56 protein-coding genes and 1 pseudogene (2 of these 57 cut by a window edge) are annotated in these 54,677 nt (G+C 64.3%); 31 read left to right on the top strand and 26 right to left on the bottom strand.

Annotated features, from left to right (window positions below):
- Positions 1 to 846, top strand: the 3' portion of a protein-coding gene (locus BHD08_RS07485) for a LysR substrate-binding domain-containing protein (RefSeq protein WP_015276487.1). It extends 9 nt beyond the left edge of the window; 846 of the gene's 855 nt are visible here — the last part of the coding sequence; its start codon lies beyond the left edge, outside the window; it ends in the stop codon at positions 844 to 846.
- Between the two features lie 6 nt (positions 847 to 852).
- Here BHD08_RS07485 and BHD08_RS07480 read toward each other — a convergent pair whose 3' ends face one another.
- The gene (locus BHD08_RS07480) at positions 853 to 1,233 is read right to left on the bottom strand and encodes a hypothetical protein (RefSeq protein WP_015276486.1); all 381 of its coding nucleotides are present in this window, start codon (positions 1,231 to 1,233) and stop codon (positions 853 to 855) included.
- Between the two features lie 141 nt (positions 1,234 to 1,374).
- Here BHD08_RS07480 and BHD08_RS07475 point away from each other — a divergent pair, with 141 nt between their 5' ends.
- Positions 1,375 to 1,671, top strand: coding sequence for a hypothetical protein (locus tag BHD08_RS07475; RefSeq protein WP_125021337.1), 297 nt, complete (start codon positions 1,375 to 1,377; stop codon positions 1,669 to 1,671).
- Between the two features lie 16 nt (positions 1,672 to 1,687).
- Here BHD08_RS07475 and BHD08_RS07470 read toward each other — a convergent pair whose 3' ends face one another.
- Positions 1,688 to 3,019, bottom strand: a complete 1,332-nt coding sequence (locus tag BHD08_RS07470) for a DEAD/DEAH box helicase (RefSeq protein ID WP_125021336.1) — start codon at positions 3,017 to 3,019, stop codon at positions 1,688 to 1,690.
- A gap of 145 nt (positions 3,020 to 3,164) precedes the next feature.
- Here BHD08_RS07470 and BHD08_RS07465 point away from each other — a divergent pair, with 145 nt between their 5' ends.
- Positions 3,165 to 3,596, top strand: a complete 432-nt coding sequence (locus tag BHD08_RS07465; protein ID WP_003283748.1) for an anti-virulence regulator CigR family protein — start codon at positions 3,165 to 3,167, stop codon at positions 3,594 to 3,596.
- Positions 3,597 to 3,648: 52 nt separating this feature from the next.
- Here BHD08_RS07465 and BHD08_RS07460 read toward each other — a convergent pair whose 3' ends face one another.
- A complete protein-coding gene (locus BHD08_RS07460; RefSeq protein WP_003283749.1) occupies positions 3,649 to 3,969 on the bottom strand; it encodes a hypothetical protein in 321 nt (106 codons plus the stop codon).
- Positions 3,970 to 4,216: 247 nt separating this feature from the next.
- On the opposite strand from BHD08_RS07460, the gene BHD08_RS07455 reads away from it, so the two are divergent.
- From BHD08_RS07455 to BHD08_RS07445, 3 genes are all read left to right on the top strand, one after another.
- Positions 4,217 to 5,125, top strand: a complete 909-nt coding sequence (locus tag BHD08_RS07455; RefSeq protein WP_058064837.1) for a LysR family transcriptional regulator — start codon at positions 4,217 to 4,219, stop codon at positions 5,123 to 5,125.
- Positions 5,126 to 5,153: 28 nt separating this feature from the next.
- Positions 5,154 to 5,708: a peptidylprolyl isomerase A gene (locus BHD08_RS07450; RefSeq protein WP_015276480.1), complete on the top strand. Its 555-nt coding sequence runs from the start codon at positions 5,154 to 5,156 to the stop codon at positions 5,706 to 5,708.
- Positions 5,709 to 5,802: 94 nt separating this feature from the next.
- Positions 5,803 to 6,225: a DUF6306 domain-containing protein gene (locus tag BHD08_RS07445; RefSeq protein ID WP_058064838.1), complete on the top strand. Its 423-nt coding sequence runs from the start codon at positions 5,803 to 5,805 to the stop codon at positions 6,223 to 6,225.
- A 103-nt stretch (positions 6,226 to 6,328) separates the two neighbouring features.
- On the opposite strand, the gene BHD08_RS07440 is transcribed toward BHD08_RS07445, so the two are convergent.
- The 3 genes from BHD08_RS07440 to tcdA form a co-directional block, all read right to left on the bottom strand.
- Positions 6,329 to 7,459, bottom strand: a complete 1,131-nt coding sequence (locus BHD08_RS07440) for a GNAT family N-acetyltransferase (protein WP_125021335.1) — start codon at positions 7,457 to 7,459, stop codon at positions 6,329 to 6,331.
- A gap of 85 nt (positions 7,460 to 7,544) precedes the next feature.
- A complete protein-coding gene (locus BHD08_RS07435; RefSeq protein ID WP_015276477.1) occupies positions 7,545 to 8,834 on the bottom strand; it encodes an OprO/OprP family phosphate-selective porin in 1,290 nt (429 codons plus the stop codon).
- A 170-nt stretch (positions 8,835 to 9,004) separates the two neighbouring features.
- Positions 9,005 to 9,814: a tRNA cyclic N6-threonylcarbamoyladenosine(37) synthase TcdA gene (gene tcdA / locus BHD08_RS07430; protein WP_125021334.1), complete on the bottom strand. Its 810-nt coding sequence runs from the start codon at positions 9,812 to 9,814 to the stop codon at positions 9,005 to 9,007.
- 127 nt (positions 9,815 to 9,941) lie between these two features.
- Between tcdA and dapE the strand changes: the two genes are divergently transcribed.
- From dapE to BHD08_RS07415, 3 genes are read left to right on the top strand one after another with little or no spacing between them, the layout of a single operon-like run.
- Positions 9,942 to 11,090 (top strand): succinyl-diaminopimelate desuccinylase, encoded by a 1,149-nt coding sequence (dapE, locus tag BHD08_RS07425; protein ID WP_125021333.1) that lies wholly within the window; start codon positions 9,942 to 9,944, stop codon positions 11,088 to 11,090.
- Positions 11,084 to 11,890, top strand: coding sequence for a putative RNA methyltransferase (locus tag BHD08_RS07420; protein WP_015276474.1), 807 nt, complete (start codon positions 11,084 to 11,086; stop codon positions 11,888 to 11,890). The genes dapE and BHD08_RS07420 overlap by 7 nt, the downstream gene beginning before the upstream one ends.
- 58 nt (positions 11,891 to 11,948) lie before the next feature.
- Positions 11,949 to 12,320, top strand: coding sequence for a hypothetical protein (locus BHD08_RS07415; RefSeq protein ID WP_015276473.1), 372 nt, complete (start codon positions 11,949 to 11,951; stop codon positions 12,318 to 12,320).
- Positions 12,321 to 12,421: 101 nt separating this feature from the next.
- On the opposite strand, the gene BHD08_RS07410 is transcribed toward BHD08_RS07415, so the two are convergent.
- The 4 genes from BHD08_RS07410 to BHD08_RS07395 form a co-directional block, all read right to left on the bottom strand.
- Positions 12,422 to 12,631 (bottom strand): cold-shock protein, encoded by a 210-nt coding sequence (locus tag BHD08_RS07410; protein ID WP_003283763.1) that lies wholly within the window; start codon positions 12,629 to 12,631, stop codon positions 12,422 to 12,424.
- A gap of 203 nt (positions 12,632 to 12,834) precedes the next feature.
- On the bottom strand, positions 12,835 to 14,670 hold the full coding sequence (locus BHD08_RS07405) for a Gldg family protein (RefSeq protein WP_015276472.1): 1,836 nt from the start codon (positions 14,668 to 14,670) through the stop codon (positions 12,835 to 12,837).
- Between the two features lie 10 nt (positions 14,671 to 14,680).
- On the bottom strand, positions 14,681 to 15,412 hold the full coding sequence (locus BHD08_RS07400; RefSeq protein ID WP_015276471.1) for an ABC transporter permease subunit: 732 nt from the start codon (positions 15,410 to 15,412) through the stop codon (positions 14,681 to 14,683).
- On the bottom strand, positions 15,409 to 16,332 hold the full coding sequence (locus BHD08_RS07395) for an ABC transporter ATP-binding protein (RefSeq protein WP_015276470.1): 924 nt from the start codon (positions 16,330 to 16,332) through the stop codon (positions 15,409 to 15,411). Before BHD08_RS07395 ends, BHD08_RS07400 begins: the two co-directional genes overlap by 4 nt.
- Before the next feature lie 295 nt (positions 16,333 to 16,627).
- Between BHD08_RS07395 and blaOXA the strand changes: the two genes are divergently transcribed.
- From blaOXA to plsB, 4 genes are all read left to right on the top strand, one after another.
- Positions 16,628 to 17,398 (top strand): class D beta-lactamase, encoded by a 771-nt coding sequence (gene blaOXA, locus BHD08_RS07390; protein ID WP_375708243.1) that lies wholly within the window; start codon positions 16,628 to 16,630, stop codon positions 17,396 to 17,398.
- Between the two features lie 137 nt (positions 17,399 to 17,535).
- Entirely contained in the window at positions 17,536 to 18,084 is a 549-nt protein-coding gene (locus BHD08_RS07385; RefSeq protein WP_015276468.1) for a hypothetical protein, read from the top strand.
- 136 nt (positions 18,085 to 18,220) lie between these two features.
- Positions 18,221 to 18,586: a hypothetical protein gene (locus BHD08_RS07380; RefSeq protein ID WP_015276467.1), complete on the top strand. Its 366-nt coding sequence runs from the start codon at positions 18,221 to 18,223 to the stop codon at positions 18,584 to 18,586.
- 180 nt (positions 18,587 to 18,766) lie between these two features.
- Positions 18,767 to 21,256 carry a glycerol-3-phosphate 1-O-acyltransferase PlsB gene (plsB, locus tag BHD08_RS07375; RefSeq protein ID WP_125021332.1) on the top strand — a complete coding sequence of 830 codons (2,490 nt, stop codon included), beginning with the start codon at positions 18,767 to 18,769 and terminating at the stop codon, positions 21,254 to 21,256.
- On the opposite strand, the gene BHD08_RS07370 is transcribed toward plsB, so the two are convergent.
- The 3 genes from BHD08_RS07370 to BHD08_RS07360 are packed head-to-tail and all read right to left on the bottom strand — an operon-like array spanning position 21,253 to position 25,788.
- Positions 21,253 to 22,416, bottom strand: a complete 1,164-nt coding sequence (locus BHD08_RS07370; RefSeq protein ID WP_125021331.1) for an L-lactate dehydrogenase — start codon at positions 22,414 to 22,416, stop codon at positions 21,253 to 21,255. The genes plsB and BHD08_RS07370 overlap by 4 nt on opposite strands.
- Before the next feature lie 10 nt (positions 22,417 to 22,426).
- Complete coding sequence (locus tag BHD08_RS07365) at positions 22,427 to 24,154, bottom strand: thiamine pyrophosphate-binding protein (RefSeq protein WP_125021330.1); 1,728 nt, start codon at positions 24,152 to 24,154, stop codon at positions 22,427 to 22,429.
- A 32-nt stretch (positions 24,155 to 24,186) separates the two neighbouring features.
- The gene (locus BHD08_RS07360) at positions 24,187 to 25,788 is read right to left on the bottom strand and encodes an FAD-dependent oxidoreductase (RefSeq protein ID WP_125021329.1); all 1,602 of its coding nucleotides are present in this window, start codon (positions 25,786 to 25,788) and stop codon (positions 24,187 to 24,189) included.
- A gap of 144 nt (positions 25,789 to 25,932) precedes the next feature.
- Between BHD08_RS07360 and BHD08_RS07355 the strand changes: the two genes are divergently transcribed.
- Together BHD08_RS07355 and BHD08_RS07350 are read left to right on the top strand one after the other, a co-directional pair.
- Positions 25,933 to 26,937, top strand: a complete 1,005-nt coding sequence (locus tag BHD08_RS07355) for an AraC family transcriptional regulator (RefSeq protein WP_125021328.1) — start codon at positions 25,933 to 25,935, stop codon at positions 26,935 to 26,937.
- A 63-nt stretch (positions 26,938 to 27,000) separates the two neighbouring features.
- A complete protein-coding gene (locus BHD08_RS07350; RefSeq protein WP_125021327.1) occupies positions 27,001 to 27,672 on the top strand; it encodes a DUF4197 domain-containing protein in 672 nt (223 codons plus the stop codon).
- Positions 27,673 to 27,753: 81 nt separating this feature from the next.
- Here BHD08_RS07350 and dsbG read toward each other — a convergent pair whose 3' ends face one another.
- Genes dsbG through dsbD form a run of 3 tightly spaced genes read right to left on the bottom strand, consistent with a single transcriptional unit; the run spans position 27,754 to position 31,069 of the window.
- Positions 27,754 to 28,521, bottom strand: a complete 768-nt coding sequence (gene dsbG, locus BHD08_RS07345; protein ID WP_125021326.1) for a thiol:disulfide interchange protein DsbG — start codon at positions 28,519 to 28,521, stop codon at positions 27,754 to 27,756.
- Positions 28,518 to 29,333 (bottom strand): TlpA disulfide reductase family protein, encoded by an 816-nt coding sequence (locus BHD08_RS07340; protein WP_015276462.1) that lies wholly within the window; start codon positions 29,331 to 29,333, stop codon positions 28,518 to 28,520. The genes dsbG and BHD08_RS07340 overlap by 4 nt, the downstream gene beginning before the upstream one ends.
- Positions 29,333 to 31,069 (bottom strand): protein-disulfide reductase DsbD, encoded by a 1,737-nt coding sequence (gene dsbD, locus BHD08_RS07335; RefSeq protein ID WP_125021325.1) that lies wholly within the window; start codon positions 31,067 to 31,069, stop codon positions 29,333 to 29,335. The genes BHD08_RS07340 and dsbD overlap by 1 nt, the downstream gene beginning before the upstream one ends.
- A 139-nt stretch (positions 31,070 to 31,208) precedes the next feature.
- Here dsbD and BHD08_RS07330 point away from each other — a divergent pair, with 139 nt between their 5' ends.
- From BHD08_RS07330 to BHD08_RS07320, 3 genes are all read left to right on the top strand, one after another.
- Entirely contained in the window at positions 31,209 to 31,886 is a 678-nt protein-coding gene (locus BHD08_RS07330; protein WP_125021324.1) for a response regulator, read from the top strand.
- A complete protein-coding gene (locus BHD08_RS07325; protein WP_125021323.1) occupies positions 31,883 to 33,205 on the top strand; it encodes an ATP-binding protein in 1,323 nt (440 codons plus the stop codon). The genes BHD08_RS07330 and BHD08_RS07325 overlap by 4 nt, the downstream gene beginning before the upstream one ends.
- 81 nt (positions 33,206 to 33,286) lie before the next feature.
- On the top strand, positions 33,287 to 33,739 hold the full coding sequence (locus BHD08_RS07320; protein ID WP_125021322.1) for a MarR family transcriptional regulator: 453 nt from the start codon (positions 33,287 to 33,289) through the stop codon (positions 33,737 to 33,739).
- Positions 33,740 to 33,747: 8 nt separating this feature from the next.
- Here BHD08_RS07320 and BHD08_RS07315 read toward each other — a convergent pair whose 3' ends face one another.
- Together BHD08_RS07315 and BHD08_RS07310 are read right to left on the bottom strand one after the other, a co-directional pair.
- Positions 33,748 to 35,112 carry a heavy metal sensor histidine kinase gene (locus BHD08_RS07315; protein WP_125021321.1) on the bottom strand — a complete coding sequence of 455 codons (1,365 nt, stop codon included), beginning with the start codon at positions 35,110 to 35,112 and terminating at the stop codon, positions 33,748 to 33,750.
- On the bottom strand, positions 35,109 to 35,792 hold the full coding sequence (locus tag BHD08_RS07310; protein WP_015276456.1) for a heavy metal response regulator transcription factor: 684 nt from the start codon (positions 35,790 to 35,792) through the stop codon (positions 35,109 to 35,111). Before BHD08_RS07310 ends, BHD08_RS07315 begins: the two co-directional genes overlap by 4 nt.
- A 155-nt stretch (positions 35,793 to 35,947) precedes the next feature.
- Between BHD08_RS07310 and BHD08_RS07305 the strand changes: the two genes are divergently transcribed.
- Positions 35,948 to 36,178: a DUF2933 domain-containing protein gene (locus BHD08_RS07305; protein ID WP_125021320.1), complete on the top strand. Its 231-nt coding sequence runs from the start codon at positions 35,948 to 35,950 to the stop codon at positions 36,176 to 36,178.
- Between the two features lie 29 nt (positions 36,179 to 36,207).
- On the opposite strand, the gene BHD08_RS07300 is transcribed toward BHD08_RS07305, so the two are convergent.
- Entirely contained in the window at positions 36,208 to 38,727 is a 2,520-nt protein-coding gene (locus tag BHD08_RS07300) for a heavy metal translocating P-type ATPase (protein ID WP_125021319.1), read from the bottom strand.
- Between the two features lie 484 nt (positions 38,728 to 39,211).
- Between BHD08_RS07300 and BHD08_RS07295 the strand changes: the two genes are divergently transcribed.
- Genes BHD08_RS07295 through BHD08_RS07285 form a run of 3 tightly spaced genes read left to right on the top strand, consistent with a single transcriptional unit; the run spans position 39,212 to position 40,318 of the window.
- Positions 39,212 to 39,469: a heavy-metal-associated domain-containing protein gene (locus BHD08_RS07295; protein WP_125021318.1), complete on the top strand. Its 258-nt coding sequence runs from the start codon at positions 39,212 to 39,214 to the stop codon at positions 39,467 to 39,469.
- Positions 39,470 to 39,489: 20 nt separating this feature from the next.
- Positions 39,490 to 39,936: a DUF411 domain-containing protein gene (locus BHD08_RS07290; protein ID WP_125021317.1), complete on the top strand. Its 447-nt coding sequence runs from the start codon at positions 39,490 to 39,492 to the stop codon at positions 39,934 to 39,936.
- Between the two features lie 31 nt (positions 39,937 to 39,967).
- The gene (locus tag BHD08_RS07285) at positions 39,968 to 40,318 is read left to right on the top strand and encodes a DUF3147 family protein (RefSeq protein ID WP_015276451.1); all 351 of its coding nucleotides are present in this window, start codon (positions 39,968 to 39,970) and stop codon (positions 40,316 to 40,318) included.
- Between the two features lie 10 nt (positions 40,319 to 40,328).
- Here the strand turns inward: BHD08_RS07285 and BHD08_RS07280 are convergent, their stop codons facing one another.
- Both BHD08_RS07280 and BHD08_RS07275 read right to left on the bottom strand, forming a co-directional pair.
- A complete protein-coding gene (locus tag BHD08_RS07280) occupies positions 40,329 to 40,883 on the bottom strand; it encodes a hypothetical protein (protein WP_125021316.1) in 555 nt (184 codons plus the stop codon).
- Complete coding sequence (locus tag BHD08_RS07275; RefSeq protein ID WP_125021315.1) at positions 40,880 to 41,536, bottom strand: hypothetical protein; 657 nt, start codon at positions 41,534 to 41,536, stop codon at positions 40,880 to 40,882. Before BHD08_RS07275 ends, BHD08_RS07280 begins: the two co-directional genes overlap by 4 nt.
- Before the next feature lie 196 nt (positions 41,537 to 41,732).
- On the opposite strand from BHD08_RS07275, the gene BHD08_RS07270 reads away from it, so the two are divergent.
- Genes BHD08_RS07270 through BHD08_RS07255 form a run of 4 tightly spaced genes read left to right on the top strand, consistent with a single transcriptional unit; the run spans position 41,733 to position 45,518 of the window.
- Positions 41,733 to 43,511, top strand: a complete 1,779-nt coding sequence (locus BHD08_RS07270; RefSeq protein WP_125021314.1) for a copper resistance system multicopper oxidase — start codon at positions 41,733 to 41,735, stop codon at positions 43,509 to 43,511.
- Positions 43,512 to 43,522: 11 nt separating this feature from the next.
- A complete protein-coding gene (locus BHD08_RS07265; RefSeq protein ID WP_125021313.1) occupies positions 43,523 to 43,852 on the top strand; it encodes a hypothetical protein in 330 nt (109 codons plus the stop codon).
- Positions 43,842 to 44,807, top strand: coding sequence for a copper resistance protein B (locus BHD08_RS07260; protein WP_125021312.1), 966 nt, complete (start codon positions 43,842 to 43,844; stop codon positions 44,805 to 44,807). Before BHD08_RS07265 ends, BHD08_RS07260 begins: the two co-directional genes overlap by 11 nt.
- Before the next feature lie 12 nt (positions 44,808 to 44,819).
- Positions 44,820 to 45,518, top strand: a complete 699-nt coding sequence (locus BHD08_RS07255; protein ID WP_125021311.1) for a cytochrome c — start codon at positions 44,820 to 44,822, stop codon at positions 45,516 to 45,518.
- A gap of 30 nt (positions 45,519 to 45,548) precedes the next feature.
- Here BHD08_RS07255 and BHD08_RS07250 read toward each other — a convergent pair whose 3' ends face one another.
- Complete coding sequence (locus tag BHD08_RS07250) at positions 45,549 to 46,439, bottom strand: LysR substrate-binding domain-containing protein (protein WP_125021310.1); 891 nt, start codon at positions 46,437 to 46,439, stop codon at positions 45,549 to 45,551.
- A gap of 119 nt (positions 46,440 to 46,558) precedes the next feature.
- Here BHD08_RS07250 and BHD08_RS07245 point away from each other — a divergent pair, with 119 nt between their 5' ends.
- From BHD08_RS07245 to BHD08_RS07235, 3 genes are all read left to right on the top strand, one after another.
- Positions 46,559 to 47,728 (top strand): M20 aminoacylase family protein, encoded by a 1,170-nt coding sequence (locus BHD08_RS07245; RefSeq protein ID WP_125021309.1) that lies wholly within the window; start codon positions 46,559 to 46,561, stop codon positions 47,726 to 47,728.
- A gap of 44 nt (positions 47,729 to 47,772) precedes the next feature.
- The gene (locus BHD08_RS07240; RefSeq protein WP_125021308.1) at positions 47,773 to 49,131 is read left to right on the top strand and encodes an MFS transporter; all 1,359 of its coding nucleotides are present in this window, start codon (positions 47,773 to 47,775) and stop codon (positions 49,129 to 49,131) included.
- Between the two features lie 164 nt (positions 49,132 to 49,295).
- Entirely contained in the window at positions 49,296 to 50,546 is a 1,251-nt protein-coding gene (locus BHD08_RS07235) for an OprD family porin (RefSeq protein WP_125021307.1), read from the top strand.
- Positions 50,547 to 50,643: 97 nt separating this feature from the next.
- Here the strand turns inward: BHD08_RS07235 and BHD08_RS07230 are convergent, their stop codons facing one another.
- Positions 50,644 to 51,183: a DUF3087 domain-containing protein gene (locus tag BHD08_RS07230; RefSeq protein WP_015276440.1), complete on the bottom strand. Its 540-nt coding sequence runs from the start codon at positions 51,181 to 51,183 to the stop codon at positions 50,644 to 50,646.
- A gap of 132 nt (positions 51,184 to 51,315) precedes the next feature.
- On the opposite strand from BHD08_RS07230, the gene BHD08_RS07225 reads away from it, so the two are divergent.
- Positions 51,316 to 51,825, top strand: a complete 510-nt coding sequence (locus BHD08_RS07225; protein WP_125021306.1) for a GNAT family N-acetyltransferase — start codon at positions 51,316 to 51,318, stop codon at positions 51,823 to 51,825.
- Positions 51,826 to 51,830: 5 nt separating this feature from the next.
- Here BHD08_RS07225 and wrbA read toward each other — a convergent pair whose 3' ends face one another.
- Together wrbA and BHD08_RS07215 are read right to left on the bottom strand one after the other, a co-directional pair.
- Entirely contained in the window at positions 51,831 to 52,430 is a 600-nt protein-coding gene (wrbA, locus tag BHD08_RS07220) for an NAD(P)H:quinone oxidoreductase (protein WP_015276438.1), read from the bottom strand.
- 82 nt (positions 52,431 to 52,512) lie between these two features.
- Positions 52,513 to 53,211, bottom strand: coding sequence for a pirin-like bicupin family protein (locus BHD08_RS07215; RefSeq protein WP_015276437.1), 699 nt, complete (start codon positions 53,209 to 53,211; stop codon positions 52,513 to 52,515).
- Between the two features lie 241 nt (positions 53,212 to 53,452).
- Between BHD08_RS07215 and BHD08_RS07210 the strand changes: the two are divergent.
- Positions 53,453 to 53,793, top strand: a pseudogene (locus BHD08_RS07210) (FKBP-type peptidyl-prolyl cis-trans isomerase).
- A 45-nt stretch (positions 53,794 to 53,838) separates the two neighbouring features.
- On the opposite strand, the gene mdoH reads toward BHD08_RS07210, so the two are convergent.
- On the bottom strand, positions 53,839 to 54,677 hold the end of the coding sequence (gene mdoH, locus BHD08_RS07205) for a glucans biosynthesis glucosyltransferase MdoH (RefSeq protein WP_125021510.1). The gene runs 1,720 nt beyond the window's last position; only the last 839 of its 2,559 coding nucleotides appear in the window; its start codon lies off the right edge, out of view; the stop codon is at positions 53,839 to 53,841.

Genomic DNA, 54,677 nt, shown 5'->3' with positions numbered 1-54,677 from the left:
TACCCGAATATCGATACCGAGCTGCTGCGCAGCTTTGTCGCTATCGCCGACCATGGCGGTTTCACACGGGCCGCTGCTGCGGTAAACCGCACCCAGTCGGCCGTGAGCATGCAGATGAAGCGCCTGGAAGAGGACGTGTTGCAGCGCCCCTTGTTCGAGCGTAACGGGCGCCAGGTCAGGCTTACGGCCGAAGGTCAGATACTGCTGGGCTACGCACGGCGGATTCTCAAGCTGCATGGTGAAGTCATGACCACGTTGCGCCAGCCGCACATGGTTGGCGCAGTGCGCATCGGCACGCCCGATGACTACGTCATGCGTTTTCTGCCGGGCATTCTCGCGCGGTTTGCCCAGGCATTTCCGCTGGTACAGGTGGAGGTGCATTGCGAACCGTCGAGCCAGCTATTGCAGCGGCGCGACCTCGATCTGAGTATCGTGACTCGCGAGCCAGGCACCGAGATCGGCCAGCTACTGCGGCAAGAACACGTGGTCTGGGCTGCTGCGCCGGGGTTCGATCTGCATGAGCGCCGTCCCTTGCCACTGGCCACCTTCAATACCGATTGCTTCTGCCGGGCCTGGGTATGCAATGCCCTGGACGCGCGGGAGATGGAGTACCGGATCGCCTATAGCAGTCCCAGTCTATCGGCGATCATGGCCGTGGTGGGTGCCGGACTGGCGCTGACCGCGCAGCTGCAAAGCCTGATTCCCGCGGAGCTGCAAATACTCGGCGAAGCGGAAGGACTGCCCCGGCTGCCGCAGTCCAGCATCGTGCTGCTGCGCAATCCGCAGCAGCAGTCGCCGGTCAGCGAAACGCTTGCAGGTTATATCGTCGACGGTTTTCGTCTGTAACGCAGGTTAGCTGCGCCCGGCGGCCATCTCGTCGAAGACTTCCGGCACCAGCGCCGCGTCACCCTTGTCGATCAGACGCTGGCGCTGACCGACGTCCTGCGGATTATCAAGGAGCGCCAACAAGCGCGTGCCACGCTCGGTGAGGACGAAGTTCTCGCCGTTGCCGCCCTGTTCCTCCGGACGAGTGACGATAAACCCACCCTCGAACAGCAGGCTCTCGTAGTCGGCCGCTTCGGCGCGCAGGCTGTCCAGGTTCGGCATCGGCTGGCCTTCGCTCTCCATCTGCGCGGCGTGCTCCTCGGCATAGCGGCGCGGCTTGAAGCTGTCGTTGGCGCTGGTCTGCACTTCATGCAGCAGGCGCTGGATCAGATCCCAGTTGTAGCTCATGGCCATTCTCCCGTGACGGTTGCGCCCCAGAAACGAGGCGCCTGTATATACCGACCGTCTGTGGTGCCAGGGGGTTCGCCGCTGAACTAAAGCGGCTGCGCTGCGATCCACCGTTCAGACTGATTGAGCGAGGAACATGCCATGAAACTGCTGACGATCACGCTGACCGCCGCCCTGCTGGCCAGCCCTGCGGTGCAGGCGGCCTGCACCACCGACGAGGTGAATGCCAAGGCCGAGCAGCTGGCACAGCGCATCAACCAGCTCACCGAGAGCAATCCACAGCGCGCGAAGGAAATAAACGAAGAGATTCGCCAGATGGAGGCCAAGCGCACCGCCGACCAGCTGGGCGACGAGTGCGAGGCCTATGACAAACGCCTGCAGCAGATAGAAGAAGCCGAGCGTGAGGCCGACATTCCGCCGGCCGACACGCAGCGCTGAGCCAAACGGCCGACGGTCATTCGGCCGTCGGCTTCTTGCGCTTGAGCGGCGCCATGCCGTCCTGACTCACCACTGGTGATGGGGCTTCTCGCTTGGCGTTCTTCGGACGCTTGGCGGTGGGCTTGGCCTTCTTCTTGTCATCTTTCTTCTTGTCGTCCTTTTTCTTCTTCGGGCCGGCCGCCTTACCGGAGGCCTTGAGGTTCTTCGGCCCCATGTAGCTGCCCTTCAGACCCTTGACCACCCGATGCTCGAAGCGCTGCTTGAGGTAGCGCTCGATGCTCGACATCAGGTTCCAGTCGTTGTGGCAGATCAGCGAGATCGCCAGCCCCTCGGCGCCGGCGCGCCCGGTACGACCGATGCGGTGCACGTATTCGTCGCCGGAGCGCGGCATATCGAAGTTGATCACCAGATCCAGGCCTTCGATATCCAGCCCACGCGCCGCCACGTCGGTGGCCACGAGCACTTTGACGCCGCCCTCCTTGACCCTGTCGATGGCCTGCTTGCGATCTTTCTGGTCCTTGTCACCGTGCAGCACGTAGGCCTTCACGCCTTCAGCGACCAATCTTCCATAGAGTCGATCGGCCTGCACCCGCGTATTGGTGAAGATCACGGCCTTCTTATAGGTCTCGTTGGCCAACAGCCAGTGCACCAGCTTTTCCTTATGCTCGGTGTTTTCGGCGGTGATGATCTGCTGACGGGTACCCTCGTTGAGTTCGCTGACCCGGTTGAGCTGCAGGTGCAGCGGATCGCGCAACACGCTGGCGGTCATCTCCCGCAACGCCGTACCACCGCTGGTTGCAGAGAACAACAGGGTCTGCTGACGCTTCGCGCACTCGTTCACCAGGCGCTGTACGTCGTCGGCAAATCCCATGTCGAGCATGCGATCGGCTTCGTCGAGAATCAGCAGCTCGACGTCCTTGAGAATCAGCGTGCCGGCGTTCAGATGCTCGATCATCCGCCCCGGCGTGCCAATGAGGATGTCTGGCACCTTGCGCATAATGGCCGCCTGAACCTTGAAGTCCTCGCCACCGGTGATCATCGCTGACTTGATGAAGGTGAACTGCGAGAAACGTTCTACTTCCTTGAGCGTCTGCTGGGCCAGCTCGCGGGTCGGCAGCAGAATCAGCGCACGAACATCGGTACGGACCACCGCATCACCGATCAGCCGGTTGAGCATCGGCAGCACGAAGGCAGCCGTCTTGCCACTGCCGGTCTGCGCCGTCACCCGTAGGTCGCGCCCTTCCAGTGCCGGAGGGATCGCCGCCACCTGCACCGGGGTCGGCTCGACGAATTTAAGTTCGGCGACGGCCTTGAGCAGGCGTTCGTGCAGGGCGAATTGGTCAAACAAGGGAGCTACCTCGGAGGAAAAAAACGATGACATAGGTTAACCCGTCTGCGGGGCAAAGGCGCGTTCTGTAACGGCCGGCATGTTTTACGTTGGAAACACAGGCTAAGCTGACAAAAGCGTAGCGGCTTAATGCCAGGAGGTACGCATGATCTCGACCAAGCGGATAGCATTGCTAGCCGGCGCGCTTTCCTTAGCGCTGCATGCCACTACCGGTGTGGCGCAGCCGGACAGAGAGCATCCAGGCAAGGGCAAGCCCGATCGCGACAATGGGAATGGACGCGCACTGCAGGATTATCGCCATCACGGGCCCTCGATCGATCTCGGCGCGGTTCGCATCACCCTGCGTGATCATCGCGACTTGCTGGCGCCGGCCTCTTCCCTGCCTCCGGGCATCCAGAAGAACCTGGCGCGTGGCAAACCGCTGCCGCCGGGCATCGCCAAAAAAATCGATAACCGCCTGCTGGGGCATTTGCCTCGATACGATGGCTATGAATGGAAACAGCTGGGCCGCGACGTGATTCTGGTCGCTATCGCTACCGGTATCGTCTACGAGATTCTGGAGAACGTGCTGGATTGATGCGCCATGGCGCGCCGCCCGGGCTCAGCTTTGGCGGCGGCCTGGTCGCGGGCTATCGAGGCTCGCAGGTGAGCTTGATCCGCAGGCGGATCACATCACGCTTGAACTTAGAGGTCATTGCCTTGCGCTCACCGGGCTGCAACTCCGTACGGCGCGTGCGTGGCGCTTCCGGGCCATTCTGGAAAACTGCTGTACACACGGCCGCCGTCTCTCCGTAATTGAGCAGCAAGAGCCCGGCGAGGTCGCGATCGATAGTCTGGGGGGTGACGGTTATCTCTGCACCATTGAGCTGCTGATCAATATCCACCGGATAGGTAGCCGCAGTGGCAGCAAGCGGTAACAGAGCAAAGAGCAGGTAACTGATTGTTTTCATTTGGCTGGGCTCCTCGACAGATAGGCCAGCGTAACAGACCTCGACAAGGTCTGTTGAAGCTCCGCTTACAGGTGCATCCGACTCGAAGGAGTGCGCAGCAAGCGGCGCCATACGGAACTGCGGGACTGGGCAAGGGTGCACCGTTGCCTGCGTTGAGTGTGCAAAGCGCCATCCCGGCTTGACGCCTTTTGGCGCAGCACCGCAGTTCGGGCCGCAACGTTAATAGACCTTATAAGGAACCGAAGGAATGAAAGTGCCCCGTGTGACCCTCGATCAGTGGCGCACCCTGCAGGCGGTCATCGATCACGGCGGCTTCGCCCAGGCCGCCGAAGCAATGCATCGGTCACAGTCCTCGGTCAGCTATACGGTAGCGCGAATGCAAGAGCAGCTCGGCGTGCCGTTGCTACGCATTGATGGCCGCAAGGCCGTGTTGACCGAAGCGGGCGAGGTGCTGCTGCGCCGCTCCCGGCAGCTGGTCACTCAAGCCAGCCAGCTGGAAGACCTGGCACACCACATGGAGCAAGGCTGGGAAGCGGAGGTGCGATTGGTGGTGGATGCAGCCTATCCCAGCGCCAAGCTTATCCAGGCGCTCAGCGAGTTCATGCCGAAAAGCCGCGGTTGCAGGATCCGACTGCGCGAGGAGGTGCTGTCCGGAGTAGAGGAAGTGTTGAAGGACGGCACCGCGGACCTGGCGATCAGCGGCCTGGACATCACCGGTTACCTGGGCAGCGAGCTCAGCACCGTGGAGTTCGTCGCCGTGGCGCACGCCAACCATCCCCTCCATCAGCTGGGGCGCAAGCTCAGCGTGCAGGATCTGCAGAGCCAGATGCAGATCGTGGTGCGCGATACCGGTCTGCGCCAACCCCGTGATGCCGGTTGGCTCGGTGCTGAGCAGCGCTGGACGGTAGGCAGCCTGGCGACGTCGGTGGCCTTCGTCAGCAGCGGGCTGGGCTTCGCCTGGCTGCCGAAACACCTGATCGAGCGAGAGCTGGCCGAAGGCATTCTCAAGCCGTTGCCGCTCGTCCAAGGCAGCATTCGCCGGCCACTGTTCTATCTCTACACTAACCATGATCGACCACTTGGTCCGGCTACCCGGATTCTCATCGAGCTGATCAAGACGTACGATGCCGGGCAGGCCACTACACTGGCCGGCTGACCGCACCCACAACATCAGGAAAGAAATCATGTTGAAACGCATCGCCCTCGCCGCCTGCTCCCTACTGCTGGCCGGCAACCTGCTTGCCGCTGAAAATCCCCGCGTGCTGTTGAACACCAGCCTGGGTGAGATCGAACTGGAGCTCGAAGCGGAAAAGGCACCGATTAGCGTCGAGAACTTTCTCGGTTACGTAGACAGCGGTTTCTATGACGGCACCGTCTTCCACCGTGTTATTCCGGGCTTCATGGTCCAGGGCGGCGGCTTCGGCGAAGGCCTGAACCAGAAGCCGACCAAGGCCCCGATCAAGAACGAGGCCGACAATGGCCTGCACAACGTGCGTGGTACCGTGGCGATGGCCCGGACCCAGAACGTGAATTCGGCGACCAGCCAGTTCTTCATCAACCATCGTGACAACGATTTCCTCGACCACGGCAGCCGTGACTTCGGCTACGCGGTGTTCGCCAAGGTCGTACGCGGCATGGACGTGGTCGACCAGATCGCCCAGGTACCCACGGGCAACCGCGCCACGATGCAAAACGTACCGCTGACCCCGGTGAAAATCATCACCGCGAAGAAGCTTTGATCCCCCAGGGGCCGGCTCGCCGGCCCTTCTCTTTTATGGCGGCCCTTACAAGGCGTCGCCTTTGCGAACCCCTCAACCAACAGGAGATCGCGACATGACCACCCCGCAAAGCCCGCTGAACACACCGGAAGGCCAAGCCCAGCTGCTGCAGGATCTACTCAGCGCTGAACGCGCGGGCGCCAAGGTTGCCGGTGAGTCGCTACAACAGCCGTGCACACCGGAACAACGGCAGCTGCTCGAGCAGGTCCGCCAAGGGGAGATCGAGAGCTGCAAGCTGCTGCTCAACTGCCTGCAGCACCTGGGCCTGGAACCCAACAAGGACACCGGAGCCTTCTACGGCAAGGCCATGGCTATTGAGTCGCTGGACGAGCGCCTGCCGTTCGTCGACAAGGGCCAGCAGTGGGTGATCCGCAAACTGCGGGAATATCTGCCCGGCTGCCAGGACCCAGTGTTGCGCAGCGAGCTGGAAAGAATGCTGCAGATTCACGAGGAAAACAGCGCCGCCTCCCACGGGTGATCCGCAACGCCCCGAGCTATGTCAGAAACACAGGCGAAACAGCCGGGCCACGGCAAAACAACGGCGAAAAATCGGCGCTTACCAGTAGCAGATCAGCGGCTCGCTACTCACCTGCCTGCCGATACGGCAGCGCCTGTCGTGCATCCTCGGCGTAAGCCAGTATCCCGGCACGTTCCTGCAGCAGAAAATCCGCCACCGCCGCACGCAAGCCCGGATGCTGCAGGTAATGCCAGGACCGGGTGATGACCGGCTCAAAGCCCCGAATGAGCTTGTGTTCGCCCTGCGCTCCTGCGTCGAAGCGCTGCAACCCGTCGGCGATTGCTTGGTCGATACCTTGGTAGAAGCAGGTCTCGAAGTGCAGCCGGTCGAACTCCGCCAGACAACCCCAGTAGCGGCCATACAGGCCTTGTTCGTTGCGCAGGCTGAAGGCCATCGCCACCGGCCGCGAACCCTGCAGGGCCAGCACCACACGAATCGCCTGCGGCATGCGTTCGGCCAGCAGGCTGAAAAACTGGCGGGTCAGGTACGGAGTCTGCCCGCGGACCTGATAAGTGTTGGCGTAGCAGGCATAGACGAAATCCCATTCCGCTTCGCAGAGCTGATGGCCTTCGCGCCAATCGAACGTGATGCCCTGCCCTGCGACCTGTTCGCGTTCCTTGCGTAGCTGCTTGCGCTTGCGCGAGGTCAGTGCGTCAAGAAAATCCTGAAAGTCGCGATAGCCGCGGTTATGCCAATGAAACTGACAGCCGATGCGCTCCAACCAGCCGTCCCGGCCCGCCAGCAGCTGGTCAGCCTCGGGCTCGGTGAAATTCACGTGCAGCCCGGAGAGCTCGTGCCGCTCCAGCCCATCGGTCAGCACATCGAGCAGTGCCCCTGCGCTTTCCACATCACCCAGCAATCGGCCGCCAGTGACCGGAGTAAACGGCACTGCGCAGAGCAGCTTGGGGTAGTAGCCGATACCGGCGCGCTGGCAGGCATCCGCCCAGGCCCAGTCGAACACGTACTCACCGTAGGAATGGCTCTTGCGATACAACGGCAACGCCGCCTGCAACTCACCCAGCTCGTTACGCAACAGGACATGGGCGGGCTGCCAGCCACTGCGCCCGCCCACACTGCCGCTGTCTTCCAGCGATGAGAGGAAGGCATGGCGCAGGAAGGGCTGGGTATCGGCCAGCAAGGCATCCCATTCGGCGGGATCGAGTTCGGCGAGGCGGTGCAGGGTCTGGATAGGCATGGATCGCAGTCTGGCCTGTCGCGCAGACGAAAAAAAGCCCCGCCAAGGCGGGGCTCAAATGGAGCATCACGGATGAGGGTGATGTTTAGAACACGTACTGGGCACGCAGGCTGATGGCATCGCCATCGTCGTCGCCGTTGGCGTTGACCACGTCATCCACACTGGTCTTCAGGTAGTTGGCCGAGAGCTTGACCGACTCGTTGGCGTACCAGTTGAGACCGATGGTGTGAGTCTTCGCACCTGCTTCTGCGCTATCCAGGGCACCGACATAACCGCTCGGTGCAACACCGGTTTCATCGACGGTGATGTCGTCGAAGCGGTAGAACACTTCCCAGGCACCGATCTGCTTGTTCTCCGGCTTGATCTTGTCGAACTTGCCGCCATCGAGCTTGTAGGAGCGCGACTCACCGGTGAGGGTGTACGCCAGCTGGACGTTGTAGCCGGTGGCTTCGAGGTCTTCGAAACCTTCCATGGCGTCGACGGTACGGGTCAGGTATTCGCCCTGCACCGAGAACGGGCCGATCATGTAGGCCGCCTCCAGGCCCCAGGCCTGATCGGTGCCGTCGGTGCGAGTGCCGCCGAAGGTGGCGCGGTTGCCGTTGGCACTGTCTTCGGTGGTGCCACGCACGGACAGGCGCGGACGAATGCGTTCCAGGTAACCTTCTTCCAGGTCACGCTGACCGAAGCTCGCGCCCAAGTGCAGCACCTGGTCCTTCTCGACGATCGGAGCTACCACGCCACGCAGCACGAAGCTGGTGTTGTTGGCGCCATCTTCGTCCTCGAGCATGTCGACGCCGTCGCCACCATCCTGACGATAGGCACCGGCCTCGCCGTGGAACATGCCGACAGTGGTACGCACGCGGATGCCTTCGCCGTCTTCGTGGTCGTTCAGCCAGGGCGCCAGGTCATAGATCGCAGAGCGCTCGATGGCGGTGATCCACTTCGAGCTGACCGCCTCCTCCAGGCCGAATGTCGGAATGATACGGCCAATCGAAACCTGGACCGGCTCCCAGCCGTTGTAGTGGATGGCCAGCTCTTGCCAATCGCTGGAATCGTTGCCAAAGTTGCGGTGGAAGGTGTAGCCCCAATCGGTGAAGGCAACACCGGAAATCTCCAGACGCGCACGACGGAAATAGGTCTCGTCTGCGCGCTCGCCGTTCTGGGTGTAGAAACCATCGAAGCTGTCGGCATCAGCCTGCAGGCGGCCATTGATCTTGAACGAGAACTCCTTGTCGGTGGTTCCGACCTCCAGGCCGCCCTTGGTCTTGATAACGAGATCGGCGCCGTCGGTGGTGACGGTACCGGCGAAAGCCTGGGCGGAAACGGCCAGAGCCAGAGCGCTGGCAGCGAAACCGGCGAAGTGCTTACGGATCATCCAAAATTCCCCTTTATGTTTAGCGTCGGAAACACACGAGATGGGCTCTTTGTGTTCGGGGGAATCTTGGCGACGGTGTATGTCAGCCAAATGGCTGATATGTAAAGATTTTATGACAGCGGAACTAATCGCCTAAGCGCGTCATAAAGCGCACTGAGCGGCGGTGGCGCTCAGCCATTCAGCTTGCGCTCGCTAGGGCGACGGGCACCGGCGACCAGTTTGTCGACGGCCTTCGCCGCTGCAACCATGCCGAAACTGGCGGTCACCATGGTCACTGCGCCGAAGCCTCCGGCGCAGTCGAGCTTTACCCCCTCGCCAACGAAGCTCTTGCTCTGGCACACGCCGCCGTCCGGCTTCGGGTAGCGCAACTGCTCGGTGGAAAACACGCACGGCACGCTGTAGGTGCGCCCCGGCGTGCGCGAGAAGTTGTATTCGCGCCGCAGCAGCGAACGCACCTTGGCCGCCAACGGATCGTTGAAGGTCTTGTTCAGGTCGGCGACCTGGATCTGCGTCGGATCCACCTGCCCTCCGGCGCCGCCGGTGGTGATGATCTGGATCTTGCGACGCTTGCACCAGGCGATCAGCGCCGCCTTGGCCGGCACACTGTCGATGCAGTCGATGACGCAGTCCATGTCTTCGGTGATGTACTCAACCATCGTCTCGCGGGTGACGAAATCCGCCACCGCATGAACCTGGCATGCCGGGTTGATAGCGCGAATACGCGCGGCCATCTCGTCCACCTTGGCCTTGCCCACAGCGCCATCGAGGGCGTGGATCTGCCGATTGGTGTTGGTGACGCACACATCGTCCAGGTCGAACAGGCTGATCTCGCCAACCCCGCTTCGTGCCAGCGCCTCGGCCGCCCACGAGCCGACACCACCGATGCCGACCACCGCCACATGCGCAGTTGTCAGCCGCTCGAGGCCGACGCGGCCATACAGGCGGGCAATGCCGCCGAAACGCTGATCATCGATAGACATGCCGACTCCCCGGAAAAAACCTGGCGATTATAAGACCTCACGACGCCGCGACCACTGCATCCGGCCGTCACCGCAGCTGCGGCTTTGCTTTAATATGGCGCCCTTTCCCCGCCGCACCGGAGCCGTAATGACCGCGCCTGCCCTCTCCCCGACGCTCGAACTCGCCTGCGAGCTGATCAATCGCCCATCGGTGACGCCGCTGGATGAAGGCTGCCAGCAGCTGATGACCCAGCGCCTGGCGGCCTGCGGCTTCTCCATCGAGCCGATGCATATCGAGGACGTGGAAAACTTTTGGGCGATTCGCGGCAACGAAGGCCCGGTGCTGTGCTTCGCCGGCCACACTGACGTGGTCCCTACCGGCCCGCTGCAGGCTTGGCAGAACCCGCCGTTCAGCGCGCGCATTGATGAGCAGGGCATGCTGCACGGACGCGGCGCGGCAGACATGAAAGGCAGCCTGGCAGCCATGGTCGTGGCGGTGGAGCGCTTCACCGCCGATCATCCGCAGCACAAAGGGCAGATCGCTTTTCTCATCACCAGCGACGAAGAAGGCCCGGCGCACCACGGCACCAAGGCCGTGGTCGAGCGCCTGCGCGAACGTGGCCAGCGCCTGGACTGGTGCATCGTCGGCGAACCGTCAAGCACGACGCTGGTAGGCGACGTGGTGAAGAACGGTCGCCGCGGCTCGCTGGGCGGCACACTCACCGTGCGCGGCCAGCAGGGCCATGTCGCCTATCCGCATCTGGCGAAGAATCCGATCCACCTGGCTGCGCCGGCGCTGGCAGAACTGGCCGCGGAGCATTGGGACGATGGTAATGCCTTCTTCCCGCCGACCAGCTTCCAGATCTCCAACCTGAACGCCGGCACCGGCACGACCAACGTGATTCCCGGCACGCTGGAAGCAGTATTCAACTTCCGCTTCTCCACCGAATCCACCGTCGAGCAGCTCAAGCAACGCACCGCGGCGATTCTCGACAAGCACGGCCTGGACTGGAACGTCGAGTGGGCCCTGTCCGGCCTGCCCTTCCTCACCGAGCCGGGCGCGCTGCTCGACGGCGTGGCCAAGGCGATCCGCAGCGTTACCGGCCGTGAGACCACACCATCCACCAGCGGCGGCACCTCGGATGGCCGCTTTATCGCCACCCTCGGTACGCAGGTGGTCGAACTCGGCCCGGTGAATGCGACCATCCACCAGGTCGACGAGCACATCCTCGCCAGCGATCTCGATCTGCTCACCGACATCTACTATCTGACCCTGGTGAACCTGCTCGCATGCTGATCTGCCCGATCTGCCAGGCGCCGTTGAGTGCGCTCGACAACGGTGTAGCCTGCCCGGCCAACCACCGTTTCGACCGCGCGCGCCAGGGTTACCTGAACCTGCTCCCAGTGCAGCACAAGAACAGCCGCGACCCCGGCGACAACCAGGCCATGGTCGAAGCACGGCGACGCTTTCTCGACGGCGGCCACTACGCGCCGCTGGCCCGGCGCTTGGCCGGACTGGCCGCCGAGCGAGCACCGCAACGCTGGCTGGATATCGGCTGTGGCGAGGGCTACTACACCGCGCAAATCGCCGACGCATTGCCGCACGCGGACGGCTATGCCCTGGACATCTCTCGCGAGGCGATCAAGCGCGCCTGCAAGCGGGCGCCACAGCTGGAATGGCTGGTCGCGAGCATGGCCCGGGTGCCGTTGGCCGATGCCAGTTGCGATCTGCTGGCCAGCGTGTTCAGCCCGCTGGACTGGCAGGAAGCGCGACGCCTGCTCACGCCCGGCGGCGGACTGCTGCGCATGGGGCCGACCCGCGAGCATCTGTGGGAGCTGCGCGCGCGGCTCTACGACGAGGTGCGCGACTACGATGACGAGAAGCACCTGTCGCTGATTCCCGAAGGCATGCGCCTGGCCCATAGCGAAACCCTCAGCTACGAGCTGCAACTGGACGATGCCCAAGCCCGTGCCGACCTGCTGGCGATGACCCCGCATGGCTGGCGCGCCAGCGCCGAACGCCGTGCGGCGGTGATCGAAAGTCACCTCAGCGTGCGGGTTGCGATACGCTACGACTGGATCGAACGCACGTCCTAGCATTCGTCTTTTGCTCGACCACTGAAGAACCTTGCTTCACCACATAAGGCAGTCGCCCATGCGTCAACCCGATATCGAGATCTACCTCAGGGATGCCAGCCAACAAGCGGTTGGTGAATGGCTGGCCCAGGCCATCGGTCCGTGCACGGACTGGCAGCAGAAAGGCCAGACCTTCAAGTGCAGCGCCGCCGGGATTCCAGTGACCTGGCTGCCGAAGGCGGTGGGCAAATGGCATTGCCTGCTGCTGGAAAGCGACGCCACGCCTTGGGCGGACGACCTCGCTTGCGCCCGCGCCGCTCACGCCGCCTTGGGCGTGGAGATCCGTTGCGCGCCGGGCGGCTGGCAGGAAGAGGAAGCCGTCGAAGTGGCCGACCGCTGGATCCGCATCAGCGATGACGGCGAAGAGGAGATCGTCTGGCACACGGGCTGACCGCGGCCTTCTTCATCGCTTATCGGTGCCGGGCTGAACTACCCGGCGCGTAGAAAACAAAGCCCGTCACATGGACGGGCTTTGTCATTGTGCAACCGAAGTCAGACGCCGGCGACGTCTTCGGCCTGCAGGCCCTTCTGGCCCTGAGTCACCGAAAACTCCACCTGCTGCCCTTCGGCCAGCGAGCGGTGGCCGTCGCCACGGATGGCGCGGTAATGCACGAACACGTCGGCGCCATTACCCCGCTGAATGAATCCGTAGCCTTTTGCATCGTTGAACCATTTGACGGTTCCTGTCTCGCGCTCAGCCATTACCACTTCTCCAACTCGCTTTTTGTTATTCCTCGGAAGAGGGGTCTACGACCGCGTCTCGTGCAGTTGCTTCAGCGCAAATGCGACTCGAACGCAGCCGTTGCCGGAGTATAAAACAACGATTTTGGCTGTCAGCCTCTTTTTTCCAAGGCCCTTTCTTGTCTCTGCGCCAGCCCCGATCAGCGCCGGGGCAGGCGCTTGGATCAGGCGCTGCGCCGGCGGCGCCACAGCCACAACGCCAGCACGCCCAGCGTCAGCACCAACGGCACCAGAGCGATATTGGCGAACTTGAGCGTACGCCCGAGCGCCTCGATGTCGGCGTTGAGCTGGTAGCGCACCTCGCGCAGTTCCTTGCGGATACGCACCTTTTCCTGCATGAACTGGCGTAACGCCTGCTCCTGCTCAGCGGTCAGTTCCAGCGCCTGCTCCGGGTCCGGGCTCTGCAGCTCGGCAAGCTTCTGCTCGGTATCGGCCAGGCGTTGCTGCAGGACCTCTTCCTTCTCGCGGAAGCGGTTCTCGGCCTGACGCTGCAAGGCCTCCACCACCACGAACGGGCGGGTGAAGCGACCGCGAGAGCGCACGCTGATCAGCGCATCGGTGCCGGACAGATTGTCCAGCGCGTTGATCACGAAGGCCCCGTTGTCGGCCCAGGGCTGCGGGATGCGCTGACCGAAGAAGTCCTGCACCTGCACCCACATCCGATCACTCAACATATCGGTGTCGGCCACCGCGATGACATTGATGTTCTGGCTCTCCTGAATGCCCTTCTCCCGACCCTCAATGCCGTCAGGGAACGCTGTCTTCGCCGGGCCCTGGATGCGTGCCGCCAGGGTATAGCGCTCGCCGGTCGGCTCCAGACCGAGCAGCAGGGTTTCCGGGTTGTCCAGCGTGGCAAAGCGCTCGGCCTCGACCGGCATGCTGTACTCGGAACTGCTGAACAGCGGCGTGAAACGCGTCGTCGCATCTTCCAGTGGCTCGAGAATGCCGGCGCTGGCCACGGTGATGTTCTCCAACGCCGCGGTGGTCACGTCATCCTGGTCCAGCGCGCTGCGCGGCAGGCTCAACCAGCCCGCATGGCGCACCGGATGGCGTTCCGCGCCCATGCCCACCGACATGGCATAGGCCCCGTCGGCCAATGCGCGCTGCGGCACCATGCGCACGCCCCAGGCCTTGAACAGCGGCTCGAGGTCCGAGGCACGCTCCTCGCCGAACTCGCCCGGGCCGATGCCCATGCCCGGGTCCGCTTCGCTATGCGGATCGAGGAACACCAGCAGCTTGCCGCCACGCAGGACGAACTGGTCGATGGCGTATAGCGTCTGCTCCGGGAGATCCTTCGGATGAATCAGCAGCAGCACCGATACGTTGGTCGGGATCAGGTCCACATCACGACGCAGGCTCTCGATATGGAACAGCTGGCGGACCTCCTCCAGCACCATCCACGGCGGCGTCGCCTGTTGTGTGCGCATGTCGAAGCCACCGGTCAGCTGCAATCCGGACAGCACACCGACCACCGGCAGTTCACCGGCTGCCAGGCTCTGCACCAAGCGGCTGATTTCGTATTCGAGGAACTCCTCCTGATCCAGCGGGAAGAACGGGATGATCTGCGTGCCGCCCTCGGCGTTGGTTCCAGCCAGACCGAAGTAGACCTTGTCGCCGCCCTGGTTGAGCGGTACCGCCTGCAGACCAAACTCGGCCGCGCGGTCCTCCTCCTCGGAAAACGGTTGCGGGTCGATCACGTGCAGCTTGAGCTTGCCGCCGGAAGCACGCTGATAGGCCTTGAGCATCTCCTCGACACGACGCGCGTAGTTACGCAGCGCTACCAGGTCCTTGGCGGTCTCGTCCGAATAGAAGAAGTGCAGTTCGATAGGCGTCTGCAAGCCATCGAGAATGCGCTCGGTCCCCTCGGAGATGGTGTAGAGCTTCTGCTCGGTCAGATCGAGCCGGGCATTGGTCAGAAGCGTGCCGGAAAGACCGTTGAACGCCAGGAAGGCCAGCGCGATCAGCAGCAGCCCGGCACCGGAATAGATGAGTCGTTTCATATCTGTTCCCTCAGGCGGCTTTCTTCAGATCGACGACCACCGCAGTGGCCGCCAGCCAGGCGACGATCAGCGTGACGAAATACAGCAGGTCACGCAGGTCGATCACACCCTTGCTGATGGAATCGAAACGGATCAGGAAGCTCAGCGAAGCCACCGCATCGATCAGCCACTGCGGGGCCCAGGCAAGCGCATCGAGCACCATCGGCAGGCCGCTGACGATAAACAGGAAGCACACCGCTACCGAGAGGATGAAGGCGATCACCTGATTCTTCGCCAGCGCCGACATGCAGGAACCGATCGCCAGAAAGGCACCGGCCAGCAGCCAGCTGCCGAGGTAGCCGGCGACGATCACGCCGTTGTCCGGCTCGCCCAGGTAGTTGACGGTGATGACCATCGGAAACGTCAGCAGCAAGGCGATCCCGGCGAACACCCAGGCAGCGAGGAACTTGCCGCCAACCGCTTCGAAACGGGTGATCGGCAAGGTCATCAGCAATTCGATGGAGCCCGACTTGCGCTCCTCTGCCCACAGGCGCATGGCGATCGCCGGCACCAGGAACAGATAGAGCCAGGTATGGAAGCTGAAGAATGGCGTCAGATCAGCCTGGCCGCGCTCGTAGAAGCCGCCCAGGTAGAAGGTGAAGACCCCGGACAGCACCAGAAAGATGACGATGAATACATAGGCGAGCGGGGTGGCGAAGTAGCTGCCCAACTCACGCTTGAAGATAACCGGCAACTGGGTCATAGCGACTCCCCACGGGTCAGGTTACGGAACACCTCATCCAACCGGCCGCGCTCGACGTCCAGCTCCCTCACCACCCAACCCTGCTGAGTGATCAGCGCGTTGACCTGCGGAAAGATCACCTGCCCCGGCTGCGCCAGCACCGTCAGGCTGTGCTCGCGCTCGTTGCGCTCGACCCCGGCGACACCCGGCAGCGCGGCCAGGGCGACATCATCCAAGGGGCCGTCGCTGACCAGCGTGACCGCCTGGTGATACTTCGAACGGCTTTCCAGCTCCAGCGGCGTGCCGTCGGCCACCAGCCTGCCGTGGGCGATCACCACCGCGCGGGTGCACACCGCGCTGACCTCTTCGAGAATGTGCGTGGAAATGATGACGATCTTGTCCTGCGCCAGGCCCTGGATCAGCTGCCGCACCTGATGCTTCTGGTTCGGATCGAGGCCATCGGTAGGCTCGTCGAGAATCAGCACCTTGGGGTCATGCAGAATTGCCTGCGCTAGGCCGACGCGGCGCTTGAAGCCTTTGGACAGCGTCTCGATGGACTGTCCCAGCACATTCTCCAGCTCTACCTGCGCCACTGCGGCTTCGACCCGCTGGCGCTTGTCCGCACCGCGAAAGCCACGAACCTCGGCGATGAACTCGAGAAAGCTGCGAACGGTCATGTCGCCATAACAGGGGGCGCCCTCGGGCAGATAGCCGATCTGTCGCTGGGCCTGCAATCTCTGAGTCTGGATGTCGTGGCCGAGAATGCTGGCAGTGCCGGAGGTCGGCGCGAGAAAGCCGGTCAGCATCTTCATCGTGGTGGATTTTCCCGCGCCATTCGGGCCGAGGAAACCCAGCACCTCGCCACGCTGGACCTGGAACGACAGGTCGTCTACCGCCGTGTGCTGGGCGAAACGCTTGGTCAGGTTGCTTATTTCGATCATGGACTCTCACCAGTGCGCTGAAGGCCTGGCGCGCCGCCCGTGCGACACGGCCCAGACCCTGCAAAAATGCCGGCGGAACTATAAGAACAGCTACCGGACGAATGCAACCGGGCCAGCAGCATGGATAGCTTGCCGAAAGTTGCAGGATTGGCAGCCTAGACGCCCTTCCCATCAGGTTACTATCCGCCGGCAAGTGCTTCTGTCTGACTCAATGTTGCGCGGTGTCAGCTGCATCGACCTACGCTAGCCCGCAGCATCCGCCTTCCATACTCCGGTGTCCGTCGTGCCTGTCCTGCTGCTGTCTCTGCTACTGCTCGCTTCCCCCGGCTTCGCCTATGCGGACGATGGGACGATTGCCCGTCTGTTCGAACGTGCGGGCGTCGAGGGGACACTGGTGATCGAGTCGGCCACCACCGGCCAGCGCTACGTGCACAACGAGGCCCGCGCAAAGCAGCCGTTCACCGCCGCATCCACCTTCAAGGTGCTGAACACCCTGATCGCGCTGGAGGAAGGTGCCATTACCAGGGCGGACGAGGTCATCGCGTGGGACGGCACCCACTACGAGATCGAAGACTGGAACCGCGACCAGACCTTGAAAAGCGCATTCAGGGTCAGTTGCGTCTGGTGCTACCAGTGGCTGGCCCAGCGGGTGGGCGCGGCAGTCTATCCGCGCCACATCCGCCAGGCACACTACGGACAGCTGCGCGAGCCCTTCAATGGCACCGAGTTCTGGCTGGATGGCTCGCTGAGCATCAGCGCCGAACAGCAGGTCGCATTTCTCCAGCGCATCGTCGAGCGCAGCCTCCCGTACCGTTCGAGCAGTTACGACACCCTCAAGACCATCATGCTCGTCGACAGCACGCCGGCTTACCGCCTGTATGCCAAGACCGGCTGGGCTACCCGCAGCACGCCGGGTATCGGCTGGTATGTCGGCTATGTCGAGCTGGACGAGAATACCTGGCTGTTCGCCTTGAACATCGATACCCGCGGCGCCACGGATCTGCCGCTGCGCCAGCAGATCGTTCTGCAGGCACTGCGCGCCAAAGGGCTTCTTCCGCCACGCTGAGGGCGGCACGGCAGCTCGCTTGCAGCGTGCATCGCCACATCTCCCTACCGCAAAGGCACTACACTGGCAAAAGGCCGTCATCCCGCAACCACGCTGTGACAACCGTGTCATCCAAACCACCGAGTTGGAGTACCGTCATGAACAGATCGCTTCTGGCTGTGCTGGCGCTGGGATCGTTGCTCAGCGGTTGTGGCTCGACCCATCTCTACCCCAATGATGTACCGCCCAGCTCGCTACGGTTGGTTCAGGTCGTCGACGTTGCAAGCAGCGCCGCGTTGGCACAAGACAAGATATTCCTTGCCGAGCTCGAGCGAACCGGCATACCTCGCAGCGATATCCGCGACGGTCACATCATCATCGGGCGCGTCTATTGCTGTGGCGGCAGCGCAGAATACCCAACGCGCCAGTACGCTTTCGTACCCGCCTCGCTTGTCATCGAGCCTCTCGATATCGTCGAAGTACGCGCCGGCACCCCGCCGTCGAGTGGCAACCGCGCAACAGCCAACCGGGTGACTCGCATCGTTCAGAAGCACGATGCACCGACCAGGCAGTGCGCCTGGGTTCCGCCAGATCCAGGCCTATGGATGCGCGTGCTGTATTGCGAATGGATGGTGGAACAAGGCTGGATCGAGCAGACGGGCTGGAATCACACCTGGCTGAAGCCCACCGCAACGCCTGACGAATGAGCTGCCACAATTGGGCCGCAGCACGCCTGCGTCAGCAGGCCGCCCTGAACTACTCGAATGGCAGCCTCTATACTCACAGGACGGTGCGGATCGTGACCTGTGATCCGCGTTTCATGTCACCAACGAGCCCTATCTCATGAACAGAACAGTTCTTATCACCCTGGCCGCCGCCACGATTGCAGTTGCCACGGCAAGCCATGCGCAAGGCCCTGGGCAGGAAGGCAAAGGCAAGAATCGTTACGAGCAGAGCCAGCCAGCTGGCAAGGGACAGGCGGAGAAATCCAAGGCAAACGAACGACGTGAAACGCTCCAGCAAAAGGAGCGGGAGACTGTTCAGCAACGCGATCGCGCGCGTGAGCATCAAACAGACGGCAAAGGCCTGGAGAAACAGCAGGACAAGAAACAGGGCCAGGTCCAGAAGGAACTGGAGCGCGGTTCGGAACAGGGACAGGAATCACGCGAAGAACGACGCAAATGGTGGCGATTCTGGGGCAACGAATAATCGATGTACCGGCGGCATCGCTACCCGAGCGCCGCCAGCTGAGCTGAATACCGCCGAAGGGTTTGTTGAGACCAAACAAACCCGGCGGCACGCCCGTTGCTGCTTTTGCGGTGTGGTTCTGCTTGCGGCACACTTGCCGCCTTCGAGGGCACCGCCCCCTTCCCAAGCCGAATCTGTCGTATGACCCGCTCCCCCATTCGCCGTCTGATTTTCTCCGTGCTGCGCCGCGTTCTGTATTTCTGGGTGCGCTCGGAAACCATCAACCAGTCCGCCTTCACCCTCAAGCTCGATCGCAGCAAGCCGGTGTTCTACGTACTGCAACAGTCCTCACTGAGCGACCTCGCCGTGCTTGACGTCGAATGCACCAAGGCCGGGCTGCCGCGCCCCGTGGCTGATGTTGCGGTGGGCGAGCACGTGGAGCCGGCCGCTTTCTTCTTTCTCAACCCGGCCGCGAGCTGGTTCGGCCGGCGTACGCGGCTGGTGGCCCCGCCGGCGCTGGTGCGCCTGGTCGGTGCGCTGGAACACAACGCGGTAGAGAACGCGCAGATCATCCCGGTCAGCGTGTTCTGGGGGCAGTCGCCAAATCGTGAAACCAGCGCCTGGAAGCTGCTGTTCGCCGACAGCTGGGCGGTCACCGGGCGCCTGCGCAAACTGCTCAGCATTCTGGTGCTGGGGCGCAAGACCCGCGTGCAGTTCTCCGCACCAATCCAGCTCAACGAGCTGATCGCCCTGAACAAGGGTCACGAGCGTACCCTGCGCATGGTGCACCGCATGCTGCGCGTGCATTTCCGCAACCAGAAGACCGCGGTGATCGGGCCCGACCTTTCGCACCGGCGCAATCTGGTCAAAGGTCTGGTGCATGCACCACAGGTCCGGCAGGCGATCCGCGATGAGGCCGAACGCGAGAACATATCCATCGAGCGGGCCGAAGCCAGGGCGCTGCGCTACGGTAACGAGATCGCCTCCGACTACGCCTATACGGCCGTGCGCTTCCTGGAAGTGGTGCTGTCCTGGTTCTGGAACAAGATCTACGACGGTATCCGCGTCAACCATATCGAGCCTCTGCAGGAGGCCGTACGTGGCTATGAGGTGATCTATGTGCCCTGCCACCGCAGTCATATCGACTACCTGCTGCTGTCCTACCTGCTGTTCCGCAACGGCCTGACACCGCCACACATCGCCGCGGGTATCAATCTCAACATGCCGGTCATCGGCAGCCTGCTGCGCCGCGGCGGCGCTTTCTTCATGCGCCGCTCGTTCAAGGGCAACCCGCTGTACACCTCGGTGTTCAACGAATACCTGCATACCCTGTTCAGCCGCGGCTTTCCGGTCGAGTACTTCGTCGAGGGTGGCCGCTCGCGTACCGGCCGCATGCTGCAGCCCAAGACCGGCATGCTGGCACTGACCCTGCGCAGCTACCTGCGCTCGTCGCGCCTGCCGATCCTCTTCGTGCCGGTGTACATCGGCTACGAAAGGGTGCTGGAAGGCCGCACCTACCTTGGCGAACTGCGCGGCGCGGCGAAGAAAAAGGAGTCAATTTTCGACATCTTCAAGGTCATCGGCGCACTCAAGCAGCGCTTCGGTCAGGTCTGGGTCAACTTCGGCGAACCGCTCAAGCTCAATGAATTCCTCGAACAGGAGCAACCCGGCTGGCGCCAGCAGAGCCACACGCCGGACTTCCGTCCCGAATGGCTGAACGACACGACCAATCGCCTGGCCGAGCGCATCGCTCAACGCCTGAACGAGGCGGCGGCGGTCAATCCGGTCAATCTGGTGGCGCTGGCGATGCTCTCAACCAGCCGCCAGGCGCTGGATCAGCAATCCCTGGCGCGCATTCTCGATCTTTACCAGACCCTGCTGCGTGCGGTGCCCTACTCGCCGCACACCACGTTGCCGGAAGGCGACGGCAACGCGCTGATCGCCTATGTGAAGAGCCTCGACCTGCTCGCCGAACAGAAGGATGCCCTGGGCAACATCCTCTATCTGGACGAGCAGAACGCTGTCCTGATGACCTACTACCGCAACAACGTGATGCACATCTTCGCCCTGCCGGCGCTGCTGGCGAGCTTCTTCCAGAGCAGTTCGCGCATCAGCCGCGAGCAGATTCAGCGTTTCACCGAGGCGCTGTATCCGTATCTGCGTGCCGAGCTGTTCATCCGCTGGGAAGTCGAAGAGCTGGAAGCGGTGGTCGACCAGTGGCTGGCTGCGTTCGTCGAACAGGGCCTGCTCAAGGTGGACGGCCAACACTACGTGCGTCCCGCCCCAAGCTCCCGCCAGTTCGTGCTGCTGACGCTGCTCGCGCGGGTGGTCATGCAGACCCTGCAGCGCTTCTACATGGCCACCTCGCTGCTGCTCAACAGCGGGCAGAACAGCCTAACCGCCGAGGAACTGGAAACCCTTTGCACCGTCATGGCCCAGCGCCTGTCGATCCTGCACGGGCTCAACGCACCGGAGTTCTTCGACAAGACGCTGTTCCGTCATTTTATCCAGAGCATGCAGGAACAGGGCGTGGTCAGCCCGGACGAGAACGGCCGGCTCGGCTATCACGAAAAGCTCGCCGAACTCGCCGAGGGCGCAGCCAAGCGTGTGCTGCCGGCCGAGATTCGCCTGTCGATCCGCCAGGTGGCGCTGGAACGTCACGAGGACGAGACGGCACAACAGCCGAGCTAACGCTCCAGCAGACTGGCGTCGATCTGCTCGAGGCGGTTGACGCCGCACAGCGCCATCGCCGTGGCCAGTTCGGCCTGCAGGCTGGCCAGCAGGCGGACGACTGCCGCCTCGCCGCCGGCCGCCAGCGCCCAGGCCCAGGCCCAGGGGCGGCCGATCAGTACGCCCCGTGCACCCAGGGCAAGCGCGCGGAGCAGGTCGACACCGCTGCGAATGCCGCCATCGAGCAGAATCGGCAGCTGCCCGCCGAGCGTCGCGGCGACCGCCGGCAGCTGCTGAATGGTCGAAGCCACGCCGTCCAGCTGCCGGCCGCCGTGATTGGAAACGACGATGCCATCGACGTCGCAATCGAGCGCACGCAAGGCGTCGTCCGGTTCCATGATGCCCTTGAGCACCAGCCGCCCCGGCCATTGCGCGCGCAGCCAGCGGATGTCGTCCCAGCTCACGCGCGGATCGAACTGGGCGTCCAGCCAGGCCCTGAAGGCATGCAGGTCGCTGGGGTCGGCCACGCGGTCGCTGAGGTTGCCGAAATGATGCGGCTTGCCGCGAATCCCCACGTCGAGCAGCCAGCCGGGACGCTGCGCCAGTTGCATGGCCTTGGCGAGCCGACAGCGCCAGCTGGCATCGAGCATACCGTTGCGTATGTCGCGCCGGCGGATGCCGGCGACCGGCAGATCGACGGTGAACAGCAGCGTGTCGCAGCCGTTGCGACGCGCCTGCTGCAACAATCCCAGCACGGCCTCACGGTCACGCAGCATGTAGAGCTGGAACCAGCACTTCTGCGCATTGGCCGCATGCACCTCGGCCAGCGAGCAGATCCCCACCGTGGACAGACTGAACGGCACGCCGGCCGCCGCCGCGGCCCGCGCCGCCTGCACCTCACCGCGGCGTGCATAGAGGCCGGCCATGCCCAGCGGCGCCAGCGCCAACGGCATGCTGGCGGCCTGGCCGAGCAGTTCGCAGCGGGTGTCGACGTCGGCCACGTCGCGTAGCACGCGCTGGCGCAGGTTGAGGTGCTGAAAGTCCTGGCAGTTGGCGCGCAGGGTCTGCTCATCGTTCGCGCCGCCATCGATGTAATCGAACAGAAAGCGCGGCAGGCGCTGCCGGGCCAGGCGCCGGTAGTCGGCGCAGCTGGCGGCCAGGCGATAGGACGCAGGGTTCATGGCGCGCACCTCAACCGGTCACCCGCCGCCACAGCGCACGGCTGACCACACGCAGCTTGTCGCGCGGGGTGAAGCGCTTGAGTGTCGCCTTGACCACGCCCTCGGTGAAGCGCGTGCGCTTGCTGTAGTCGACACGCACATCCACCAGCACCGGCCTGCCCTCGCCGGCCAGCGTCAGCGCCCGGGTGATGCCGTCGGCACACTGCGCGTTGTTCTCGATGGCGACGAACGCCGCGCCGGTGGTTTCGGCCAGCGCGGCGAGGTTGAGCGGCCGCAGCACGGTGCAGGTCTTGCGGTTGTAGGGAATCTCCTGCGCCTGGGCGATCTGCGACAGCTCGCCGTCGTTGAACACGAACAGCACCAGATCGAGCCCCAGGCTGCTGGCGGTGACCAACTCGAGGCCGGTCATGCGCAGCGCGCCGTCGCCGACCACGCCCACCACCTGGCGCTGCGGATTGGCCAGCTTGGCGCCGATCATGCCCGGCACGCAGTAGCCCATCGCGTTGAAGTCGCTGGGCGAGATGAAGCCGCGCGCGGTGTGGATCGGCATCAGCTCGGCCAGCAGAAAGGTGTGGTTGCCATCGTCGGCCACCAGGATGGCCTGATCGCCGAGCTGCGCGCGCAACGCCTGGCAGAACACCGCCGGGTTCACCCGTCCATGGCTGTCATGCTGCAGCCACTCCTTCACATACGCGGCCTTGTCGGCGGCGATCCGTTGCGCCAGCTCGCTGTGCGGCGGCGCGCTGCGCAACGCGCGGACCTCGGCCAGCAACGCCGGAGTCACCTGCTCGGCCGCGCCGGCCAGGGCGATGCGCGCCGGGTAGTTGGCGTCGAACACCTGTGGGTTGATGTCCAGGTGAATCAGGTTGGCCGGCACCGGCATGCTGTAGCTGCCGGTGGGGATTTCCGCGAAACGCGTGCCCACCGCCAGCAGACAGTCGCAACCGGCGAAGGCGTTCGCCGCGGCCGGCACCGCGTAATCGCCGAAGCCCATGCCCACATGCAGCGGGTGCGTGGCCGGGAAGACGCTGAGCCCCTGCAGCGTGGTGCATACCGGCGCGGCCAGCAGTTCGGCCAGCTGGATCAGTTCGGCCTGCGCGCCCATCGCGCCCCAGCCGAGAAACAGCCCGGGCTGACGCGCGTCGACCAGCAGCCGCGCGGCCTGGCGCAGCAGCGCTGGATCGAGCGGCGGCGCCGGCGGTTCGGCGACGAAGGCCGGCATCTCCACCTCGCCGAGGAAGTTGCCGATGTTGTACGGCAGCTCGACGAACACCGGCCCCGGCTCGCCAGTGGTGGCGATACGGTAGGCCTCATACAGCGTGGGAATCACCTCGGCGTGACTGAGGATGCGAAAGCTCGCCTTGGTGATCGGCGCCAGCAGCGCGTGCTGGTCGATGTCGTGCAACTGGAACTGCCGACCGCTTTTGCTGTGGATGCCGCCGGAGAGGATCAGCATGGGAATGCCATCCAGCCCCGCCTCGCCGATGCCGCTGGCGGCATGGGTGACGCCGGCGGCGGGCACGATCACCAGCGTGCCGATGCTCGAGCCGGTGCGGCTGAAGGCATCGGCCATGAAGGCCGCGCCGCATTCGTGCGTCACCAGCACCGGCTGGATGCTTGGCGAGGCGTTCAGCTCGTCGTACAGCTCGGTGTTGTGCACGCCGGGAATGCCGAAGGTGTGGCTGACGCCCAGCTGTTCCAGGGCAAAGCGTGCGAGTGCGGCGCCGGTTTTCTTCATGGTGGTTCTCCTTGTTCTTATGCTTGCGAGGGTCACGCGTGGCCGGCGATGGCCTGCGCGGCGCGGCGACCGTTGAGGATGCAGTTGGAGAGAAAAGTGCCTTCCAGCGAGCGGATGCCACTGATGCCGCCGCCGCCGAAGCCGGCCGCCTCGCCGGCCGCATACAGCCCCGGCAGAGGCTCGCCGTGGGCGTCGAGCACCCGCGAATGGAGGTCGGTGAGCATGCCGCCCATGCTCTTTCGGCTGATCAGTCGGGTACGGATGGCGATCAGCGGCCCGCTGCCGGCCGCCAGGATCGGCCGCGGCGCGCAGGTGCGCACACGGTCGCCGCGCCACTGCCGCAACTGCTGCAGGCGGCGCAGCTGTTCGTCGTTGTACAACGCCGGGCCACGGCGGATACCGGCGTCGTAGCGCGCCAGCGTAGCGCCCAGCAGGTCGGGGTCGAGACGGCCATCGGCGGTCAGCGCGACCATCTTTTCAGCCAGTTGCGCCAGCGTGTCGGCGGCCAGCACATCCGGGCAACGTTCGACCATCCAGCGCACCAGCTCGCGGTTTCCGGTGGCGAGCTGCCAGAGCAGCGGCAACAGTTTGCGGTCGCGAAAATGCGGATTGCTGTCGGTGCCGGAAATCGCCAGCTCCTTGATCGCGATGCGCCAGTTGAGCAGCTGCCAGCCATACTGACCGGGCAGGTGGCCGATGCGTTTGCATTGGTCATGGGTGTCGAAGCCGCCTACCAGCGGCTGCGGGCCGATACGTTGGCCGCTGGCATCGAGCCAGAGCGCCGAGCGCGAGGGAATCAGGCTCAGGCCATGCTGCGGATACTGCGGTTCGGGATGGGCGATGCCGGCGGCGTAGTTCCACATGCGCCCGAGCTTGACCACCTGCCCGCCGGCGGCCTGCACCTGCGCGTGCAGGGCACCGTCGGCGCGCGGGTCGGTGCCGTTGAGGATGTTCTCGGGATAGGGGCCGTACAGCGGGTCCCAGTGCACGCGCACCCTGGCCAGATCGCCATTGATGCCGCCGCTGCATACCACCACGTGCTCGGCCTCGATGCGAAAGTCGCCTGCGCCGCTGCGCCCGTGGCAACCCACCACCGCGCCGTTGCGCATCTCCAGGCCCAGCACGCGATGTTCGAACAGGCAGCTCAGGCCGGCATGTTCGAACAGCCGGCGCACCAGCGTCTGCGCCACGCCGCGGCCGCAGCCCCAGGCCACGTGGTAGCGCGGCAGTGCGTTGCCGTCGCCGAAGTTGCCGCGTTCCACCCACTGCACCGCCGGGAAGAAACTCACGCCGCGCTGGCGCAGCCAGTCGTAGACGTCCGCCTTGTTGCGCTCGGCATAGTGCTCGGCCCAGCGCCGGCCCCAGTGGTCGTCGGCGTCGAAGGCGGCTACCCGCAGCCAGTCCACGAGCAGCAGCTCGGGCGAGTCCTGCACCTTGTTGCGCCGCTGCTCCGGCGTACCGCAGAGCAGCATGCCGCCGAACGCATCGTTGGCCTGGCCGCCGCACTGACTGCGGGGTAAGGCGTCCAGCAGCAGCACCTGGCGCCCCTGCTCGAGCAGCTCCAGCGCCGTGCTGATGCCGGCCAAGCCCGCGCCGATCACCACGGTTTCACAACGATGATGCGATGGCTGCATGCCGGGCTCCTGACAGAAGTGCCTGTTCGATGCCTCCACACTAGGCAACCCTTGCCGGCGAAGCCTGACTTTTCACGAATGCCAAGTTGACATATTGCGAATAACCCGCCGCAATGCACGTCCCAACCCCCGGACGCACCACGCATGACGCAGATCGCCCGCAGCGCCGTGTTCGTCGGTTTCGACAGCCTCTGCCGGCGTTACGGCCTGAACCCGCTGGAACTGCTGCGCCGCTGCGATCTCGACCCGCTGGTGCTGCGCCGCGCCGACCTGTATGTGCCGTACGCCGGTTTCGCTCGCGCGCTCAACCTGGCCGCCATCGAAGGGCCGGCGCCCAGTTTCGGCCTGCAGTTGAGCGAGTATCACGACTATCTGGTATTCGGCCCGTTCGGCCTGCTGCTGGCGCAGGCCGAAAGCTTCGCCGAGGTGCTCAAACTCACCCAGCAGTACGTGCACCTGCATGCCCAGGGCATCGCCCTGCACCTGCACAGCGAGGGCGAGCGACTGCACGTCGAATACCGCCTGCAACTGCAAGACACAGTGGACCTGCGCCAGCTGCGCGAACTGGGCCTGGGCGTGATGCAACGGACCATGGCCGGCCTGTTCGGCGCCAGCTGGCAGCCGCGCCAGCTGCTGATCGGCCACGCCGCACTCGGCGACGCCGGCGAATATGAACGGCTGTTTCCCTGCCCGGTGCTGTTCGAGCAGCGCAGCAGCGGCTTCGTCACCGATAGCGGCATCTTCAACCTGCGCCCGCTGGAGCAGCGCCATCAGCTCAAGTCGCACCTGATCGAGCAGTACCATCACAGCCAGCATCTGCCGACGGACCTCGCCGAACAGATCCGCTATGTCCTGCAGTCGATCCTGTCTACCGGCGAGGCGCGGCTGGAGGTGGTCGCCAGACTGCTCGGCCAGCATCCACGCAGCCTGCAGATCGCGCTGCAGCGCCAGGGCAACAGCTTTCGCGATCTGCTCGATCAGGTACGCTACGCCGAAGCCAGGCAGCAGCTGCGCCTGTCCGCCCAGTCGATCACTGACCTTGCTCTGCACCTGGGCTACGCTGACGAAACCGCGTTCTCGCGTGCGTTCAAGCGCTGGAGCGGAACGGCGCCGCAGCTCTGGCGCAAGGCCAACGCGGACGTCAGCTGAGCGCCGGCAAGGCGCCACGGCAACCTGCTAAGCTCGCCGCCACCCTTTCAGAGGAACCGCCCCATGCTTCGCATCACCACTCTCGTCGCCGGCCTGATCCTGTCTGCCAGCGCCTTCGCCCTGTCCCTCGCCGACCTGACCCAGAGCGACGCCAGCGCGGGCCTCAAGGATGCCTTGAGCCAAGGCACCAAGGTCGCGGTGCAGCAACTCGGCCGGCCCGGTGGTTTCAGCAGCGACCCGAACGTGCGCATCGAGCTGCCGGGCAACATCGGCAAGGCTTCGCGGATGCTGAAGATGCTCGGCATGGGCGCGCAGGTTGAACAGCTGGAAAACAGCATGAACCTCGCCGCCGAAAAGGCCGTGCCGCAAGCCCAGCAATTGCTGCTGGATGCGGTGCGCAAGATGACCGTGCAGGACGCCAAGGCGATTCTCGCCGGCGGCGACGATTCGGCTACCCAGTACCTGAACAAGTCCAGCCGCGAGCAGATTCGCGCGAAGTTCCTGCCCATCGTCAAGCAGGCCACCGACCAGGTCGGCCTGGCGCAGCAGTACAACGCCGTAGCGGCGAAGGTCCCGGCCGGGCTGAACGGCAGCTACGCCAATATCGAAAGCTACGTGACCGAACAGGCGCTCGACGGACTGTTCACGGTCATCGCCGAGCAGGAAGCGGGCATTCGCAAGAATCCCGCTGCTGCCGCCACCAGCCTGGCGAAGAAAGTTTTCGGCGCGCTCTGACAAATACTCCGCAGATCGCACGAGCGAGCCGGCTAGCGGAGGGCGCAAGGCTTTTTGCCAGCCGGTTGGGGCCGACGCGACTCAGCGTGACCCAATGATCTCTTCCAGGGCCTCGGGCCGCGGCGCGCCCTGATGCTGTTGCAGGCGGCCGCTGTCGTCGACGTAGAAGATCGCCGGGGTCGCCTGGGCGCCAAGTTCGCCCATCAGCATCAGGTTGGCGGTGAGCTGTTCTTCCAGCTCCGCAGGGATCTTCTCCAGCGCCTTGAGCTTGCTCGCCTTGCCCGCCGCCTCGTGCTCGTTGAGTGCGGCCTGCGGATTCTTGGCGCTGAGCAATGCGGCAGACTTGCCGGCGCTATCGGCGCGCAGCATGCCGACCATGATGTGCCGCAGCTGCACCTTGCCGGACTCGACCCAGGGCCGCGCCTGCTTCCAGAACATGTTGCAGTACGGGCAGTTCGGGTCACTGAACATGTAGACGATGCGCGGTGCGTCGGCCTTGCCGTCAGCGATCCAGCTGCTGTCTTGCATGCGCGTCCACATTTCCTTGCCCAGCGGTTCATAGACCAGTTTTTCCAGCTGCCCGCGGGTCAGGTCCTCGCCGTTCGCATCGAGCAGACTACCGATCAGCACATGCTCGCCGTCCGGCGTGAGATACAACGCCATGCCCTGACCGTTGTAGCGCGCGGCATAGCCCTTGAGCCCACCGGGAGCATCGAAGCGGCCGACCACCTCGGCGCCCCGCGCCTCGACGGCCTTGATCGCCTCCGGCAGTTCCTCGGCCTGGACCGTGGGCAGGAACAGCAGGCTGACGGCAGCCAACAGGTAGGGTAACGGCTTGAATCGAATCACTGCGCAGCTTCCTCTTTCAGTTTTTCCAGCGCGCGCGCCAGGCTGGCGTGCGAGAGTTCGCCGAGATGGCTGCTGACCTGGCGGCCATCGGCGTTGTAGAACAGCGTGGTCGGCAGCGCCGTGGAACCGACGTGCTGGCCGAGCCGCCCGCCACTGTCGAGCAGGACGTTTTCCAGCGTCAGCCCGGCCTTTTCCAGAAAGCGATTGATCTCCCCTTCCCCCTCGCCCTGGTTGACGAACAGGAACAGGGTGTCGCTTTCCCGCGCCTGGGCATCGGCCAGCACCGGCATCTCGCGCCGGCACGGTGGACACCAGGTCGCCCAGAGATTGATCACCAAGGGCTGACCGGCGTACTCCTCGAGCGCCACCGGACGCCCCTGGTTGTCGCGCAGGGCCATTTCCGGCAGACGCGTGCCCTGTTCGAAGGAATGCCAGGCCAGATTGCCGAAGCCCCAGCTGAGGATTCCCACCGTCAGCGCGATGCCCAATGGCTTGCGCATCTCCCGGTCACGCCAGCCCCACCAGATACCCAACGCCAGTGCAGCGACCAGCCCCGGCCAGGCAATGAAGCCACCATCGCGGATATCGATGACGCTCAGCCAGTCGTCTCGGTAGTACGCCCAGTACAGCGCGACGAACGCCAGGCGTGCTACCAGCAATGCCACCAGCAGCAGGCGAAACAGCTGCCGCTCAGGATTGCGTTCGCTCCGGCGGCCGACCCACCAGCCGGTCAGGGTCGCCAGCAGCAGGCTGCCCAGCAAGATCACATGAGGCACCGCCAGTGCCAGCGGCCCGATATTCACAGTCAGCATCAACCTCGCTCCCGGGTCTGGTTCCAGTTCTGCAGAAAGCCCTCGGCACCGACCTCGCCAGTGATACGGCGCTCGCGGCGCTCCACGCCGTCCGGGCCGATCCACACCAGCGTTGGCGGGCCGAGTGCCTGGTAACGGTCCAGCAACTCGCGACTGGCGGCGCCACTGCGCGTCACGTCGGGACGCAGCACCCGCACGCCATCCAGGCTTGCCTGGACCTCGGCGTTGCCGAAGACCTCCTTCTCCATGACCTTACAGGAGACGCACCAGTCGGCGTAGTAATCGATCAGCACCCACTGGCCCTGCGCCTTGGCCGCTGCCAGCTCACGATCGAGTACGGCCGGATCGCTGAAACCGAGCGCGTGAGCTTCGACGGAGATGGCATCCGTCCCACCGCCGGCATAGATCGCCAGCGGCCGACGCGGATCATCCGCTCCGCCGGCGGCACCCAGCAGCATCGCCGCACCCCACAGCCCTAGCAGAACGCCGCTGGCCTGACAGAGCACGCGTTGGCGTTGCACTGCCTGCGCCACATTCAGCAAGGCGGTGGCGAGCACCACCAGCAGTGCGCCCCACAGGCCCAGCCACAGCCAGTCGGCCAGCAACGGACGGGCGACGAACAGCGCCGCCGCCAGGAAGAGAAAGCCGAACACCACCTTGACCCGATCCATCCAGGCGCCCGGCTTGGGCAGAAAGCGCTGGCCAACCGTCACCAGCAACAGCAACGGCGTGCCGATGCCCAGGCCCAGCGCGAACAGCACCAGGCCACCCTGCAGCGCACTGCCGCCCTGTGCGATGAACAGCAGCGCGGCGGCCAGTGGCGCGGTCATGCAGGGGCCGACCAGCAGGCCGGAGAGCACGCCCAGCGCGCCAGCCCCGGCGAGGTTACCGCCGCGCTGGCGATCACCGACACGCTGCAGACGATCACGCAGCGCCACCGGCAATTGCAGCTCGAACAAACCGAACATTGGCAGCGCCAGCAGCACGAACAGCACGGCGAAACTGGTCAGCAACCAGGGTTGCTGCAGTGCCGCCTGCAGGTTGGCGCCGAGCAGCGCCGCCAGCACACCGAGCCCGGCGTAGACCAGCGCCATGCTGACCACATAGGTCGAAGCCAAAGCGAAACCGCGACGCGACGTGGCGCCGCTGCCCACCACGATGCCTGCCAGGATCGGCAGCATCGGCAACGAACAGGGGGTGAAGGCGAGCAACAAGCCGAGGCCGAAGAACACCAGCAGACTCCAGCCCAGCGCCTGGCCCGCCAGACTACTGGCCAGCGCCTGATCTCTGGCCTGCCCGGAGGCTGCCGAGGCGCTGCCGTCACCGCTCAGCGACACTTCACGCGTCTGCGGCGGATAGCACAGTCCCGCATCGGCGCAGCCCTGCCAGCCCAGACGCACGTTGTTCTCGGCGCCCGCCGGGATGATCAGTTCGAGGCTGTCGCGGTAGATCTGCGAGTCGCCGAAGAATTCGTCGCTGTAGGGCTGACCTTCCGGCAGCTGTGGCTGGCGCTCCGGCGGCAGCCCGTCGAATTGCAGGCGCTGCTGATAGAGGTAATAGCCCGGCGCGATCCGCCAGTGCAGCAGCGTGGCGCCATTGTCCTGCGCACTGACGGTCAGCGCGAACGCCTCTTCCACCGGCAGGAAATCCTGCCGCGCAGAACCGCCGAACAGGCCACCGGCCGGCAGGGCCAGCCCCGGCAGGAGCAGCAGAAGCATCAGCAGCAACGCACGCATCGGACACCTTCTATGTAAAACGACTGCCGCGCAGCATGCCGGTGCGGGATTAACGCGCCATTAACGCAACGGCACGGGCTGCATAACGCTGCCTTAATCGTTAAGGTCGACTATTGAGCTTTGCCACCGGACCCCTTTCATGCACGTGCTGCTTGCCGAAGACGACGCGCTGATCGCCAGCGGTATCGTCGCCGGACTCAATGCCCAGGGCCTGACCGTCGACCATGCCACTACGGCCGCCAATGCCGAAGCGATGCTGCGCGCCGCCAATTTCGATGTGCTCATCCTCGACCTCGGCCTGCCCGACGAAGACGGCATCAGCCTGCTGCGACGCCTGCGTCAACAGGGCATGGAGCTGCCGGTGCTGGTACTCACCGCGCGCGATGCGGTCAGTGATCGGGTCACCGGCCTGCAGGCAGGTGCGGATGACTACCTGCTCAAACCCTTCGACCTGCGCGAGCTGGCCGCACGCCTGCACACGCTGATGCGGCGCATGGCCGGGCGCAGCGTCAACATCATCGAGCACGGCCGGCTCAGCTACGACCCAGACCGATGTGAGGTGCGCCTGGACGGCCAACCGGTGGATCTGTCCCGCCGCGAACAGGCGCTCTTGCAGGCGCTGCTCAACAATCAGGGCCGGGTACTCAGCAGCGAGCAACTCAAGGATGCCGTTTACGGCTTCGCCGATGACGTCGAGAGCAACGCGCTGAACGTGCATATCCACCACCTGCGCCGCAAGCTAGGCAACGGTATCGTCGAAACCGTGCGCGGGCTTGGCTATCGTCTCGGCCCCGCCGGCGACGAGGACGCGCCATGAGTCTGCGCCTGCGCCTGACGCTGATGCTCGGCTCGGCCTTCGTGCTGCTCTGGGCGCTGGCCGCGACCTGGATGCTGCTCGACCTGCGCAGCCAGATGATGCTCTCACTCGACCAGCGCCTGGCGGCCTCGGCGCGCATGGTTGCCGGCCTGCTGGTGCAGCTGCCGCAACCACTGCCCGGTGACAGCTCGGCGAAACGCCTGAGCGCCGAGCAGCTGGGCATTCCCAACGGCCTGGCCTGCCAGGTCAGCTCGCTGCGTGGCGAGGTACTCGCGCGCAGCCACAGTGCACCCGATCAGCAGCTGGATGCGGAGGGGAACGGCTTTCGTGACCAGCTGATCGATGGCGTACCCTGGCGCAGCTTCACTCTGGTGCAGGGCGAGCTGCGCATCACCACGGCCGATCGCCTTGACGAGCGCGCCGCGCTGAAACGTTCGGTGTTGCTGGCCGCTGCGCTGCCAGTGGCGGTCGCCCTGCTCGGCAGCCTGGGCCTGCTATGGCTCGGCCTTGGCCGCGGGCTGGCGCCGTTACAACGGATTCGCCAGGCGTTGACCCGGCGCGGCGCGGACTCCCTGGAACCGCTGCCGCTCGACGGTTTGCCAGCGGAGTTGCTGCCGCTGGTGCAAACGCAGAATCAGCTGTTCCAACGCATCAGCGATGCCATCGAACGCGAGCGCCGGCTGACCGGGGATGCCGCCCATGAACTGCGCAGCCCGCTGACAGCGATCAAGACCCACCTTCAGGTGGCGCGGATGACCGAGGGCGCTGCCGCCGAGCAGGCACTGGCCAACGCCGAGGCCGGTGCCGATCGGCTGCAACGCACGCTTGAGCAGCTGTTGCTGCTGGCACGGGTGGAAGGCAGTCTGGATTTCGACGACGGCCTGCAGTGCTCGGCCGCCGAGGTCGCACGGCTGGCGATACAGGACGCCAATGGCGGCGATTGCGCGCCCATCCAGCTGCAGGTACCGGCGAACCTGCCCGCTGCGCCACTGGCGATGCCGCCAGTGCTAGCCATCGCCGCGCTGCGCAACCTGCTGGAGAACGCCCAGCGTCACACGGCTGCCGGCACGTCGGTGTTGCTTGTGCTGCACAGCGATGACTCACGGGTGCGCTTCGAAGTGCGCGACCAGGGGCCAGGGATCGCGGCCGAGCATCTTCAGCATCTGACCCGTCGCTTCTGGCGTCATACCAGCAGCAGCGGCAGTGGCCTCGGTCTGGCCATCGTCCAGGCGATCGCGCAACGCTGCGACTGCACCCTCGCCTTCGACAGCCAGCCCGACGGCCTGCGCGTATCGCTGACCGTGCCGCTGCAGCGCTGATCGAGATCAAGGCTGCGAACCACGCCTCGGCGTCCAATGCCGGAATCTCGGGCACTTGCCCTTCCCGAAGAGGAAATCGCCATGAACGCTAACGAGCACGAGCAAGAGCACAGCGGCTGCCCGATGGAGATGGGCCGCGCCATGGCCCGCAAGATGATGGCGCAAATGGGAAAGGGCGGCTCCGGCCCCGACCCGCTGAGCATGATGAAAAAGATGCTCGGGGATGCCGGCAACTCGGCCCCACCGATGATGCAGATGTGCATGGGCATGTGTTCGCAGATGCTGACCGCCATTCAGCACACCACTGACATGGCTGCGTTCGCCACACCGGAACTGCAGCATCTGTTCAGCGACTGGCTTGAGCAGTTGCAGGCCGATGCGCTGCAGCACCTGCGCGAGAAAGGCGAGCTGGATGCGGCCGGGTTGGCCGCCGCGCTGGGCATCGGTGAGCAGAGCGCTGCCTATCTCGTCGCCCGACTCAGCGTCAGCGGAGCGATCAGCATGCACGTTCAGCTGGCAGACCCTGCTTCCTGAACGCGCACTCAGGCCGGGAACTGCAACCGGAAGGTCGTCCAGCCTTGCTCGGAGGCACAACCGATAGAACCCTGATGGGCCTGGACGATAGAACGGGTAATCGCCAGCCCCAGGCCGGCATTACTCGGATTGCCTTCGCGGCGCGCCGGGTCACCCCGATAGAAGCGATCGAACAGCCGGTCCAGATGTTCCGGCGCAATGGTCGTCCCGGGATTGCTCACCTCAAGCGCCACGCCAGTGGCGCCCTGCTCGATGCGCACGCCAATCACCCCGCCATCAGGTGTGTAGCGCAGCGCATTGGACAACAGGTTGGACAATGCCCGGCGCAGCATCAGCAGATCGCCCTGGATCGTGCCAGCACCAGACAGTTCGAAGCGCACCCCGCGTTCGTCAGCCGAGAGCTGATAGTAGTCCAGTAGCTGCGCGCACAACGCCTCCAGCGCGACGGGTTTGGCATCCGGCACGATCAGGCCGTTGTCCGCCTTGGCCAGAAACAGCATGTCGTCGATCATCCGCGACATGCGCTGCAGCTCCTCCAGATTCGAATGCAGGTTGTCCTGATACTGGTCCAGCGTGCGCGCGCGGGTCAGTGCCACCTCGGTGTGGGTCATCAGGTTGCTCAGCGGCGTGCGCAGTTCGTGGGCGATGTCGGCGGAGAAGTTCGACAACCGCACGAAGGCGTCTTCCAGTCGCGCCAGCATGGCGTTGAAGGCCTGTACCAGCTGCTGCAGTTCCGCCGGTGTCGACTCGTCGGGGATGCGCTCACGCAGCGACTTGGCCGATACCGAAGCCGCCACCTGCGTCACCTCGCGCAACGGTCGCAAGCCGCTACGCACCAGCAGCCAGCCGAGCAACCCGCTGAGCAAGGCGCAAAGCACCAGCGCCGCCCACAGCCAGCCGCTGAACGTATGAAAGAAGGCCTTGTGCGCGGTGACATCGAGCAGGATCAGCAAGGTCAGCCGCTGCGCACCGATCGCGACATGCCCGGCCTCACCGCGCCAGACGTGCCCGTCGAGTGTCAGTTCCCCGGCCTCCCGGCCGATCAGCGCAAGCAACGCCGGCTCCGCCTCATCAACGCCCGGCTGAGGAAACAGCTGAGCACCGCGCCCGTCGAAGACGAAGCCGCGCATCTCGCTATGGCCGCCGAGCAATGCCTGCAGCTGTGGGCGCACGCGCTCGAAATCCTGCAGATCATCCAGCTCCCCCAGCAAGCGTCGGCTTGCCTCGAGCTTTTCGTGCAGCGTATGGCGATCCAGTTCGTCGAAGTGATGCTCGCTGAGCTGGCTGAAGAAGTATCCGGCCGCCGCCAGCACGCCGGTTACCGCCAGCATGAACATCAGGCTCAGCCTTGCGGTCAGCGACAGTCGCTTCATGGCGTGTCCGGCTCGTCGAGCATGTAGCCCATGCCCCGTGCGGTATGGATCAGCTTGGGCTCGAAGCCATCGTCGATCTTTGCCCGCAAACGCCGGATCGCCACCTCGATGACGTTGGTGTCACTGTCGAAGTTCATGTCCCACACCTGCGAGGCGATCAGCGATTTCGGCAGCACCTCGCCGCGCCGGCGCAGCAGCAGTTCCAGCAGGGCGAATTCCTTGGCAGTCAGGTCGATACGCTGGCCGGCGCGCACCGCGCGGCGCTTGAGCAGGTCGACTTCCAGATCGGCGACTTTCAGCTGCGTCTGCAGGGCCGCCGCGTTGCCGCGCCGGAGCAAGGTGCGCACCCGTGCCAGCAGCTCGGAAAAGGCGAACGGCTTGACCAGATAGTCGTCGGCGCCGAGCTCCAGCCCTTTTACGCGATCCTCGACGCGGTCACGCGCGGTGAGAAACAGCACCGGCACTTCGTTGCCGGATGCCCGCACCAGCCGCAGCACTTCCCAACCATCCAGACCCGGCATCATCACGTCGAGAATCAGCAGGTCATAAGGCGCGCTCAGCACATGCTGCAGCGCGTCGGTGCCGCTGGTGACGCGGTCGACGGTGAAGCCGGCCTCGCTAAGGCCCTGCTGCAGATAGATGCCGGTTTTGGGTTCGTCTTCGGCGACCAGCAATTTCATCGGGAACATCCTCATCTGGGACTCGCCAGTTTGCAGCGGCACGTTAGCAGCGACCAGCAGCTGACAGAAACGTAATGTTCGCATCAGTCGAGCGTAAGGCTGGCGGAGCTAGGGTGAGTACAAGCAACCACGCTCGAGTCAGCCGGAGACGCGCCATGCCAAGCCACCCAGCCCCGCGTGATTCAGATGAGCCGTTCTGGCGCAGCAGAAATGGCGTCGTCCTGCTGATGCTGCTGGTGATCGGTCTGTTCTACGTGGTCCGGGAACATGTCGACCACGCCATCCAGGCCTTGCCCTACCTGATCCTGCTGCTGTGCCCGCTGATGCACCTGTTCGGCCACGGCCACGGGAAGCACCGACACGGCGAACACGATAAGGAGAGCTGAGCGCGTCGCCGGCCCTTCGGTACGGCTGGCTACACGCCCGTGCCGCGCATGCCGTGCAACGCGACCTGGAATCTGCGCTTGAGCAGCAGCGAATTGCCGATGACCGAGAGCGAACTGGCGGTCATCGCCACCACCCCGATCATCGGATGCAGCAAACCGAACGCGGCAATGGGAATCGCGGCACCGTTGTAGGCGCTGGCCCAGATCAGGTTCTGCACGATCTTGCGAAACGTGAGCCGCGACAGATACATGGCTTCGACCACGCCGGTCAGCTCGCCGCGCACCAGCGTCACGTCGGCCGCTTCTATGGCGACATCCGCACCCGCTCCGATGGCGATGCCGACGTTCGCCTGCTTCAGCGCCGGGGCATCGTTGATGCCATCGCCAACCATGGCGACGTGCTCCCCGTGGCGCGCCTGCAAATCACGCACAGCGTCCACCTTGCCGGCCGGCAGCACGCCCGCGCGCACCTCGTCGATGCCGACTTCATCGGCCACCGCGCGGGCAGCACGCTCGTTGTCCCCTGTGACCATCACGACTCTCAGGCCCAGCGCATGCATGGCGCGAATGGCCTGGCGCGACTCTTCCTTGATGGTGTCGGCTACCGCGACGATGCCGCACGCCACGCCTGCTGCCCCGACGATAACGGCGGTGCGTCCACGTGACTCCAGCTGGTCCAGGGCACTGTCCAGTGCATCGAGCCCCGTCACTCCCTCCTCTTCGAGCAGCAACCGGTTTCCGATGATGATTGGCACGCCGGCGACCACGCCATGCACACCACGCGCACCCGCGGAGCGGAATTCCTGAACCTCGTCAGGCTCGACACCCCGCGCGCTCGCCCCCTCGACAATCGCGCGGGCAATGGGGTGTTCAGATGCGCTCTCGACACTGGCGGCCCATTTCAGCAGTTGATCTTCGTCCGTCCCCGCTGCGGTTATCACTTCGGTCAGGCGCGGTTCACCGCGGGTGATGGTGCCGGTCTTGTCCAGCACCATCACCGTCACGTCCTTGAACGTCTGAATGGCTTCACCCGAGCGGATCAGGATGCCGCGCTCAGCCCCGAGGCCGGAACCGACCATCAGCGCGGTCGGCGTCGCCAGCCCCAAGGCGCACGGGCAGGCTATGACCAGCACGGCGACGGCCGAGAGCATCGCCAGCACCGGCACGCTGGCAGTCGGATCGACCCATGGGAGAAACCCTGCGCCCCACAGCAGAATCGGTCGGAGCAGTTCAGGCAGCAGCAGCCAGGCCAGCAGACTGGCAACCGACACCAGCAGCACCAATGGCACGAAGCGCCCCGTCATGCGGTCGGCGAATTCCTGGATCGGTACACGCGAGCCCTGCGCCTGATCCACCAGTCGAATGACCTGCGACAGGAAGGTGTCTCCGCCGACCCGGGTTGCGCGCACGCGCAGTCGCCCCTCCTTGTTGATGGTCGCGCCGAGTACCGTTGACCCTGGCTCCTTGTAGACCGGTAGCGACTCCCCGGTCGCGATGGATTCATCGACATGGCTTTCCCCAGCTACCACTTCGCCATCGGTGGGGATCTTGTCACCAGGGCGGACGATCATGATGTCCCCGGGCTGCAGCGCCTTCACCGACACCTCGATCTCTGCCCCATCGCGCTCGATGCGAGCCGTCTTCGCGCCAAGGGTTACCAGCTTGCGGATCGCCTGTGATGCCCGTCCCTTCGCTCGGGCCTCCAGGTAACGGCCCAACAGATGGAAGGTCATGATGGTGGCGGACATCTCGACGAAGGATGTCATCGGATATAGGAAACCCAGCAGGCCGATCAGGTACGGCGGCAGACTGCCCATGGAAATCAGCACATCCATGTTCGCGGTGCGATTGCACAGTGCACGCCAGGCGGCCTTGTGCGTCGCCGCACCGCCGTAGAGAAACACCACCGGGAAGGCCATCAGGGCCACCAACGCCAGATAGCCCGGTATGGGCTGCCAGAACATGTGGGGCGCCATCATCAGCATGATCAAGGTCGTTGGCACGCCGGCAATCCATAGCCGTCGCCTGGCCTGGCTGAGGTAGGCCTCTTCGACGACCGCATCAGCCGCGTCATCGCTCTGCTGTGCCGTGTCGACACGCGCAACCTCGTATCCGGCGCTCTCCACTGCTGCCTTGAGGTCGGCGGCCGAGGGGCCGTCGGCGCCGACACTGACCGAGACGCGGTGCGCTGGCACGCTGGCCTTGACCTCAGCAACACCCTCCAGCTTTTCCAGGGTGCTGCGAATGATCGCAGCGCAATGCTCCGATCCCATGCCAGGAACCGACAGGTTTATGGTGCGACCCAGCCCTGCATTCGAACCGGCGACCGTATAACCGGCCGCTTCCACTGCGGCACGCACGATGTGAACTTCCGTCAAACGGGGATCGTATTCAACCCGCACTTTGTGCGAAGCGATATTGGCGTGGACATCCGATACACCCGGCACGCGCCGCAATGAAGTTGCAATTATTCCGGCGCAATGGTCACTGCCCATTCCTGGGACATGCAGCTCAGCGACATCAAACGCCACAATCTGGTCCGGCTGCATGAATACACTCCTTGATATGTCGGTTTAACGCCCCCAGGGATCGCAGCAAGCGAGCCTGCTAGCGATGAACTCCACGCCAGCCCTGGCCTTTGTCGCAAAACACCATAGCTTTACCGAATTTGAAAAACGCACCTGATGATAATTAGTAGCGCTCCACAGATAGTTTTAACAGCAGTGCAAAATTACTTTTCTGTCAGCTAGCCGATCATGCGGTTATTGTTTCACGCGACGATTAGACGCAGCGTTTCGCTCGCAGCAGCGCCTGATAAGGATTACGGGGGTTTATATACGCAGCAGAAGTTTCGCGAAGAACCGCTCCGTGCAAATACGCCTGCAATTGCTGACAGAAAAGTAATCTTCCAATCAGCCTGCTGACAGGCTCGCAGCGATAGCGTGTGCCCTAGCAAAAGAGGCTTGACCTTACCATCGCGTCAAGGTTGAGCATCAGGCCAGCTCATTGAACTGGCTAACCGAGGATCACCCAATGACCAGCATCGAACTCAAGGTATCCGGCATGACCTGCGGGGCGTGCGTCCGCCATGTCAACTCAGCGCTGCAGCCGCTGGCGGGCGTCGAGCGGGTCGACGTCGACCTGGCCACCGGGCTTGTTCGGATAGACGGCACGGCCGACAGCGCCACGCTCATCGCAACCCTCGACGAAGCCGGTTACCCTGCCCAAATTGCCACCGGCTCACCTGCCCCTGCAGTACGCAAAACAGGATGCGGCTGCGGCTGTAACTGAACATCGATCTGGAGATCTCCATGAAACTCTATCTCACCGCACTCGCCGCCCTGCTTGTGTCCGGCATGGCCCACGCGGCGGATGTCATCGACGTGCATCGCGATGCCAACTGCGGCTGCTGCAAGGACTGGATCAAGTATCTGGAAGCAAACGGTTTCGAGGTACGCGACCACGTCGAAGTCAACATGCTGCCCATCAAGGAAGGGCTCGGTGTGCCGCCACGTCTGGGTTCCTGTCACACCGGCGTGATCGACGGCAAGTTCGTCGAAGGCCACGTGCCGGTGGCAGCGATCCGCGAGCTGCAGCAGCGCGACGACCTCGCTGGTGTCGCCGTACCGGGCATGCCAGCCGGCTCGCCGGGCATGGACTATGGGCAACCGCACCAGCGCTACCAGGTCATCGGCCTGACCAACAAGGGACGCGACCTGGCGCTCGGTGACTACCTCGGCAGCCAACCGGTTCGCTGAACCACAGGCGGCGGCGAGCGCAGGTGAGTGCATGAGCTGGATCGTTGCCAAGTACCTGCTGACTGCCGCCGTCGTGGTGCTGGTATCGGAAGCCGCCAAACGCAGCGACAAGCTGGGCGGTTTCCTTGCCGCGCTGCCACTGATCACTCTGTTGACGCTGATCTGGCTTTATGTCGAGCGGCAGCCAATGGACAAGATCGCCAACCATGCCAGGTACACCTTCTGGTACGTGCTTCCAACATTACCGATGTTTCTGGTCTTTCCCCATCTGCTGCCGCGCCTCGGCTTCTGGCTGACCCTGCTAGGCGGTGCGCTGCTGACCGTCACCTGTTTCGCCCTGCTTACGGTAGCGCTGCGCCGCTTCGGCATCGACCTGCTCTAGGCACTGGCGACTACTGTGCGATGCGCGGATAGCGAAACCAGAAACGTTCGCCGCGATACACCGGCAGGAACAGGAATACCCCACCCGCCTCGGTCCGTCTCTGCACCAGCAGATCGCCATGTGCGTCGCGGGCGAAGCGCTCGCTGTCGGTACCGGTGAGAACCGGCGTGGCCCAGAAGTAGCCACGCTGCCTGATCAACCAGCCATCCTCACAACGGAAGTCAGGCCCCTCGTTCCAACGCTGCTCCAACAGAATCACGTCTTGCGCATCGAGCAACCGTACGACCACCGCGCCGCCATCGGGGCCATCGAAGTCGACACGTTGCACCTGTTTCAGCGGGTCGGCGGTATCCGGCATCAGCTGTTTGGCCAGGCCGACGGCAAAGCGACCCTCACCCTGATTCTGATATCGACCGGTCAACTCGGGGCAGCCCGCAACTGCTGTCAACTGCGCAGACCAATCGGCGGGATAGTCCTGTTTGTCGACATAGATCGGCGGCACGCAACCCGCCAGCAGCCCGGCGAGCAGCATGCCAGCGGGCCATCGCAGGCTATGCCCGTTCATGGTTGAGATACTCCCGATTGCTCCGGCTGCCAGCGCACATGGCTGGTGGCTGTCCTGTTGCCGCCGATCACCAGGAGCATGATCACGGCAACATGTCGGCGCATGGTCATCGTCAGTCCGCCCTCGCGATCACGGACAAAGGTCCGCCGGGTGGCGACACGCCCTCCGGTCAGAAGCATCGCGCCGACAATGGTCGGCGCCCCCGGATCCAGTGCGGACTGCGCCTTGTGAAAATGCAGCCCTTCGGCATCACAGCGAAAATCGCTACCGCGACGATATATCCGCGTGCCTGGCGCCGCGGGGCCGGAGTCGTCCAGGCTGACTTGCAAGGTATCGCCATCCGGCTGACTGAGCGTCACGACGCGCGCCTGGCGCCAGACACCAAAGTTCTGTGCCAGCCAGGGCGTGCAGAGGCTGGCGTCACCCGGCGGAACCGGACCCTCGGCTAGCGAACAATCGATTCCGGCCAATAACGACGGCGTTCCGAGATTTTGATAGCGACCCGCTACCAGTGGGCAATCGCCGACCCGCTCGGCAGAACGCTGCGGCCACTGCTGCGGGAACTCGGGATTGTAGGAAGTGCTGAAACAGCCACCCAGCGACAGCGCAACCAGCACGGACAGGGTTCGGCCCGCAGGCGATGAAATACTCATTGATCACCGCTCCGAGGACGTGGACCACCCCCAGCATAGCCCTTGGCCAGTATCCGCGCCCGCCGACGCAGCTTACAAAATCGTAATCTTCCGCTCAGCCTGGAGTCAGCACGGTCTCACTAAGATGACATTGTGACGCACCCTTTCAGCGTACCGGTGCGCCCGCTCCGAATGGCCATCAACCAACAGGACCAGCATGCAATTGATCAGCTCTAGGCGCACCTTCGTCAAAAGCCTGGCTGCCGGCGGTGCCTTCGCCGGCCTCGGGCTCTGGCGCCAGCCCGTCTGGGCGCTTACCAGCCCTGGCCAACCGACGGTTCTCAGCGGCAGTGAATTCGACCTGACCATCGACTCCATGAGCGTGGATTTCACCGGCAAACGCCGCACTGCCATGGCCATCAACGGCAGCATTCCCGGCCCGCTGCTGCGCTGGCGCGAAGGCGACACCGTGACCCTGCGCGTGCGTAACCGCCTGCCGCAGGACACCTCGATCCACTGGCACGGCATCCTGTTGCCGGCCAACATGGACGGCGTACCCGGCTTCAGTTTCTCCGGCATTGCACCGGACGGCATGTACGAGTACCGCTTCAAGGTGATCCAGAGCGGTACCTACTGGTACCACAGCCATTCCGGCTTTCAGGAGCAGCTCGGCGTCTACGGCCCGCTGATCATCGATCCGAAGGAGCCGGAGCCGTTCAGTTACGAGCGCGATTACGTGGTATTCCTCTCCGACTGGACAGACGAGAGCCCCGCACGCGTGCTGGCCAAGCTGAAGAAGCAGGCCGACTACTACAACCAGGGCCGCCGTACCCTTGGCGACTTCATCAACGATGTCGCCGACAAGGGCTGGCGTGAAACCTTCAGTGACCGCTGGGCCTGGGCGAAGATGAACATGTCGCCGACCGATCTGGCCGACATCAGCGGCGCCACCTACACCTATCTGCTCAACGGCCAGGCTCCTGACGGCAACTGGACCGGAGTGTTCCAGCCGGGCGAGCGTATCCGCCTGCGCCTGATCAACGGCTCGGCGATGAGCTACTTCGACTTCCGCATCCCCGGCATCAAGCTCACCGTGGTCGCCGCCGACGGCCAGAACGTCGAGCCGGTGCAGGTCGACGAGGTGCGCCTGGCGGTAGCGGAAACCCTCGACGTGATCGTCGAGCCGGATGGCAGCCAGGACGCCTACACGCTGTTCGCCCAGGCCATGGACCGCAGCGGCTACGCACGCGGCACCCTGGCCGTGCGCGAAGGATTGTCTGCCGCGGTGCCCCAGCCCGATCCACGTCCCGAACTGACCATGGACGACATGGGCCATGGCGATCACTCCGCCCATGGCCAGGCCGCAGCGGCACCCGCGCAGGACCACGACGCCCATGCCGGGCATGGGGCGATGGACCATGGCCAGATGAACCACACCGCCATGGGGCACGGCAGCGCTGCCGACTCCGGGATGCAGGCACATCCGGCCAGCGAGACCAACAATCCGCTGGTGGACATGCAGACCATGATGCCGATACCCAAGCTGGACGACCCGGGTATTGGCCTGCGCGACAACGGCCGGCGCGTACTGACCTACGCCGATCTGCGCAGTACCTTCCCCGATCCGGACGGCCGCGAGCCGTCGCGCACCATCGAGCTGCACCTGACCGGCCACATGGAGCGCTTTTCCTGGTCGTTCGACGGCATTCCCTTCGCCGACGCCGAGCCGATCCGTCTCAAGTACGGCGAGCGGGTGCGCTTCGTGCTGGTCAACGACACCATGATGCACCACCCCATCCACCTGCACGGGCTGTGGAGCGATCTGGAGGACGAGAACGGCAAGTTCCTGGTGCGCAAGCACACCATCGACATGCCGCCGGGCTCGAAACGCAGCTACCGGGTCAGCGCCGACGCCCTCGGTCGCTGGGCCTACCATTGCCACATGCTGATGCACATGGACCTCGGAATGTTCCGTGAAGTCCGCGTAGAAGAATGACGGAGAAACCCATGAAAACCATCCAGCGCAGCGCCCTGCTCACCTTCGGCCTGGCCGCAATATTCGGCCTCAACGCTGCCTACGCGCAGCAAAGCGAACACGACGGCCATCACCCCGAAAATGCTCCGGCCGAACAGGCCGCACCGCCAGCCACGCAGCCCGCACCGCAAGGTGGAGCCCAGGGCGGCATGATGCAGGGCATGGATCACGACAAGATGATGCAGATGCACAAGGAGCACATGGGCGACGGCAAGATGATGGACCACGGCAGCATGGGCAACGGGCAGATGAACAAGGACATGCCCAAGGATGCCGGGCAGGGCAACCCGCATGATCATTAAGCCACTGCCCATTGCCATCGCGCTGAGCCTGATCGCCACCACAAGCCAGGCGCAGCAGGGCATGGACCACTCCGCTCATGCCGGCCACGCCGCACCCGCAGACCATGGGCAGATGGATCACGGGCAGATGGACCACCGGAGCATGGACCATGGCCAGATGGACCACGGTGCCATGGATCACGGCAGCATGGATCATGGCTCCATGGCGCATCCGCCTGCTAGCGGCATTGCGCCAGGCGAGGAATCGCGCTCGCCAGTGCCAACGATCAGCGACGCCGATCGCGCCGCCGCCTTCCCAAACCTGCCGCCACATCACATGCACCAGGGTGGGACCAATTTCCTGTTCCTTGCCGACCAGCTGGAATGGCAGGACGCCGATGAAGGCAGCGCGCTGGCCTGGGATATCTCCGGCTGGGTCGGTGGCGACATCGACCGTCTGGCGTTCCGCTCCGAGGGCGAACGGACCAATGGCCACACCGAGGAAGCCGAGCTGCAGCTGCTCTGGAGCCATGCCATCGGCCCCTGGTGGGAAACCGTCGCCGGTGTGCGCCAGGACTTCAAGCCCGGTTCGCCGCAGACCTGGGCCGCCTTCGGCGTGCAGGGCATGCCGCTGTTCGGCCTGGAAACCGAGGCGACGGCCTTTCTCGGCGAGGGCGGCCAGAGCGCCCTGCGTCTGGAGGCCGAGTACGACATCCTGCTGACCCAGCGCTGGGTGCTGCAACCAACTGCGGAAATCAATCTGCACGGGCGTAACGACGAGGCCCGCGGTGTCGGTTCCGGCTTCAGCGATGCCGGCGTCGGCCTGCGCCTGCGCTATGAGATCAGCCGGCAGTTCGCACCCTACATCGGCGTGACCTGGAACCGTGCCTACGGCAATACCGCCGACATGCTGCGTGCCGATGACGAGGATGTCAGCGACACCCGCCTGGTAGCCGGCATCCGCTTCTGGTTCTGAGTACCCTGACCCATGACAACAACAATCAAGACCCTGGCGCTGACCGGCGCCGTTCTGGCTGTCGCCGGTGCCGGGGTGCTGTACTCGGGCATCATCAACGTCGCCGCCGACGAGCCGCACTCTCAGGTGGTCGAGTCTCTGCTGGAGATCACCCGGGACCGCTCGATTGCCGTACGCGCGCGCGACATCGAGGTACCCAGCCTTGAGGATGACGCGCTGATCCGCTCCGGTGCGGGCAACTATCACGCAATGTGCATCGGCTGCCATCTGGCACCGGAAATGGGCTCCACCGAGCTCAGTCAAAGCCTCTACCCTGCCCCACCCAACCTGGCGGAGCGCGGCACCGGCGGTGATCCGGCCGCGACCTTCTGGGTCATCAAGCACGGCATCAAAGCCAGCGGCATGCCGGCCTGGGGCAAGAGCATGAGCGACGATTACATCTGGGGTATGGTCGCCTTCATCGAACGCCTGCCACAGCTGGATGCGGCGCAGTATCGGTCACTGGTCGCATCCAGCGATGGTCACCAACACGGCGGCGGCGAGTCGGACATGCATGATCACAGCGGCCAGCATTCCGCTCCTGGCATGCCCCAGGGATCAGCCTCAGCCGGAGACGATCACCACGGTGCGCACGACGACCATGCCCCGAAGAAGCCGGAAGCGCAGGACAATGTGCACCATCACCCGGATGGCAGCCGCCACGTGCATTGACCAGGGCCCGCCGGGCGAGCGGCAATGCCCCTACTTGCGCAGCCGCCGCGCAAAAAGGCGGGCCAGCACCTGCGCCGAGCTGCCCAGCGGAACGCCTCGCAGGCTGAGAATCCCCAGCGTCATCGGGCCGGGAACCGGGGCTACTTCGAACTGCTGCAAACCCACCGCAAACAGCGAGTCGCTGAGCAGTGCCGTCGGCCCGAAGCCGATGTAATCGGTACGTCTCATCAGCTCGAGCATCAGGGTTAGCGACGAACAGCGGACGATGTTCTTCGGTGCCTCGATGCCCTGGCTGCCCAGCCAGCGCAGCAGATGATTGCCCAGGCTGCCATCGGTGAGATTGAGCACCCAGCTGGCGTCCTTGAGTTCGTCCCAGCTACGCGCATGGGCCAGCGGATGGCCGAGACGGCCGGTCGGCACGGCATGCGCTTGCACCAGGGGCTCGAAAACGATCTCGTGGGGCAGATCGCTCGGGCTGGCCAGCGCAACCGCGAAATCCAGGCGGCCTTCCAGAAGGCCCGGCAGTACATAGGTCAGCAGCCCTTCTTCCAGGCTCAGCGCCGCATCGGGCTGGACGCGGCGAAACTCCGTGAGAATCGGCGGCAGGATGGTCGCGGCCACGAGCGGCGTCAGCGCGATGGCGATACGCGCACCAGCGCCGCCGCGCAGCTGGCGAATCTCCTCACGGGCCTTGTCCAGTGTCGCCTGTGCCAGGCGCGCGCGCACCAGCAGCGCATCCCCGGCCGGGGTGAAGCCGATGCCCTTGTAGCTGCGCCTGAGCAGCTCCGCGCCGACATCCTCTTCCAGCTCACGCAACGCCTTGGTCAGCGCGCTCTGACTGAGGTTCATCGCCCGTGCCGCGGCACGGATCGAACCGGATTCGGCGACCTGTATGAGCGCTTTGAGCTGGTGGTCTTTCATCGGGCAGGTGATTCCTCATGGTTGTCACTGAGGCGAAAATACTGCCTTCCGCCGATCACCACAAATCCTATGATCGGCACATGAATACTTCAGACCTTTTCCAGCCCGACGAAGCCGCCATGAAAACGTGGAGGCACGCCATTCATCAGAACCCCGAGCTCGGTTTCGCCGAATTCGCCACCAGCCGGCTGGTCGCCGACTGCCTCGAAACGTGGGGCTATGAGGTGCACACCGGCATCGCCACCACGGGGGTGGTCGGCACCCTGCGCTGGGGCGACGGGCAACCGCGACTGGGGCTGCGCGCCGACATGGATGCACTGCCGGTGCAGGAACTCACCGGCCTGCCCTGGGCAAGCCGCACACCCGGCCAGATGCACGCCTGCGGCCATGACGGACACACCTCGATCCTGCTGGGCGCGGCGCAAAGCTTCGCGCTCATGCAGCGCGAAGGGCTTCTGGGTGCCAGCGGCACGCTCACGCTGATCTTCCAGCCGGCCGAGGAACTGGGGGGCAGCGGCGGTGCGCGACGCATGCTCGACGAGGGCCTGCTCGAGCGCTTCCCCTGCGATGCGGTCTTCGCCATGCACAACTATCCGGGCATCCCGACCGGCCACTTCCGCTTTCGCGAAGGGCCGTTCATGGCTTCCTCCGACCGGGTAGTGATTCGCTTCAACGGCAAGGGCGGGCATGGTGCGCTGCCGCATATGGCAATCGACCCGATGCTGCCCGCAGCGGCCACCGTGCTCGCCTTGCAAAGCATCGTCGGGCGCAACGTCGATCCGGTCGACGCGGCAGTGATCAGCGTCGGGCGCATCGCTGCTGGCAACACCTACAACGTGATTCCCGAAACCGCCGAGATGGAGCTCAGCGTGCGCGCCCTGCGCCCGGACGTTCGCGACCTGCTCGAAATGCGCATCCGCGCGCTCGTCGAAGGACAGGCCGCGGCTTTTGGCGTCACCTGCGAGGTGCTCTACGAGCGCGGCTACCCGGTGCTGATCAACAGTGCGCGCGAGACGCGCCTGGCGGTCGAAGCGGCGCGCGCGCTGGTGGGTGATGAGCGGGTGGAGGTCGATGGTGCGCCCATCAGCGGCAGCGAAGACTTCGCTTTCATCTTGCAGCAGGTACCGGGTTGTTACCTGCTGATCGGCAACGGCGACAACGGCTTCGGTGGTGGAGAACACCTTGGGCCTTGCAGCGTGCACAACCCTCACTACGATTTCAATGATGCCTGCCTGGCGCCGGGCGCAGCCTTCTGGCTGACGCTCGGCAGCCGGTTCTTCGGCTGCTGAGATCGTTCCGCGACGTGGCATAACAACAAGCAGGACACGACAGCATGAGCAATTCAACCGCAGCACCCCGCAAGAATCAGGTTCTTGCAGCCGTCATCGGCAACGCACTGGAATGGTACGACTTCATCGTCTTCGGCTTCCTCGCCGTGGTGATTTCACGGCTGTTCTTTCCCGCCGAAAGCGAATACAGCGCCCTGCTGATGGCAACCGCCACCTTCGGTGTGGGCTTTTTCATGCGCCCGATCGGCGGCGTGCTGCTCGGCATCTATGCCGACCGCAAGGGCCGCAAGGCCGCGCTGCAGCTGATCATCAGCCTGATGACGCTCTCCATCGCGATGATCGCCTTCGCTCCGCCGTTCGCCGCGATCGGCATTGCCGCGCCGTTGCTCATCGTCCTGGCGCGCCTGATGCAAGGCTTCGCCACTGGCGGTGAGTTCGCCAGCGCGACGTCGTTCCTGATCGAGAGCGCACCGGCCAACCGCCGTGGCCTGTATGGCTCGTGGCAGATGTTCGGCCAGGGCCTGGCAGTATTTTGCGGCGCCGGCGTAACCGCGCTGGTGACCAGCAACCTGTCGCCCGCAGACCTGGACAGCTGGGGCTGGCGGATTCCGTTCATCATCGGTCTGATCATCGGCCCGGTCGGTCTATGGATGCGACGCAATCTGTCGGAAACCGAGGCCTTCCTCGAGGCCCGCCAGGCACCGAAGGAGAAGCAGTCACTGGCCCGCATGCTGCGCTCGCACCTGCGTCAGGTGGTCACCGTGATGGCGTTGACGGTCTGCGGCACCGTGGCCTTCTACGTGATCCTGGTCTACATGCCGACCTTCGCCAACCGCCAGCTGGGCATGCAACTGAAGGACGCCTTCACCGCTCAGGTCGTCGCCGTCGCGGTACTGACGCTGCTGATGCCGGTATTCGGTGCGCTATCCGACCGGGTCGGCCGCAAGCTGCTGATGATCGTCGCCACGCTGGGCCTGCTGGTCGCCCTCTATCCGCTGTTCAGCTGGATTCATGCAGCGCCCTCGTTCGGCCGTCTGCTGACCATGCAGCTGATCCTCTGCTCGCTGCTCGCCGTGTTCTTCGGCCCCTTCTCTGCCGCCGTGGCCGAACAGTTCCCTGCTGGCGTGCGCTCGACCGGCCTGGCACTGGCCTACAACCTTGCAGTGATGATCTTCGGCGGCTTCGCCCAGTTCATCGTGACCTGGCTGATCCAGAACACCGGCATGGCCATTGCGCCGGTGTTCTACGTGCTCTTCGCGGTGACGCTGGGCCTGATCGGCTCGTTCTTCCTCATCGACCGCACCCACGAGGCGCACCTCGCTGTGGTCGACGAGAGCAGCCCGCTCAAAGCGGCCGCACAACCGACCGGCACGCTCAACCGAGTGGTTGCTCAAGGCGTCTGATCGAACCAAGGGAGGCCGCGGCGGATTCCGAGGCGCCCGTCGCAGCCACCCGCAACAAAGGGAACAGCCGGCAGGTCGCTGAAACTGCCGGCGCCGCCAGACGGGCAACGCTGCCAGCAAGCCCGCACAACAAACAGCTTCAACCTCAACCGGGAATAACAACAATGAACCGCATCCAATCCGTTGGCTCGCGCGCCCTCGCCTGCCTGCTGGGCGCGCCCTGCCTGCTCACCGCACCTGCCGTGATGGCCGACTTCATCGACGACAGCAAGGCCAGCCTGCAGCTGCGCAACTACTACCTGAACCGTGATTTTCGCCAGGATGGCGCCAAACAGGCCAAGGCCGCCGAATGGGCGCAGGGTTTCGTTACCCGCTTCGAATCCGGTTTCACCGAGGGGCCGATTGGCCTTGGGCTGGACGCCATCGGCGAGCTGGGCGTGAAGCTGGATTCCAGCAGCGATCGCCGCGGCACCGGCCTGTTGCCGTTCGGTCCGACCAGCAAGGAGCCGGTCGATGAATACAGCGAACTGGGCCTGACGGCGAAGCTGCGCGTCGACCAGAATGTGCTGCGCCTGGGCACCCTGCAGCCCTGGCTTCCCGTGGTGATCTTCAACGACACCCGCCTGCTGCCTTCGACATTCCAGGGCGGCATGCTGACCTCACAGGCGCTGGACGGCCTGACGTTCGATGGCGGACGGCTCACTCAGGCCAATCCGCGCGACTCCTCGGCGCGAGAAAAGATCGGTTTCGGCAGCGCCATCAGTGACGCCTTCGACTTTGCCGGCGGCAGCTACGCGATCAACCCACAACTGGCAGTCAGCTATTACTACGGCAATCTGGAAAATATCTACCGCCAGCAGTTCGTCGGGCTGGTCCATAACACGTCGCTGGGCAACGGCTTCAGCCTGCGCACCGACCTGCGCTACTTCGACAGCCGCGGCGATGGCGAAGAGCGTGCCGGCGAAATCGACAACCGCAACTTCAACGGCATCGTTGGTCTCAGCCATGGCGGGCACAGGGTCAGTGCCGGCTGGCAGATCCAGTCCGGCGACAGCCGCTTCCCATCGCTCAATGGCGGCGCCGCCTATGTCGTCAACCTGGTCACCCTGCATGACTTCACCCATGCCGACCAGGACTCCTGGCAGCTGCGCTATGACTACAACTTTGCCGCGCTGGGCCTGCCCGGGTTGTCCTTCATGACCCGCTACGTCGATGGACGCAACGCCAGGACGAACTTCAGCCGCAGCGGCGAGGAATGGGAGCGCGACAGCGACATCACCTATGTCGTGCAGAGCGGTGCCTTGAAGGGCCTGAGCGTGCAGTGGCGCAATCTGAGCTTCAGATCGGGGAACGGCCTCAAGACCGCTATCGACGAGAACCGGGTGATCCTCAACTACACCCTGGCACTCTGGTAACGCCGCCCGCTCAATCGCGCAGCGACACGGTTACCCGATCGACGGCAGCGCAGGGAAGCGCTGCCGCTCACACTCTCACCCAACCGCCCCTTGCGTCTCAGCGCTTCGCCTGGATCTGCCCGACCCGCTCCAGCCACGCGGACTCCAGGCGTGGCTGGTCGATGTCCATGTGCAGCGCCTCCATCGTTTCGCGGTGACGATCGATCTCGGCCACCGATTCGCTGAGGCCATGGGAGTTGCCATCGAGCCGATGCATCTGCGTCAGTCCCATGTGATAGAAGCGCAGCAGCTTCATCGCGTCCGGATCGTCCGCACTCACACCTGCCTTGACCTGATGCATCATGTTGGTCACCCGCATCAGGCTGCGCTTGAGCTGCCAGCCGTACACGGCCGCGGCCATCCACGGCTGCCGCCAGTACAGCCACCGAACGATTCCGATCGTCAGCGCCAATCCGGCCACGACGCCAATGATGTTCAGCCGCAGGTTGTCGCCACCGGGCTCACCGAACAGCGCCACGGCCAGGGTAGCCAGGCCCATGGCGAGAGCGGCGAAGGTCGCCGCGACGATCAGCGTGCTGCGCCGGGTCTGCTGGCGATAGGTTTCGGGGCTGAGCGGAACGATCTCGAATAGCACCACGGGGCGATGTCCTTGGCTGAGGCAAAAGATGAACGGCGGCCATTATCACCTCAATCGCCGCGCGGTGACTGATGCAGGGCAGTTTCTTCCGCAACCCGGCTATGCTGGGCCCGCCCCAAACCGGAGAATCCCATGCGCCGCCTTGCCACGCCCGCCGATCAGCAACGGGTCTATGACATTTACATGCACCCGGACGTGGTGCCCTACCTGGGCTTCGATCCCATGCCGCGTGAGCACTTCGGCAAGGTTTTCGAGCCGTTGTTCGAAAGCGCCAGCTTCTATGTCTTCGAAGACCACGGCGTGGTGCAGGGTTTCTACAAGGTGCAGCGCCATCTGGGCCGTGCCGCCCATGTGGCATACCTCGGCACCCTGGCCGTCGCGCCCGAGGTCAGGGGCAGCGGCCTGGCGCGGCGGATGATGCAGGAAGCCCTCGGCAAGCTGGCCGCCAGCGGCATTCGTCGTGTGGAATTGACGGTGGAAGCGGACAACCCGCGGGCGATTGCCTTCTACGAGCGCTTCGGTTTCGTCTACGAAGGCACGCAGCGCGCCGCTTACAAGCGCAGCAGCGACGACCGCTTCGTCGACGAACTGATGTACGGCCTGCTGCTGGACCCGGACGGGGCCCAGCGTAGGCACAGCTAAAGCGGTCAGCCCACCAGTTTGCTGGTGATCTTCGCCACGTGCTCGCCCTGGTATCGCGCGATGGTCAGTTCCTTCTCCGAAGGCTGACGCGAGCCGTCGCCGCCGGCGATGGTCGTGGCGCCATAGGGCGTGCCGCCGTTGGTTGCGGAGATGTCGAAGAACTCGCTGATGCCATAACCGGTCGGCACGATGACCATGCCGTGGTGCGCCAGGGTGGTCCAGGTCGAGGTGATGGTCATCTCCTGACCGCCGCCGGTGCCGGTCGAGGCGAACACACTGGCGACCTTGCCGTGCAGCGCGCCCTTGGCCCACAGGCCGCCGGTGCGGTCGAGGAAGTTGCGCATCTGCCCGGACATGTTGCCGAAGCGGGTCGGCGTACCGAAGATGATCGCATCGTAGTTCGGCAGCTCGTTCGGATCGGCGATGTCAGCCGCCTGATCGACCTTGCCGCCGGCATTGCGGAAGGCATCTTCGGGCATGGTTTCCGGGACGCGCTTGATGGTCACCTCGGCACCTGGGACACGGCGGGCACCTTCGGCCACGGCATTGGCCATGGTTTCGATGTGGCCGTACATCGAGTGATAGAGCACGAGAATCTTCGCCATCTTTATTTCCTCTTTCGGTGGGTGGTCTGAATAAGGTTCTGACTGTGATAACGCCGCAGGCGGGTCGTTCCGACGCGATGCGTCAGCGCGACTCGACCAGGACGATTTCGCTTTTTTCCACTGCTCTGATGGTCAGCCGCGCCTCGTCGCGCACGGCAACGCCATCGCCTGCGGCAACTTCGAGCCCGTTGACCTCGATACGGCCACTGGCAGGCACCAGATACACGCGGCGCCCGTCAGCGATCTCGTAGTCGGTGCTCTGCCCTGCAGCAAGCGTAGCCGCTGCCAGCCTGGCCTCGGCACGAATCGGCAGCGCCTCGTCATCGCCGGGCAGGCCACTAGCGAGCGTGACGAAGGCGCCGGCGCGCTCGCCGGTGGGGAACTGGCGAGTGCCCCAGGCCGGCGGCAGGCCGGTCTGCTGCGGATGAATCCAGATCTGGAAAATGCGGGTTTCCACATCCTCCAGGTTGTACTCGCTATGCACGATGCCGGTGCCGGCGCTCATCACCTGCACATCGCCGGCGACGGTACGGCCGCGGTTGCCGAGGCTGTCTTCATGGGTGATGGCGCCCTGGCGGACATAGGTGATGATTTCCATGTCCCGGTGCGAATGCGGCTCGAAGCCCGACTGCGGCGCGATGCTGTCGTCGTTCCATACGCGCAGACGGCCCCAGCGCATACGCTCGGCGTCGTGATAACCCGCGAAGGAAAAATGGTGGCGGGCGTTCAGCCAGCCATGCTGAGCAGCGCCAAGCTCTGCATAGGAACGTCGTTCGATCATCTGAGCCTCCGAAGTGGAAGTGGCCGCCAGTGGCTGGCCAAAATCTGTGATGCGGATGATCCATCCACTCAGATCGATGATGTGCGCAATTTTCCGCCAATAATTATCGATCTATTCGATATTTAGGCTTCCACGAGTATCGCGATATCCGCTCCGCGCCAACAGCGCCCCAGCAGTACTTGCCTACGCTGCACGAACCTGCCAAAAACGGCGCCTTGGCAACCTGTACAGGAAAGTGCGAATGAGCGAAGAACTGCAAATCGAGGATATCCAGCTCGGCGAGGGCAAAGAGATCGTCAAGGGTGCGCTGATCACGACCCAGTACCGCGGCACGCTCAGCGATGGTTCCGAGTTCGACAGTTCTACGCGCGCGGCAAGCCCTTCCAGTGCGTGATAGGCACCGGCCGGGTAATCAAGGGCTGGGATATCGGTTTGATGGGTATGAAGGTCGGCGGCAAACGCAGGCTATTCGTGCCGGCGCACTTGGGCTACGGCGAGCGCCAGGTTGGTGCACACATTCCACCGAATTCCGACCTGCATTTCGAGATCGAGCTGCTCGAAGTGCTCACCCGCGACGATTGAGCAGAACGTCCATGCGGCCCCAAGCGAGCCGCATGGACAGACAGCTTAGCGAGGCTCGGTCAGTTGCCCACGCGACACCCCGTGCGGGTACTGCTTGCGGTAACGGGCAAGCCAGGTCGCGCCGGCCGGGTCATCCCAGGCGTATTGGTGCAACAGCGCCATTCCGTCCGGGTCGTTGAGCAGCCGCCAGCGCGCCGCTTCGGCTTTTTCGCCTGAAGGTCCGGCCGCGAGCACTTCTGCAAGACGCTGCTCACGTAGGTGATCTGCAGCCGGCACCACCTTGGCATGCCGTGCCCGCGCCATGGCGCAAACCAGGGCGTTGTACAGCGGGTCGACCACCGCGACGAGGAAGCCTTCACGCAAGGCATTGGCCTGGTTCTGCTGCTGATAGAGGTCGGTGTTGGCGAGCTCGGTGGGCGGCGCGTATTCCTCCGGGATCAGGAACAGCTGGCGCCGCCGCGCCGCCAGGCCGAGACCGGTGCGGCTGGTAATCACCGAAACCGGTGCCGAGAGCATCAGCGACACCACAATGGGCGCCAGCCACCAGAGGAAGGCCGCATCCAGCCAGGCCACCAGCGCCGTCCACAGCACCCCGATGACGATCTGCGAGCCGTGCCGGCGCAATGCCTCGCCCCAGGGCGTGGCGTCATCGCCACGTTGCGGCGAATTCCATTGCACCGACCAGCCGAGGAACGCCGCGGTAACGAACACGCTATGGAATAGCATGCGCACCGGCGCCAGCAGCACCGAGAACAGCGTCTCGATCAGCATCGACAACAGCAGCCGCAGCCGTCCACCGTAGGCTTGCGCGCCCTGGATGCAGATCAGCAGCACGCTGAGCAGTTTGGGCAGGAACAGCAGGGTCATGGTCGCCGAGAACAGCG

Origin of the sequence: Pseudomonas sp. SCT (assembly GCF_003864275.1) — a bacterium.
Lineage (GTDB): Bacteria > Pseudomonadota > Gammaproteobacteria > Pseudomonadales > Pseudomonadaceae > Stutzerimonas > Stutzerimonas stutzeri_AE.
Note: the sequence above shows the minus strand (reverse complement) of the source record. Positions and strands in the feature narration are given on the sequence as shown.

Excerpts from the sequence above, each read along its gene's own strand:
- BHD08_RS07480 (WP_015276486.1), bottom strand. The coding sequence starts at position 1,233 with ATGAGCTACAACTGGGATCTGATCCAGCGCCTGCTGCATGAAGTGCAG.
- BHD08_RS07475 (WP_125021337.1), top strand. The coding sequence starts at position 1,375 with ATGAAACTGCTGACGATCACGCTGACCGCCGCCCTGCTGGCCAGCCCT.
- BHD08_RS07465 (WP_003283748.1), top strand. The coding sequence starts at position 3,165 with ATGATCTCGACCAAGCGGATAGCATTGCTAGCCGGCGCGCTTTCCTTA.
- BHD08_RS07460 (WP_003283749.1), bottom strand. The coding sequence starts at position 3,969 with ATGAAAACAATCAGTTACCTGCTCTTTGCTCTGTTACCGCTTGCTGCC.
- BHD08_RS07455 (WP_058064837.1), top strand. The coding sequence starts at position 4,217 with ATGAAAGTGCCCCGTGTGACCCTCGATCAGTGGCGCACCCTGCAGGCG.
- BHD08_RS07450 (WP_015276480.1), top strand. The coding sequence starts at position 5,154 with ATGTTGAAACGCATCGCCCTCGCCGCCTGCTCCCTACTGCTGGCCGGC.
- BHD08_RS07445 (WP_058064838.1), top strand. The coding sequence starts at position 5,803 with ATGACCACCCCGCAAAGCCCGCTGAACACACCGGAAGGCCAAGCCCAG.
- BHD08_RS07440 (WP_125021335.1), bottom strand. The coding sequence starts at position 7,459 with ATGCCTATCCAGACCCTGCACCGCCTCGCCGAACTCGATCCCGCCGAA.
- BHD08_RS07435 (WP_015276477.1), bottom strand. The coding sequence starts at position 8,834 with ATGATCCGTAAGCACTTCGCCGGTTTCGCTGCCAGCGCTCTGGCTCTG.
- tcdA (WP_125021334.1), bottom strand. The coding sequence starts at position 9,814 with ATGTCTATCGATGATCAGCGTTTCGGCGGCATTGCCCGCCTGTATGGC.
- dapE (WP_125021333.1), top strand. The coding sequence starts at position 9,942 with ATGACCGCGCCTGCCCTCTCCCCGACGCTCGAACTCGCCTGCGAGCTG.
- BHD08_RS07420 (WP_015276474.1), top strand. The coding sequence starts at position 11,084 with ATGCTGATCTGCCCGATCTGCCAGGCGCCGTTGAGTGCGCTCGACAAC.
- BHD08_RS07415 (WP_015276473.1), top strand. The coding sequence starts at position 11,949 with ATGCGTCAACCCGATATCGAGATCTACCTCAGGGATGCCAGCCAACAA.
- BHD08_RS07410 (WP_003283763.1), bottom strand. The coding sequence starts at position 12,631 with ATGGCTGAGCGCGAGACAGGAACCGTCAAATGGTTCAACGATGCAAAA.
- BHD08_RS07405 (WP_015276472.1), bottom strand. The coding sequence starts at position 14,670 with ATGAAACGACTCATCTATTCCGGTGCCGGGCTGCTGCTGATCGCGCTG.
- BHD08_RS07400 (WP_015276471.1), bottom strand. The coding sequence starts at position 15,412 with ATGACCCAGTTGCCGGTTATCTTCAAGCGTGAGTTGGGCAGCTACTTC.
- BHD08_RS07395 (WP_015276470.1), bottom strand. The coding sequence starts at position 16,332 with ATGATCGAAATAAGCAACCTGACCAAGCGTTTCGCCCAGCACACGGCG.
- BHD08_RS07385 (WP_015276468.1), top strand. The coding sequence starts at position 17,536 with ATGAACAGATCGCTTCTGGCTGTGCTGGCGCTGGGATCGTTGCTCAGC.
- BHD08_RS07380 (WP_015276467.1), top strand. The coding sequence starts at position 18,221 with ATGAACAGAACAGTTCTTATCACCCTGGCCGCCGCCACGATTGCAGTT.
- plsB (WP_125021332.1), top strand. The coding sequence starts at position 18,767 with ATGACCCGCTCCCCCATTCGCCGTCTGATTTTCTCCGTGCTGCGCCGC.
- BHD08_RS07370 (WP_125021331.1), bottom strand. The coding sequence starts at position 22,416 with ATGAACCCTGCGTCCTATCGCCTGGCCGCCAGCTGCGCCGACTACCGG.
- BHD08_RS07365 (WP_125021330.1), bottom strand. The coding sequence starts at position 24,154 with ATGAAGAAAACCGGCGCCGCACTCGCACGCTTTGCCCTGGAACAGCTG.
- BHD08_RS07360 (WP_125021329.1), bottom strand. The coding sequence starts at position 25,788 with ATGCAGCCATCGCATCATCGTTGTGAAACCGTGGTGATCGGCGCGGGC.
- BHD08_RS07355 (WP_125021328.1), top strand. The coding sequence starts at position 25,933 with ATGACGCAGATCGCCCGCAGCGCCGTGTTCGTCGGTTTCGACAGCCTC.
- BHD08_RS07350 (WP_125021327.1), top strand. The coding sequence starts at position 27,001 with ATGCTTCGCATCACCACTCTCGTCGCCGGCCTGATCCTGTCTGCCAGC.
- BHD08_RS07340 (WP_015276462.1), bottom strand. The coding sequence starts at position 29,333 with ATGCTGACTGTGAATATCGGGCCGCTGGCACTGGCGGTGCCTCATGTG.
- dsbD (WP_125021325.1), bottom strand. The coding sequence starts at position 31,069 with ATGCGTGCGTTGCTGCTGATGCTTCTGCTGCTCCTGCCGGGGCTGGCC.
- BHD08_RS07330 (WP_125021324.1), top strand. The coding sequence starts at position 31,209 with ATGCACGTGCTGCTTGCCGAAGACGACGCGCTGATCGCCAGCGGTATC.
- BHD08_RS07325 (WP_125021323.1), top strand. The coding sequence starts at position 31,883 with ATGAGTCTGCGCCTGCGCCTGACGCTGATGCTCGGCTCGGCCTTCGTG.
- BHD08_RS07320 (WP_125021322.1), top strand. The coding sequence starts at position 33,287 with ATGAACGCTAACGAGCACGAGCAAGAGCACAGCGGCTGCCCGATGGAG.
- BHD08_RS07315 (WP_125021321.1), bottom strand. The coding sequence starts at position 35,112 with ATGAAGCGACTGTCGCTGACCGCAAGGCTGAGCCTGATGTTCATGCTG.
- BHD08_RS07310 (WP_015276456.1), bottom strand. The coding sequence starts at position 35,792 with ATGAAATTGCTGGTCGCCGAAGACGAACCCAAAACCGGCATCTATCTG.
- BHD08_RS07305 (WP_125021320.1), top strand. The coding sequence starts at position 35,948 with ATGCCAAGCCACCCAGCCCCGCGTGATTCAGATGAGCCGTTCTGGCGC.
- BHD08_RS07300 (WP_125021319.1), bottom strand. The coding sequence starts at position 38,727 with ATGCAGCCGGACCAGATTGTGGCGTTTGATGTCGCTGAGCTGCATGTC.
- BHD08_RS07295 (WP_125021318.1), top strand. The coding sequence starts at position 39,212 with ATGACCAGCATCGAACTCAAGGTATCCGGCATGACCTGCGGGGCGTGC.
- BHD08_RS07290 (WP_125021317.1), top strand. The coding sequence starts at position 39,490 with ATGAAACTCTATCTCACCGCACTCGCCGCCCTGCTTGTGTCCGGCATG.
- BHD08_RS07285 (WP_015276451.1), top strand. The coding sequence starts at position 39,968 with ATGAGCTGGATCGTTGCCAAGTACCTGCTGACTGCCGCCGTCGTGGTG.
- BHD08_RS07280 (WP_125021316.1), bottom strand. The coding sequence starts at position 40,883 with ATGAACGGGCATAGCCTGCGATGGCCCGCTGGCATGCTGCTCGCCGGG.
- BHD08_RS07275 (WP_125021315.1), bottom strand. The coding sequence starts at position 41,536 with ATGAGTATTTCATCGCCTGCGGGCCGAACCCTGTCCGTGCTGGTTGCG.
- BHD08_RS07270 (WP_125021314.1), top strand. The coding sequence starts at position 41,733 with ATGCAATTGATCAGCTCTAGGCGCACCTTCGTCAAAAGCCTGGCTGCC.
- BHD08_RS07265 (WP_125021313.1), top strand. The coding sequence starts at position 43,523 with ATGAAAACCATCCAGCGCAGCGCCCTGCTCACCTTCGGCCTGGCCGCA.
- BHD08_RS07260 (WP_125021312.1), top strand. The coding sequence starts at position 43,842 with ATGATCATTAAGCCACTGCCCATTGCCATCGCGCTGAGCCTGATCGCC.
- BHD08_RS07255 (WP_125021311.1), top strand. The coding sequence starts at position 44,820 with ATGACAACAACAATCAAGACCCTGGCGCTGACCGGCGCCGTTCTGGCT.
- BHD08_RS07250 (WP_125021310.1), bottom strand. The coding sequence starts at position 46,439 with ATGAAAGACCACCAGCTCAAAGCGCTCATACAGGTCGCCGAATCCGGT.
- BHD08_RS07245 (WP_125021309.1), top strand. The coding sequence starts at position 46,559 with ATGAAAACGTGGAGGCACGCCATTCATCAGAACCCCGAGCTCGGTTTC.
- BHD08_RS07240 (WP_125021308.1), top strand. The coding sequence starts at position 47,773 with ATGAGCAATTCAACCGCAGCACCCCGCAAGAATCAGGTTCTTGCAGCC.
- BHD08_RS07235 (WP_125021307.1), top strand. The coding sequence starts at position 49,296 with ATGAACCGCATCCAATCCGTTGGCTCGCGCGCCCTCGCCTGCCTGCTG.
- BHD08_RS07225 (WP_125021306.1), top strand. The coding sequence starts at position 51,316 with ATGCGCCGCCTTGCCACGCCCGCCGATCAGCAACGGGTCTATGACATT.
- wrbA (WP_015276438.1), bottom strand. The coding sequence starts at position 52,430 with ATGGCGAAGATTCTCGTGCTCTATCACTCGATGTACGGCCACATCGAA.
- BHD08_RS07215 (WP_015276437.1), bottom strand. The coding sequence starts at position 53,211 with ATGATCGAACGACGTTCCTATGCAGAGCTTGGCGCTGCTCAGCATGGC.